Genomic DNA, 55,619 nt, shown 5'->3' with positions numbered 1-55,619 from the left:
TTGCTTCTCGAAAGGCTTTAGGCTTTGAGTTACATAAAAAAATATTCTGCATGGATTTATTACCCCCATGCAGAATTTTATCATATTTCAAATATATTTTAATTAGAAAATCCATTTCTCAAATTCCTATAGGATTAAATTAGCGCTGTATTATTTAATTTGAAAAAATTGAGGCTAATTTCCCTTGTTTAAAATGCTAATCTACAATTAATTCAGATAAGGTTTTTTTTATCGCAAAATAAAAGTTAATAATTTTATGGCCATTACCCTATTTTCAAAATAATTTTTTTATTATATAATGGACGCAAATGCAAATAGTTTGCAATTAGGTTTTGCTCCGGGAATGGATAACTTAAAGTTTCACTTTGAAGGGAGAATGAAAATGTCAAAAAAACTATTCATCATCTGCGTAGTTATATCAACACTTTTATTTACAGGCTGCCAGGCGAAGAATCAGGGAGAGTCTGAGCCTGTATCAAATGATACAGAGGTAAAAGAGCAAGCAGCAGATACAAAATTCCGGCTGGCAGAAGGAGATGGGACAGAGCTGGTTCTTGATAAAATGCCGGAAAACATTGTTGTAAATTCAGTAGGTACCGCAATAGTTATGAACGAGCTCGGTATAGAGCTTAAGGGCATGACAACCACAACCAGGCAATTGCCGGAGGGCTTGAAAGGATTAACGGGTATAGGTACGCCGCCCAGGCCTGATATTGAAAAAATTACTTCTCTCAATGCGGATTTAGTAATAGTTTCTTCGGAATTCAAGGCTGCACAAGGTGAGATGTTCAAACAGAACGGAATTACCGCTTACTTTATTGATAATCAGTTGTATTCGGATACATATGAAAGTGTTGAAATGCTGGGAAAGGCTTTTGGAAAGGAAGAAAAGGCCCGGGAGCTTTTAAAGGGTATAAAGGAAAGAGAAGAAAAGGTTCTTGAAGAAGTGAAGGGTAAAACACAGCCTAAAGTGCTTATTATATTTGGAACCTCTCAATCCTTCCAGATGGCTACAGAGGTTTCCTATGTCGGTGACATGGTAAAAATCCTTGGAGGAGTCAATGTGGTAAATAGTACATCAGGTTCTTATGTTCCCTTCAGTACCGAAAATATAGTGGAAGCAAATCCCGATGTAATCTTGAGAATTTCCCACGGCAGTCCTGAAGAGGTTAAGGTTCTATATGCCAAGGAATTTGACACCAACCCAATCTGGCAATCGGTAAATGCCGTAAAATCCGGCAGAGTTTATGATTTGGACTATGAACTCTTCAGTTCAAATCCGGGATTGAAAACCATCGATGCTTTGGAAGCTCTGGCAAAATTGCTTTATCAATAAATGAAGGATTATGAGAAGACGATGCTAATAAAAGAGTCTGCCATGAATTTTAAAAAAACCGACGGAAGGGCGTTAAGAAGATTTATAATATTTATGGCATCTATAGCCATACTTGTACTTTGCTGCATCCTGTCATTGCGCATGGGAAGCGTAAAGTACACGACCCGCCAGGTTTGGAGCGCGTTGTTTCCAGCAGCTGATATAAATGTAAGAAACGTTGTAATAAACATACGCCTTCCCAGGATGCTGACTGCAGCCATGGTGGGCTCCAACCTGGCCGTCGCAGGCGCTCTGCTTCAGTCGGTATTGCGGAATCCCCTTGCAGATCCGGGGATAATAGGCGTATCGGCTGGAGCAGGTCTGGCAGCGGTAACTATTTTGCTGGTCTTTCCTGGTTTAAGTTTTCTTGTTCCTGCCGGAGCCTTTATAGGCGCTACTGCTGCCAGCTTTTTAGTATACATACTTGCCTGGAAGCGGGGAGTAGAGCCTATAAGGATTGTTTTATCGGGAGTGGCTGTAAATGCGGTTTTAGGCGGAGGCATTTCCCTCCTATCCCACCTTTACAGCGACAGGATTCAGGGTGTATTGCTCTGGCTTAACGGAAGCATTGCCGGCAAAAGCTGGCCTCAGGTCAAAATGCTGTTTCCTTATACAATTATAGGGCTCATACTTTCTGTTTTCTGCATACAGCCTGCCAATGCCCTGCAGCTAGGGGATAATGTGGCTAAAAACTTGGGAATCAGGGTAAACCGCACCCGGGTGCTTTTGTGCATGACTGCCGCATTTTTATCGGGAGTATCCGTCGCGGCTGTTGGTTTAATTGGCTTTGTAGGTCTTATGGTGCCTCACATAAGCAGGATGCTGGTGGGATCGGATTACCGCTTTATGCTTCCCTCCAGCGGAATAATGGGCGCAGCTCTTTTGGTTATGGCTGACTCCGTAGCCCGCAGCGCATTTAGTCCCCTTGAGCTTCCTGTGGGAATTTTCATGGCAGTATTGGGCGGACCGTTTTTTATATTCCTGCTGAGAAAGGGAGGCGCATACAAGGCATGATTGAAGCAGTTGAATTAAAAATTACTTATGATAAAAATACTGTTGTAGATGAGTTCAGCCTGCTTATCAATAAAGGTGAAGTCCTTTCGCTTATAGGTCCAAACGGCTCGGGTAAATCTACGGTATTAAACACCATATCCAGGCTTCTAAAGCAAACCAGCGGTGCTGTGCTCCTTGACGGCCAGGACATACACTTGCTGCCTACCCGGGAAGTTGCAAAAAAACTGTCTGTATTGTCACAGCACCAGGCAACGCCTCCGGACTTTACGGTGAGAGAGCTTGTAGGTTACGGAAGGATGCCTCATAAAAGGTGGTATGAAGAAAAAACCTTTGAAGATGAAGAAATCATATGCTGGGCCATAGAGCAGACCAGATTGGAAGGGCTTTCTGACAGGATGGTAAATACTTTATCAGGAGGCGAGCGGCAGCGGGCATGGATTGCCATGGCTTTGGCCCAGCGTCCGGAAATACTTCTGCTGGATGAGCCCACCACTTTTCTTGACATATGCCATCAGATGGAAGTGATGGAGCTTATAAAAAGGCTTAACAAGGAGCTTGATATCACTGTTGTCATGGTGCTTCACGACCTTAACCAGGCGGCACGCTACAGTGAAAGGCTGGCGGTTTTGAATAATGGACAGCTTGTTGCCCAGGGAAAAGCCGAGGATGTGCTTACCCGTGAACTGCTCAGAGATGTCTATCAGGTTGAAGCTGACGTAAAGCTGGATGAGAGAACAGGTAAGCCGGTATTTGTACCGATTGGATTGACTTATTCCTGCTGAGTATAAAAGCAGAGATTAATATAGAGAAAACCATATTTGGGAGGGAAATATATGAAAACAATGATTGTGTATTCCAGCAAAACAGGAAATACAAAAAAAGTTGCCGAAGCCATCCTGGAGGTAATGCCTGAAGGAACCTTCATCCACTCTGTTTCAGAGCAGCCGGCATTGGAAGATTGTGATCTGGTTATTTTGGGATGCTGGATTGATAAGGGAAATGCCGATGCAGCAATGAAGGAATATATACAGGGAGTTAAGGATAAGAAGGTTGCCCTGTTTGCGACTTTAGGAGCTTATCCTGATTCACCTCATGCCGGGAAAGTCATAGAGAGGCTTAAGCAGCTTGTGGATGCTTCCAATGAATATCTTGGAGATTTTATTTGCCAGGGGAAAATAGATCCGGCACTTACCGAACGGGTCAGGCAATATCCTCCCGATCATCCCCACTACATGACACCGGAGAGGATCAACAGGCACATGGAAGCGGCAAAACATCCCGATTCCAGGGATTTGGAAACTGCACAAAAGGTATTCATGGAAGTTCTTAGAAGGGCAGAGGGAATATAATTTTTAAGGAGAGCAGGGATGGGGACAATGATGAATAACATTCAGTCAGAAGTAAAAGGGAGGTATTCAAAACGTTTAAAAGGACATCACGATGCCTTGGCTCCCTTAAGAAGGCTTCGTAATGAAAAATCTTTCCTGAAGGAATACCTTTTGCAGATGGAACCGGATACGCGTCCTAAAGCCGTTTATATACATATACCCTTTTGCAGCAAGATATGCACTTTTTGCAACATGCGAAGATATTTGTGCGCTCCGGCTTACGATTATCACCAGTTAATAATCAATGAAATAAAAAGCTACGGCGTATTTCCATACATACAAAACAGCAGCTTTGATGCGGTATATTTCGGAGGCGGCACTCCTACCTCCCTTGAAACAGGCAATTTAAGGGATATTTTGCATGCTATCAAGGAATATCTGCCATTAAAACATGATGCGGAAATTACAGTTGAAACCAGTATCACCGAATTGACAGAGGATAAATCAGACATGTTTTTAAAAGAAGGAGTTAACCGTTTAAGCATAGGGGTGCAGACCTTCTGTGACAGGGGAAGAAAGTTGCTGGGAAGAAGAGGCAGCGGTGAGGATGCAGTTTCAAAAATCAGCAAGTTAAGGCATGAAGGCTTTGAAAATGTGAGTATGGACCTTATTTACAATTATCCCGGCCAGACAGAGCAGGAATTAGAGAAAGATTTAAAGCACATCTCTTCTTTGGATATTGCAGGATTATCATTTTATTCCCTAATGCTGCGTGAAGGGTCGGCGCTTGGCACGCAGTTTTCGGATGGGGAACGTGATTCCATAGATTCAGATAAAAAAGAATATGATTTTTTCATGAAAATATATGATTGGCTTACAAAAGAAGGCTTCGAGCTTTTGGAACTTACAAAAATGGTAAGGCCTAAAAGGGATGCGTATAAATATGTAACAACCCGTTACGGCGGAGGGGATACACTGGCTTTAGGCGCCGCCGCCGGCGGCAGGCTAGGGGATTTTATATGGATGAATCCCTTCGATATTTCAGAGTATGGTGCCGCCGTTGAATCCGGCAGGGCAGACACCCTTCAAGGAGCTTTAACAGTTTCTATGTATAATTATATCTACCGGCTTATAGGCAAAATACAGTTTGGTAATTTTGACGTTGAACCGGCAGGCTTTTGGGAACAAAGTAGTGATATAATTGAAGCTTTTGCGCAGCAATTAAAAATCGAAGGATTAATTGTTCCCGAAGGTTACAGCTTCAAGCTTACAAAGGAAGGCATATACTGGGGAAACAACATTGCCAATGAATTAGCGGAATTGCTGGTTTCCCAATGGCTTAAAGCCTCTACAAGGGAGAAATGAAGTAAGGAGTTTATGGAAACAGCACAAATTATTACAAATAAAGGTGAAAAATTCATTGTGTTTCATATGGTCATAATATAAAATGAAACTTAATTGAATATAAAAAAACAGGTGCCGGTTATGATTTTGATGGACAAAATTATAAACCGGTGAAAAGGGAAGTGGGTAGAAATCCCACGCGGTCCCGCCGCTGTGAAAGAAGAGTCCTTGCTAAATGCCACTGGGAAACCGGGAAGGCTGCAAGGGTGATGATGCTTAAGCCAGAAGACCTGCCTGTTTTATTCACCATTTTAACTCTACGAGCGATAGAGAGGTGCATTTATGCATATGTTATTTGCATGGGTTGTTATTACCTCTTGACTGTTTACGGTTGAGAGGTTTTTTAATTGTGGCAAAAAAATTTATTATATGGAGGAGAATGCAGAATGAAACCCATATTTTCCCTAGGCGGAATTACAGCAGAACGAGGGACTAAAGCACAGGGCTTTATCAAGGTTTTGGATACCGGAACAGTGATGCCGGTCACATTGATTAATGGAGAAAAACAAGGCAAGACCATGCTCATCACATCCGGAGTACATGGAAGCGAATATCCCGGAATCCTCACGGCTATACGGCTGGGAGCAGGGCTTGATCCCAAAGATATTTCCGGTCAAATAATCCTTGTTCACCCGGTCAATCTTCAGGCTTTTTCAAAGCGCTGTGCCGCTGTTGTGCCGGAGGATGGGAAAAACATAAACCGCATGTTTCCAGGTGATGAAAAGGGCAGCATCGCAGAAAAAATAGCTTACGTTATAACCAATGAGTTTTTTAAGGCTGCCGATTATTACATGGATTTTCACGGCGGTGATTTATATGAATCTCTGATACCTTATGCCTATTTTTCAGGCAGTTGCAATTCAAAAGTTGTACAGGCATCTAAAAAAATGAGCCAGGTTCTGGATTTGCCTTACATGGTAAATTGTATGGAAACCTCAGGCACTTTTGGCTGTGCCGCCATGCTTGGCATACCGGCTATCCTTGTGGAAAGAGGCTGCAATGGCCTTTGCCTTAAAGATGATGTCGAAAAATACATTCTTGATGCAAAACGGGTATTGAAAAGACTGGATATACTTGCCGATGACAGCCTTATATTCCCTGACAAAGCACCTCTGGAATTAACAAATGTTTGCTATACGGAAGCAAAGAGTACTGGATGCTGGCTGCCTGCCGTTACAGCCGGGCAAAAAATCAGGAAAGGCGACAAGCTTGGATACACAACGGATTTATTCGGCCAAATTATTGATACTTATTCAGCGGAATTTGACGGAGTGGTATTGTATCATTGTGCTTCTCTTTCGGCTCCAAAGGGGAGCGAACTTGTGGCATATGGAGAGCTTGACTGGTGATTAGCTAAAAATAATACCGGGATGAAATTGACAAAAGAGAGTATGAATCTATACATAAATATCAGTAGTATGAGGAGGAGATTTAATGTCTGATGAACAATTGTACGACGTATGGTGGAATGACGACACAGCCGGAGAACAGTCCATGGAGGATAATCATCAACCCCACTGGCATAAGGTGCTGGACATGATAAAGGAGAAAAATATTCTGGATTGTACTGTTCTGGATTTTGGTTGTAATCAAGGAGGTTTTTTAAGGTTTTTATATCAACAAAAACCTTTTTTAAAGGGGGTTGGCGTTGATTTAGCCAAAAAATCCATTGAGGTGGCCAACAAGAGGAAAAAGGATTTGCCCATTTCATATGAAGCAACCGCCAATGTGGACAAGTTTATCGATACCTTTAATCTGGCCTTCAGCATTTCCGTTATTTATCTATTACAGGACTTAAAAGAACATGCCTGGAAAATGAAGCAGGCATTAAAGCCCGGAGGCGTATATTATTGCACATATACCGATTACAGCAAAAACCCCAGCCTGCTCTATTACAAAAAGCAAATAGACAGGCAGGGAACAATTCCAATGCAGCTTCACTCTTTAAACGATATTGCCGGGGCGTTTTTTTATGAAGGATTTTCGGTAGAAATGCGGAGAATGCCTCCTAAAGGATATATTCATATAGATCCGGAGGATCCCTGGTTTAACTGTATTGCCGACAGGATGCAGTATGAGTACCAGGAAGCGTATATTTACCGCTTTACTGCGCCTGGGAAATAAAATTACTTGATGAATTTTAATGTTGTTTTAAAAGAGGGTGGTATATCATGATTCAATCTGCTGTAAAATCAGCGGTATTATTTTTGCTCACTTTCATAGGTATTACAATATTATCCTTTACCCTGTCCTATCTTTCCCCCAGCGACCCGGCAGAGATTATGCTTACTGAAAATGGCATTGCACCTTCTCTTGAGATGCTGGAAAAAACGAGGGAAGAGCTGGGCTTAAACCGTCCTGTTTATGTACAGTATATATCCTGGCTTGCCAATTTTTTTAAAGGAGATATGGGGAAATCTATAAAATCCAGCCGCCCCGTCAGTCAGGAGCTTTTTAAGGCATTGCCATATACCCTTATGCTGGCGCTTTCGTCTATGGCAGTTACAATTTTGGTGGCAGTCCCTTTAGGAATTGCCTGCGCAAGGTATCAAAACAGCTGGTTTGACAGGATTATCCAGTTGATTACCTATGTATTTTTGTCCTTTCCCATATTTTTTACTTCATTGATTCTCATGTATTTGCTTTCGCTGAAGCTAAGGCTATTGCCTGTTATCGCCGGAGGAAGCATGAAAGGGATTATAATGCCCACCCTGGTTTTGGCTTTTAATATGATAGTGGTATATGTAAGGCAAATCAGAACCATTGTACTGAGGGAAATGAAAAACGATTATGTTGCAGGCCTATGGGCCAGGGGAGTAACCCAAAATAATATTTTCTGGAAACATATTTTAAAAAATTCCTTAACGCCCATTGTTACGCTTACGGGTATTTCCCTCGGTGTTTTGCTGGGAGGGACTATTATTGTAGAAAGCATATTCAGCTGGCCCGGCATTGGAAAGCTGGCGGTAGAGGCCATAAGCCACCGGGACTATCCTATTATACAGGGATATATCGTGTGGATGGCGTTAATTTACTTTCTGGTAAATTCCTTCATGGAGGTGATTTATACCCGTTTAAATCCGAAGATGATAAAAAGCTAGGAGGCGATGATTCTGACAGAGCAAAAAAAAATGAAGGTGCGACTTTTAATCAGCAGCTTACTCGTGTTTGCTATTATAATCATTGCAATTTTTGCTGTTCATATAACCCCTCATGATCCATATAAGACAGATTTAACCCAGGCCTTGCTTTCTCCATGCAGAGAATTTCCTTTCGGTACCGACCACCTGGGACGGTGCGTGTTTTCCCGGATATTATCAGGGACGCCCTTATCTGTTTTTTCCGCATTGGCGGTGGTGTTCACAGTTGCAACGGTAGGTACGGTTATCGGCGTTATATCAGGTTATATAGGCGGAGCCGGAGATGCAATTATCATGAGAATCACCATGATTTTTCAGGCATTTCCTTATTTTCTGCTGGCGGTTGCCGTGGCCGGAATGCTCGGCATAGGTTTGATAAATGGGATGATTTCATTAATAGCCGTATTCTGGACCACATATGCGCGTCTGGGGAGAAGCCTGATTTTGGGCATAAAAAACGAAAATTATATAAAAGCAGCTAAAATGTGCGGAGCAAAAAGCCGCCATATTATATTTAAATATATGATACCCAATATCGCCTCTCCTATTTTGGTAACGGCTGCACTGGATGTCAGCGCCATTATTTTGAGCATGGCCGGGCTGTCGTTTCTGGGGCTGGGAGCGCAGCGGCCAACGGCTGAATGGGGCGCTATGATGAGTGAAGCCCGAAACTATCTGCAAACTGCTCCATGGACGGTAATAGCCCCCGGAATGGCATTATTCCTTGTAGTGATATGCTTTAATTTATTGGGAGATAATCTCCGTGGGTTTTTAGACAGAAGAGTTACAGGAAATTAATAAATTATCGGGAGGTTTTGAGTGTGAAAAAAAGACTGGTTGCTTTACTAATGGCTGCCTTATTGACGGCCGGTATATTCTCTGGTTGTTCAAACCCAGGGAAGGAAAGTATTAACAATACGGATGAAGAAAAAACACTGGTATTTGGCTCTGTCGGTTATTTTTGCAATGAAGCATGGGATCCTGCGGCGGGATGGGAAGGCTGGTATATTGGTTCTTACGGCGTAAGCGAAAGCTTGTTCCGATTAAATGATGCCTTTGAGGCCCAGCCTTGGCTGGTTAAGTCTTACAGTACCGGGGATAACAAGACCTGGGAATTAACCCTGCGCGATGACGTCCAATTCCACAACGGTACTAAAATGACGGCGGAAGCGGTTAAAAAGTGTTTTGAACGTACAATAGAGGTTAATGACAGGGCAAAGGATGCATTGCCTATTGAAGCCATGGAAGCCTCGGGCCAGGAACTGACAATAAAGCTAAAAGAAATGGTGCCGACTCTCCCCAATGATTTAAGCGACCCATTATGGACGGTATATGATGCGGAAGGTTCCACAGATTTCGCGGAAAAAACATATTATACAGGCCCTTACATACCGGCAGAATTTAATCCCAACGTGGAGCTTACTGTTGTAAAAAATGAGCAGTATTGGGGAGGAGAGCCCAGGTTAGATAAGGCTGTCTTTAAAACAATAACCGATGTGGATTCTCTGACAATGGCTTTTCAAAACGGCGAGATTGATATCCTTATACCCGTTCCGGAAACCAGTATATCCGTTATCAAAGGAGACAGAAGGCTGGCAATTGACGGCATAACCTCAATGCGTTCCCAGCTTATCCGCTTTAACATGGATTCACCGGCTGTGCAGGATATAGCGGTCCGAAAGGCTGTAAGCTATTGTATCGACAGGGAGAACTACAGCAAAGTCATTTGCAATGATGTGACTGTACCTTCCTATGGTATTTACCCGGAGCAGCTGTCTTTTGGAGGAATTAAGAATGTAAAAGCTGACGTTGACCGTTTTGACCCGGAGAAAGCAAAACAGCTTTTGGCAGATGCAGGATATGCTGATACAAACGGCGACGGTATCTTGGAAAAAAACGGGGCAAAGCTCTCGCTTAAGATGATCGGTTTAAGCTCACAAAAAGATATGTCTCAATTAAGCCAGGTTTTGCAGAATCAGCTCCTGGAGGCCGGTATTGAGCTAAAGGTAGAAATCATGGAAAATATAAGCGATGCCAGAAAAAACGGGAATTTTGACCTGACCTATGAATCCTACTCCATTGGCGGTACAGGTAATCCTCAATCTTTTATTGATTTTATGTTTACAACGGGGGGATCCAATAATTTCGGCAAATATTCCAATACCGAGGTTGACTCCCTGGCCAAAAAACTGCGTCAAACCTCTGATAAGGAGGAGAAAGACAAGGTAATAACGGCTATCACACAGCACATTTTAGATGATGCTCCCTTTATATTTTTCGCGCATAAGAAATTTACCTGTGCTTATAATACCGATACCGTAGCCTATTATCATATACAGCCTTCCGAATTCTACATTTTAGACGGCAGCTCGGAGGCGAAATAAAGGCATGAATGCAGGAAACGCTTTGCTTAAGATTAAGGATCTGAACGTCAGCTACGGCGAAAAACCGGTAGTAAAGCTGGTTGACATGGAAGTTGGCAAAAAACAGATTGCTGTGATTGTCGGTGAAAGCGGCAGCGGAAAAAGCACACTGCTGCGCAGTATTATCGGACTTTTAGGAGAAAACGGCACCGTATCGTCTGGAGAAATAATGTTTAATGAACGTGATCTGCGAAGCTTATGCCATGAAGAATTCCGTAAAATACGGGGACATGATATTTCAATGATTTTCCAGAACCCGGAGTGCTTTTTTGACCCTGGAATGCGTGCCGGAAAACAATTTTATGAATTTATGAAGATGCATCAGGATATTACAAAAACAGAAGCCAGGGAGCTGGCACACGGATTGCTTATAGAACTGAAATTCAGCGACCCGGAGAGGGTTTTGCGTTCTTACCCCTTTGAGCTGAGCGGGGGTATGTGCCAGAGGCTGGCCATAGCTTTTGCTATGGCTAACCGGCCCAAATTAATCCTGGCGGATGAACCTACCAGCTCACTGGATGTAACGGTACAGGCGGAAATTATCAATTTAATGCTGCAGATGTACCATCAATATGATACTTCAATGCTGTTTGTAACCCATAATATGGCTATTGTAGCAAAGCTGGCGGATATGGTTGGTGTCATGTACCGCGGGCGCATCGTAGAGTGGGGAACGAAGGAAGAAGTTTTATACGGCTCGCAGCATCCCTATACGCAAGTTTTATTAAAAGCTGTTCCGAAATTTAAAAAAGCAATGGCCGAAGCAGCTATACACCGGGAAGGTTATGTTAAAACCAATTTTAAGTATGAAGCCTTGCCTGTAATGGAAAACAGCCATGAGAAAAAGTATTTTTCTCATACCCATTGGTCATTAGCGCATTGAAGAGAGGATTGAAATGGCAGAGGAATATTTGTTAGAGGTTAAGCATCTTAAAAAAGTATTTTCCCGGAAAAGATCCAGGGTTATAGCTGTTGATGATATAAATTTTAAAATTTCTTCCGGCCAATGTTTCAGCCTGATTGGCGAAAGCGGCAGCGGCAAATCCACCGCTGCGAATATGATTGCCGGCCTGCTGGATATTACGGAAGGTGAAGTTATATTTAATAAAAAGACGCTGCCTGATAAGTCCTGCCAAAAGGGCTTTTACCTGCGCGATGAAATGCAGATGGTTTTTCAGAATCCATTGTCCTCCTTCAGCCCTAAAATGACGGTATTGTATTCCATTTGCGAGGGATTGCGCTACCGTTCACATATGACCCGCAGCGATATGACTCATAAAGCCTATGAAACTCTGGAAATGGTGGGGTTAAAGAAGGATTATGCAAACCGTTTTTGCAGTGAACTAAGCGGCGGTGAATGCCAGCGTGTGGCTATAGCAAGAGCTATCGTCAGCAATCCCAAATTATTGATTTGCGATGAAGTTACCAACGCACTGGATGTTTCAGTGCAGGCGCAGGTTTTGCAATTATTGCTGCGATTGAAGCAGGATCTGAATTTGTCCTATTTGTTTATTTCTCATGATATTGCTCTGGTGAGCAATATCAGTGACAGGATAGCTGTTATGAAAGAAGGAAATATTGTGGAAGAGGGGGTACCCGAAGAAATTATAAATCATCCCAAGCATCCATATACGGACATTTTAATCCGGTCTGCCCAAATGGGATGAGTTAATAAAAGTTAAAATCATTTCATATAAAAAAGGCCATATGATTATTTTTTATATCATATGGCCTTAATTATTATAAAACAGCTCTTTAATTAACAGTCTTTTATCCATTCCAAAATGCAATCTTATAATTCGTGGAATGCTATCCTCATCAAAATGACATCTAACAGCATATTTAATATTTTCCTTTATTTCTTCGTAACTTTCGGCCTGTGTAAATATTGAATGACCTAAAGCCTTAGCTTCATAGCCGCCTTCTTTTGATTCCTCAATGACAAATATGATTTCACTTGACATATAAGGTTTCTCCTCCTAAAAATCATTATAGTAATAGTATAACATAAGGGGGCTGTTGCATTTTGAACACTCAATTTATTATGTTCAAGTTCTGCAAGTTCTAAGGCTCCCTGCCTTGAAAATACAAGAATTTTTAAACTTTCTATCGCTCAGACAATCTAAAATTCTAAGTATTTTCTTAGGCAGCGTCACCAAGGACTTGTTCAGAACTCTCACAATGCCCATTTACGCTGTTCATAATGCAACAGCTTCATTGTATTCTACTTATAAGGTATAAAGCGGCAAAAAGATGTTGAATTAGTTTGTAAAAAAATTTGCCTTCGAAAGAATACATATACTGAATATATATAGGAGGTGAGAAATGTTATGAAAATTAAAAAGGTTAAGTCAAAGAGCAAGAATAAAAAAGAAGTTCCTGCTCCTGATGCGGAATCATTGAGCCAGGATTATAGGGATGCAATTCCTGAAGAATTGTATACGGACGGTATAGAGAAGAACTGCTTTACAGAGAGGGAAATTGATGACAAGAATATAATAGAAAGAACAAGGCTGTTTTAGATATAATGTGAATTATTAAAGGCTGTATCTTCAGGGAATTAAAGATACAGCCTTTTTTTTATTTATAACAAAATTATAAAAAGTGTAAAGGGAATTGCAAAGGAAACGTAGAATTATAATAATATTGATAATTTATTATCATTCTACAATGAAAATGACATGTACTTCTATGAAAGGATGATTTGAATGAATCCAAAGTACAGGAAAATCTTCGAACCCATTAAGATTGGCAATATGACAGTTAAAAACAGAATCGAAATTTCCCCTGCAGCGCCAAGGCTGGCTTCCTCCGACAGCCTGGTGTCTCCCGAGCTTATTGAGTGGACCAGAGAACTTGCAAAGGGAGGAGCAGGAATTGTAACGGTGGGAATATCCCAGGTCACGCCTCCAAATCCTGCTTTTACAGGTTACACAGTCAATATGTCACATGACAGGGTTGTTCCGGGATTGTCCGTTCTTGCCGACACAATTCACAGATACGGGGCAAAAGCATCCATTGAGCTTGCGGGCTTTGCTTTCGGACATAATATGCCTGAAGGCATGTCACCAATAGATGTGATGAGCCAGGAACAGATTGATACCTGGATAAAGCTTTTTACCGATGGGGCAGAACGGGCCTTGAAAGCCGGCATGGACATGATAATGCTCCACGGCGGCCATGGAATTCTAATCAGCAATTTCTTTTCACCCTTGTTCAATCACAGGACTGATAAATACGGCGGTTCATTACAAAACAGGGCTAGATTTGCATGTGAACTTCTGGATTCCATCTGTACAAGGGTAGGAAACAGGCTTGCCATTGAGTTCCGCTTAAGCGCTTCAGAACTGGTAACCGGCGGAATTGAATTAGATGAGACAATAGAGTTTATTAAAATAATTGAGGATAAAATAGACCTTGTACATGTATCAGCAGGATTGCTGCTGGATGATGCAATAGCCCCCTTTGTAACACAGCCAGCATATATAAAAAGAGGGTATAATGTGCATTTTGCGGCTGAAGTAAAAAAGGCCGGGCTCAAAATACCAGTAGCCACAGTTGGGTCTATAGATATGGATTTAGCTTCTGATATAATTGAAAGAGGAGATGCGGATATATGCGCCATGATCCGTACAGCCATAGCAGACCCGTATGCCGTGGACAAAGCCAGGACAGGCAGGGAAGATGAAATAAGGCCTTGCATAAGATGCGTCCTTTGCTTAAACAGAACCCACGGCAATGAAGGAATAAGGGCGGCATGTTCGGTAAACCCCAAAGCAGGCAGAGAATTGGAACTAAAACATGAGCCCCTTCCGGCAAAGGTTAAGAAAAAAGTTGTGGTCATAGGCGGGGGTCCTGCAGGTATGGAAGCTGCCAGGACAGCTGCAGACAGGGGACATGAAGTTATATTGTTTGAAAAAAGTGAAAAATTAGGCGGTACATTAAACTTGGCAGTATCACCGGATTTTAAAGCGGATTTGAAGGAATATTTGAAATGGGCAATAAGGATGACTTCAAGACATCCAAATATAACATTGAGATTGGCAACGGAGGCAACTCCCGAAAGAATCCTTGCCGAAAAGCCGGATTCCCTTGTTATAGCCGTAGGCGCACAAGCAAGCATTCCTCCCATTCCCGGACTTGACGGCAAAAATGCGGTATGGGTAGGCGATGTTGAATCAGGAAAAGCTCGGACAGGAAATACCATTGTCATTGCCGGCGGAGGATTGACGGGATGTGAAACAGCCCTTGATCTTGCACGCAAGGGCAAGAAGGTAACTGTAATAGAAATGGTTACGGAAAAACAGATGATACAGGTATCTCCAAACCCGATGAATGCATTGCTTCAGCTATTAAGAAAAGAAGGAGTTGAAGTATTGCCTGAAACCAAGCTCATACGTGCAGGTGAAAATCATGCTTATGTACAAAGCAGCGGTGGAGAACAAGAAATCCCCTTCGATACTTTAATCATTTCTTTAGGTGTAAAACCAAGGCTTCAGGAAGTAGCTAAATTTAATAATTTAGTAAATGATGTCCGTATAATAGGCGATTGTTCTGTAAACCGCGGCACCTTATACACTGCCACAACAGACGGATTCAATGCCGCCTTAGATATTTAAATAAGGTATATTTCTCCAAAGGAGAAGTGACCTCCAACATTAAAAAAGGAGAGGATTAAATGAGTGAAACTAAAAGTGAAAACAAACCTCAGCTGCGTACACTTCCTTCGTTTTTCCCGAAATTAGACTTAGACTACCCTATCACCCCAAAAGAAAACATGAAGATGGTCTTTGACAGAAAAAAACCCATGTGGGTACCCAATATGAATACTGAAAAGGCCCTGGTTTTATGTCCCCATGACAACGACCGCCCCTTCTTTACAGACAGCGGAAAGGACTGGTTTGGAGTAGACTGGACCTTTGTTCCCGTAGCAGGCGGCCAAATGGTGACACCGAATACTTTTATTCTTAATGATCTATTGGAATGGGAAGAAAAATTCATTTTCCCCGACCTTGATTCTATGGATTTCACACCCTTAAGGGAAGAAGCTGCTGCAAACATCGACCCTGATATAGTTAATTTCTACCTTATGCAGGACGGCTTGTTTGAAAGGCTGTTATCCCTTTGTACTGCAGAAGAAGTTTTCTGCTTCCTTGCCGAGGAAGAAGAATCTGCAATTAAATTCTTCAATGCAATGGCAGATTACAAAATAAAGCTTATGGACAAAGTCATTAAAGAATGGGCTCCTTTTGACGTATTCATAAACAGCGACGACTGGGGAACCCAGATCAGTACATTTATATCACCTGAAATGTATGCAAAGTACATCTTCGAGCCTATGAAGCGCATCGTTGATTTCGCACATCAAAAGGGCAAATATATGAACTTTCATTCCTGCGGCAAAATAGAAACTCTAATACCGCAAATAGTAAAATTGAATCCTGATATGTGGGAAGCTCAGCCCATGAATGACCTCTTTAGACTCAGAAAAGAATATGGAAGACAGCTCCCAATACAGATAGGTATGGACGCCGAAGTTATCAATAAACCAGGAATAACAGATGAAGAATTGAAAGCTTACGTCCATGAATATGTCGATAAATATGCGGGAAACGGCGGATTGCTGGCAACATATATGACAAGGGATCCCCATACTCATGAAGTAATTGCAAAAGAGCTCTTAGAATACAGCTTGAATTATTATAATTCTCGATCTTAAACAAAAAAATTTAGTTCAAAATAAATCGGCCATAAGAATCCCACCGAAAGGGGAGAGTTCTTATGGCTGATTTATTTGATTTGGGTGTCGTTTTATTCTTGATTATGGGTTTAAATAAAATTATACTAATTCCTTAGATTTAGCAGCAGCTCCGCCTGCATCGCGGGCAGCACTCCAATATATCGGACTTTGAAAAAAAGCTTCAAGGTTATGAGGAGATTTATTCCAGTATAATAATGCGAATTGTAAGTTCAAGAATTATATTGTAAATAGAATCTATTCTTTTATTTATTGACTGAATTCTATAAAAGTGATAACATAATATTGTTAACAAGTTTACGTCTCTTAATAAGGCTGCTGATACGTATATGATATCGGAAGCCTTATTATTTAGCTACAAGATTACGTCCTCTTTTTTCTGCTGGATCAGTATGTCGAGTAATGTAAGGTGTAAATAAGGTTTGCTCACCTTGAAATTCTTTATTCTGCATGGTTTGTGATTAAGTACTTGGCAGCAATACCGTGAAGAGAAATAAGGAGAAGGATATTCATGAGTTCGCTGTATCAAAAAAGCGTAAGAGAACACCTAATAATGTATAATAAGGTATCTGGAGTATCTTGTTTTTCAATAGATGAAAATGGGAATGCTGTGGATTTTGAAGGAGTACCATCCCAATATTGTGAGAAATTCAGGGAGCTTTCAGGTGATGCATGCTCTTGTAATGCCGCTCATCTTTACGTAGCAAAGCAGGCTGAGAAGCTTGGAGAACCATATGTTTATTTTTGTCCTGGGGGATTGGTACATTGGACTGTACCTATAGTGATTAAAGGGATATTCAGAGGTGCACTTCTTGCAGGGCCCGTGCAGATGGTTCGTTTTGACGATTATATGATAGACGGCGTAATTGAAGCTAATCATTTTAATATCTCAAGCAGGGGGGCGCTCCGCACCTATGCAAGGTTAGTTCCAATTATTGAGCCTGAAAGAATTAAATACCTTGCAGATATGCTTTATGTCGTTGTAAAAGATATAATAGAAGAAGAAAGTGCCGTAATCAGCGAAAGGAAAAAGTTATACCTGGAGCAAGCTTCTATACACGGAAATATACAGGATGCAAAGGAACAATATCAGCAGGACTATATTTCCAAATACTATTCCTTCGAGATGGAAAATGAATTTATAGCTAAGATCAAGCATAGAGATAAAAGCGGCTCTAGAATAATATTAAATGAACTTTTAGGCCATATTTTGTTCAATAACGTCAATAATCTTGAAGTTACCAAAGCAAGAGCTATTGAATTAATGATAGTATTTTCAAGGGCCGCGATTGAAGGCGGTGGAAACCTTGAAATGATATTTGGATTGAAGTTAAAGTATCTTAATGAAGTATATGAATTAAATACGGTAGAGGACGTGGGTGAATGGATAGTAAAAGTGTTGGAGTGTTTTGAAGACTGTGTATATTCAGTAGATACCAAGCCTAATTCAGATTTAGTAAATAGGACTATAAATTATATCAGCGAGAACTACACTAATGATATTTCCTTGGAAAGTATTTCGGAATCTGTACATTCAAGTGCCACATATTTAAGCAAGATATTCAAGAGGGAGACAAATGTGAATCTTATAGACTATCTGAACAATGCAAGGATAGAGGAAAGTAAAAAAATGTTGAAAGATCTAAAGTTATCTTTAGCAGAAATATCAGCTAGAGTTGGTATTGCCGATAAGAATTATTTCTGCAAGGTATTTAAAAAGTTTACGGGTATGTCACCCGGAAAGTATAGAAACTTAAGCCGATAATTTGCTTTTAATGTTTATGTACATATTCTGTATGGGACTGTTAGGTAGGTTTATGTAAGTTCTTGAATATGTTGATAAATATGCGGGAGATTAAGGGCTGCTGGCAACATACATGACGCTGGATCATCATACTCGCGAAATAATTGCGGGATACAGTATGAAATATCATAAGGAGATTGGTAAATACAGAGGAAATAAGAAAAATTACAGTTTGAAATAAAAAGGAGGAAGCCTGATTTATGTGGTTTTACTGTAAATCAGGCTTCTTCCTTTTTTAAAATATAAGAGGAGTGTAACTAACTATACTAATTCCTTAGCTTTAACAGCAGCTCCGCCTGCATCGCGGGCATAAGCGTCAGCTCCGATTGAAGATGCGAATTCAGGAGTGATAGGTGCTCCGCCTACTAATACCTTGAATCCTATTAAACCGCTGCTCTTTATAGCTTCTACTGTCTCTTTCATAGCTGGCATTGTTGTTGTTAAAAGTGCTGAGCAAGCTACTACTTTTACATCAGGATTTGCTTTTATTGTTTCAATGAATTTTTCTTTTGGAACGTCAACGCCGAGGTCGATAACATCGAAGCCTGCGCTGCCTATCATAAGAGCAACAAGGTTTTTGCCGATGTCATGAAGGTCTCCGGCAACTGTTCCTATAATGCATTTTCCAAGGGATACCGAACCTGCACTTGCAAGAACAGGCTTAAGTACTTCTACGCCTTTTTGCATTGCTTTACCTGCAACGAGCATTTCAGGAACAAATATTTCTCCTGATGAGAATTTGTCACCTACTACTCCCATAGCTTCAACCATAGCTTCGAGTATGGCTGTTGCTTGAAGTCCCTCATTTAATGCTTCCTGTACTAAACCAGGAACGACTTTGGTTTTACCGGCTGCAACACCAGCTTTGATTTCATCAATTTTTGACACTTTAATTTCCTCCCTTTATTATACTTATAAAGTTAAGTAAAGTTTGTCCAAAATATTATTATAAAATTTTAGAACAATATCTTGTTCATTCTGTCTATTTCGGCACTTACAGCTTCGTATACACCGGGATATGTGCTCATAGGTCCACCCATTGTAGTGTTAGGAATAAAGTATAGCTTTCCGCAGCTTCTGCAGGCTCTCTCGACTTCCCTGGCTATTAATTCAGGTGTCCAGTCAGATACATCCACTACTCCGTTATTGATATCGCCCATGAATGAAATCTGACCGCCGTATTTCTTGATAAGTTTAGGTATGTTATTGGCTGTCATGGCTCCCTGCCATATATCAATACCCATCTCGATCATGTATGGAACTAGGTTTGCACCATATGAATCGCTGTGGTGAACTATAAGCTGAACTCCATTGGCTTTATAGAATCCATATAGTTTCTTGAAAGCAGGAACAATGAACTCGGCAAACATTTCAGGAGAAAGGAATGAATTAATCTGGCTGCCCCAGTCGTCATGGTGGATGATAACTTCAGGCTTGATATGTTTAACAAGTAATTTAGAGTATTCTATCTTCCAGTCAGTTATGAAGTCAATAAGTTCATGCATTGCTTCGGGTTCTTCATAGAAGTTGAGCAATGTGTCATCCATACCCATAAGGTAATGAACCTGTTCAAATATACCTGGTGCAATCGTCATGGCCAGAAATTTTTCATTACGGTCAACAGCGGCGGCCTGAGCCTTTATAGCATCCCAGGCTTCAGTAGGAGCATCAAGGGAAGGTGCTTTTACTGTTTCTTTCCATTTTGTGATGTCTTTGATTACTTTGTGTTCATAGTCATGTACAGGGAAAGGCCCAGGCGTGTTTTCAGGGAATCTGATTGTGACTCCCCATGAATTTACAATTTCTTGGCCTTTTAAAGGCCTGGGGCTTTTAGCAGCAATCGGATCACCTGATACAAGTCCGAATGCCTCCCACTGATTGACGAATCTATCCGGATTTCCTCCTCTGATAGTTTCTAAAAGATTCTGTCTCTTTGTTAACATACAATAACCTCCTTTTAATCTAGGCGTAAGCTGCCTGAAATTCTATTAATAGTTAAGGTTAAGGCGACTTGAAAGTAGGTTTGCCGAATATGCTTGCCCTATAGTGAAACTACCGGAAATTAAATTGTACAATTCTCCGTAGTTTAAATTGAAAATATGCTCGCCTACTCTTATTGCTATTCTTCGTTTTGATAAGCTATACGGCTGAATTCATATACTGTGGAACTGAATGACGGAGGGGCGGCCGTAAAGTTGGCTGCAATTCTGCAATCCTTATATTTTTCTACCCAGTCCTTGGCTATTTGCCTGATTTCTTCCTCGGAAGTTCCTTCTGAAATAGCCGGTGCCGGTACACCGAATACGATTGTGGAGTCTTTATATTTCTTTGCAAGCATATAATAATCATTCATTGGCTGACCACACCATAAATCAACTCCAGCTTCAATAAATACAGGTACATTAGCTTCATTCTTTCCGCAGCTGTGAAGCTCGAAGGAAAGCCCTATGCTATGGCAGTAATTGATGACTCTCTTTAAATATGGTAACAGCATTTCGCGGGCAGTACTTACTGAGAAGAAAGGAGCATTTTGATGTCCCCAGTCATCATGCATGAGTACACTGTCGATATCACAGCATTCCTTCATCCTGCCGATATAATCTATAAAAAGGTCGGCAAGTTTATCAAAAAATCTATGGACACCTGGCTGCTGCTCTTCATCTATAAGGGCAATGGCTGCATTGTCGACGTCCATCAAGGACATTAATCTCTCCCAAAATCCAGAAAGTATGCCAAGCTGGTTCATCTTATCTGTATTCAGGTATTCCTTATTTTTTTCTGCACAGCCTTTCCAGTCCAGGTCATCAAGATTGGGAATGGATATGTATTCCTCCCACTTGGAGATATCGGGAACCTTGGGTTTTCCGGGGAGAACAGTTGCACCGCCTGCTGACGGAACATACTGCCAATCGAGGTCAAACCAGCTGCTTCTCATGATATCACCCGGATACTCATATGGGGGTTCACCATCAAATATGATATGCGTGACTACATTGTCCGGGTGCATCCTTGGTCGGAATACATTTACTTCAGAGTATACCCAGCCTGATCTTGGGATCCAGTAAGGCTTTTTCCCCTCGAAGATCAGCTTCCAATTCTCTTTGGGGGTTATAGGCTTGTTTAACTTCGGTTCTGGCGGCATAACAGACATCCTATCCTTAAACATATCAGTGTTTGGCGGTGGATACATGCCCACAGTTTCAAATTCTTTTGGATCAAACTTTGGTCTCGTCATTTATTATTCCTCCTAAATAGAATATATTCTGCAAATTATAGATGGTAATCTTACGTATCTCTATCATACTTCAAAAAAATGGAGTATACAACCCTTTTAACTTAAATATTTACAATATTTTATGAATAAATTATAAAAACCTTGGATAATCGTAATTCACTTCACACTTTGCTGCATTTATAGGACGGCATGGATGCAGAAACGGAGAGGAAAATACACTTAATATCAATCTTCGAGGAATCAATGTACAGGCTGACTTTGAACGAATGAACACCTTATACCGATTGATGCGCGCGAAGTCTTTCTGTAAAAAACTCTTCGATTCAAGTGGTTGAATGGATACATTAATTGTTAATAATGTATAAATTATGCTAAATATTTAAGCAGCTTGCCTAATGAATTTTCAACATAGCCAAGATATAGTGTAGTAAAGGTCAAGAACTACTTATGATAGTAAAATTCAAAGCTTCAATCTGATGAGAAGCAAAAAATTTCAATTTCCGAAAGAAGAGTGGAGGTGTTTTTGCAGACAAAAAAGTTTCTAAACAATAGCCTTTATTGATTTGCGGAAATAGCGAATCAAACTTAAAACCTTTAAAATGCTAATTAGGAGGAGGTAAAAGAATGAGTAACAGATTAACACCTACTGAAATTAACAATCGCTAATATCTACCGTTAAAACAACTTTATGCGGCTTTAAGTTCAACTTAAGGGGGATCATGCGTTCGTTAATTACTGTGCTATCAGTTATTTTATGATCAAGTAAATCTTTAAAAAAATATTCAAAATCGAGACCGCGTAGATACTTAAAAGATTGGTTTTTTTGTATTTCGGATGAAATGGTGTTGCAGAGCACTTCAACCAACTCCAGATCAGTGCTTTCGAATGAACGTTCTGCTTCTACAACGACTACATGGGCTACAAGTGTTTCGTTTACGGTGACTGGACCTAAGATGCGGGGATATTTAGCAAGTGGATCATTCCAGAAGGTTGGAGAAAGTATATTCTGATTTTTGGGGGGAAGTTTTTTAAAACTTTTATAATTTCTTCTACCTTTGAGGGTTTCTTTAGAAGGAAAGCCGTTTTTAGCATACTCGTCCCAGATCCTGTCTCCGATTATATTATTGTGTGATATGACCATAGACCTGCTACTGGTATCAACCAGTACAAGGGGATTATCAAGCATTTCACAACCAATTTCTATAATTTTTTGTAATCCTGTACCTTGTGAAAGTGCCTGAAATAATTTAAACATATATTTCATGGTACGCAATTCTTTTTCCTGTGCCATAAGGTATCCTCCGCATTTGTAAAGAATGTATCATAAAGTTCTTATACTGTCTCTAATGGAATTTTTAAGTCTAACATAATTATCAATACACACCTCTTATATTATATTTTTAATTAAGCGCTTGTAAAACGCCAGAACTCGCTAAAATACCGGGTTTCAAGTCGCTGTTTTCATAGTATATAACGCTATATTTATTATCGTGTATATTTTTTTACTGCGTTAGTTAATCCTTATAAAATTATTCATATTACAGAATTACACCTTTTTTTCAGCTTGACAATCCTTGTTTTATATGATTTTTAACGGTATTTTTCCTAAAATATTCGGATATTTTTGTACCTGTCCCAATGCTAAGCTCAGATTATATAACTATAAGGAAGTCGAATTTGTGAGTAAAAAACTGGTTGACCGTGGATGTAACCTTGGACAAATAAGAGTGATATAAGGGGACTATATTTTATTGATTTGGAGGTGAATTAAGCTGAAAACTGGCAAAAAGCTATAATGAGCCATAGCACGGGTATAAACGGTCTTATTTTAAACTCAGGCTGCACAATCCCTATAAAGGCGAAATTTGAAATATAAACGCCCTGGTCATTGCAGCTTCAGGTAAATGAAACTGAAACAGGCTGACGATTGGAAAGTAAGTAAAAATTAATACTTATGAAAGGAAGATGTCTAATGAATAAAAAAAGCCAGTCAATAACTGTATTGGCGATATTTTCTATCGGTTTTATAGCTATGATAATAGGTACTATCACACCTGCTATCCAGGCGATAGGCAATGCGTTCCCTAATGTTCCATTCACAACCCTGATGCTGGTTTCCACATTGCCGTCCCTTGTTTCAATACCCTTCTCGGTTCTTGCAGGCAGTATTGTCGGAAAAGCGATGAAATATAGAACGCTTACAATGCTTGCCTTGCTTATTTTAGCTGTTGCCGGAATAGCTCCGTACTGGCTGACGGATTGGACGATGGTCCTTATTGCAAGGGCAGTATTCGGTATTGGCATGGGTCTTATTAGCCCTATCCCCGCTGGCCTTATATTCAACCTTGTTGCTCCTGAAAAACAGGCAAATATTATGGGTCTGAACGGTGTTGTGAGCAACATAGGCGGTATGGTTCTCCAGTTCCTCGGTGGAGTAATGGCAACAATCGGTTGGAACTTAAGCTTCCTCGTACATAGTTTTGCATTCTTATCACTGGTAATCGTTGCTATTTTTCTTCCTGAACCGGAAAAAAGGCAAATTCCTGCAGACGCTGTGGGCGAGGCTCCCAAGTCGGCTGGCCTGCCAGCCGTTGTTTGGGTCTGGTCTGCTGCATACGCTATAATGACTGTTATGATGTATCCTTCCCTAACAAACATATCCACTGTATTCCAGGAGATGGGCTTGAATCCTGCTATGGCTGCAACCGCACTGATGCTGATGACTGTTGGCGGAATGGTCATGGGAGCAGTTTTCGGAAAGGTTTTCGAAGCAATCGCATTCAAATGTATTCCTTCAGGATTTGTACTGTTGGTAGTAAGCCAATTTCTTATGGCAACCGGCCAAAACTTTATGATGTTTGCTGTTGCCGAGGTACTTCTTGGCATAGGAATGGGCCTTGCAGGTACAGCAATTATGATGCTTATCGGGAGTTCCGTTACTCCTGACAAATCTCCTTTAGCCATGTCCTTCTTGATGGCTTGCATGAGCATAGGCGGATTTCTTTCAGCTTTCATATATGCAGGTGTAATGGGAACCATGGGAATAACCTCCATGAGGTTCCAGTACTGGGTCGGAACAGCAGGATTTGCAGTCTATGCGGTAGTTACATTCTTTGTTTACATGAGAAAATCTGCAGCTCCGCCTGTCAGCGGACCTTCGGTCAAGGCATAATCTTTAAACAAATTTAACAAAGGAGATGTAGGAAGTAATAGGCACACCTAATAGCGGTTGACAGTCCTAATGCACCCATATGTGATGAAGCTATAGAATTCTGCAACAAACCATGTCTTATAAATTCGGTTTCTGTGAAGGTGACAAGGTTGATGCTGTAAGTACATAGGCACGTACAGAGAAGGGATGTTTGGCTCAGTAAAATAAAATAGAAATGAACTATCATGTTTATTTATAAAAGGAGGTTAAAGAATGTCAAAAATCGATGAAGTAAAAGCTGGCGTCGCAGCCGGTAAAACCAAAGTTGTTCCTGGTTTGGTACAGGAAGCATTAAACGAAGGACAAGCAGCTACTGCTATCCTTGAAGCAATGGTTGAAGCTATGGGAGTAGTAGGTGACAAATTCTCATCAGGGGAGATATTCGTTCCCGAAATGCTCGTTGCAGGTAAAGCAATGCAAAAAGGCGTGGAAGTACTTAAACCCGTTCTTGCAAATGCAGGTTCAGTATCCCTTGGGAAGTGCATTATAGGAACTGTTGCAGGAGACCTTCATGACATCGGCAAAAACCTTGTTGCTCTTATGATAGGCAGCGCAGGTTTCGATGTTATCGACCTCGGTGTTGACGTTCCGGCAGACAAATTCATTGAAACAATAAAAGCAAATCCTGATGTAAAAGTGGTAGCTTGCTCAGCACTTTTAACAACAACTATGCCGGCTATGAAAGAAACAGTAGAAACAATTAAAGCCAGTGGCTTAACAGGATTTAAGGTTATCGTGGGCGGAGCGCCTATCACTCCTGAATTCGCATCTTTAATCGGAGCTGACGCTTATGCCCGTGATGCAGGCGGAGCTGCTGTTAAAGCTAAGGAACTTGTCTAGTGCAGATTTTAGATATTTATTTTTAATGATAATTTAAGAAAGAGGGGATTAATATGTCAAATCCTAAATTCGATCCTAAGGAGTTAAAAATCGTAGGAGAAATACCAGGTTTTTTCCCGGGAATGCCGAGCACGCCGCTTTTTGATTTTCCTGTAACAAGAAGAGAGGCTTATATTGCGACAATGAAAAGAAAACCAGTATGGGCGATAACAAATATTGAAACCGGGATGTTTCTTCCTAAACTCTATCCGGATAATGTTGCACGCGCATTTACTTTTGAAGCCAATCCCATTACGCGTGAACAATTCGGCGGCAAGGATATTTTCGGCATAGACTGGATATATATAGATACAGCGGGAGGCTCCATGGTAAAACCCGGTTCACCTTTTCTAAAGGATGCAAACGAATGGAAAGAAAAGCTTAAATGGCCGGATGTGGACAGCTGGGACTGGGAAGGCTCATCTAAAGCCAACAAAGAATATTTAAACAACACTACCTATAATTTAACTTGGATCATGAATGGTTATTTTGAAAGGCTTATATCCTTTATGGACTTTGAAGGTGCGGCTATTGCCCTTATAGATGAAGAGCAGCAGGATGCTGTGAAGGAGATTTTTCAAAAGCTGACCGACCTTTATATTAAAATCGTAGATAAGTTTATAGAATATTTTCCTCAGGTAAGCGGTTTTACCGTCCATGATGACTGGGGTTCGCAGATAGAGCCCTTCTTCTCACCGGCTATATGCGAGGAAATGCTTGTCCCCGCAATGAGAAGGCTTACAGATTACATCCATTCCAAAGGATTGTACGCCGATTTCCATTGCTGCGGACATGTAGAGCGTCAGGTTCCCAATATGATTGCCGCAGGATGGGATTCCTGGTCCGGTATGGCAATGAATGATACTCAAATGCTTTATGAAAAGTACGGGGATAAGATCATCATCGGTGTAATCCCCGACCAGTTCGACCCCATGACAACTAGTGAGGCAGACCAGAGAGCCGCAGCGGCAAAATATGTTGAAAAGTTCTGCAAACCCGGCAAACCATCAATCCTTAACTTTTATGGCGCCCCGGTACTGACACCTGCATTCAGGGAAGAGCTCTATAAGCTTTCCAGAATCAAGTACAGCGAAACAGAATCAATAGGATAATTGGTTATTTATCATAAAAATCACTCCTGCGAATAAATAAGCAGGAGTGATTTTTATGCAAGCCCTTTTGTTTTGGATACTGCTCCGGATAAAAGTAGGAAGTCACTGGTTTAAATTATGGAGTTCATGAAAATAGCTTATTAATTTGTTCAAGACAGGCCAATGTATTATAATCTAACTTGTTTATAAACCTAAGGATTATAAATGAAAGATATAAGTGCAGCATTGTATTCATATTATGCAAATCGATTTCCATTAACGATTGAATTTTCTGATAACGGTATACCATGGTTGTCCTATGGATGTGCAGTGCATTTGCAGAATCCGTCAAGTTACCTTTATTCAGAAGATATGTATGAAGCGTATGGGTATAATTAGTACCATTATATTTATCATATTCTATAAGCATACTAAGAGACGGGTGGCAAATCATCTCCAGGTCCTCTTGTTTGGAACAGCTGCTTAAAAGATGGTAGATTGCATTGTCTTCGTATGTAAAAAATACTTCTTCGGAACTTCTTTGCATTCCGAGCTCTATTGCCTTTAGTGATTGTTTATAAAAATATGGCATATCAATCAAATCGTGAAAGCAGCGGCTAAGCCCTCCACATATATCATTTTTTATCATGAATTCTATAAGGTGATTCATGGTTTCATCACTCAGAGGATTACCTTTACTGTTACTGATTAGTATCACGATACAGTCATCATATAAAATTGATTTTGCGCCAATCATAGTATTTTCGAAAAAATCCAGCAAATAATTAACATATCCCAGTTCTGGATTCTTTTGCTTCAGGGAAATTGTAAGCACATAAAGATTTCCCCTCAATTTTAATCCTAAAAGCTTAGCCATCTTCTCCAACCTTTTATCATCTTTTATTTTTCCATCCAGCAAATCCGTAATCATGAAACTAAGCATTGTTCCGTTCGTTTTATAAAAGGCCTTGTGCTTTTGCAATTCGGAGGATACTACACTGCATAAAAGTGAGACTAAATCTATATCGTATTCTTTAAAAGGCTTTTTCGCTCCTATGACCGTTAAATATCCTTCAATATTATTGTCAATTACTACTTTTCCCGTAATTGCTTCGTATTTTCCCGTTTCTTTTATATGAATGGGAGAATCGCTTTCATTTATCATACTGAAATTTCTTTTAAATTTTATATAATCCAAAGAGTCATAAGGGACTTTTCCTTTTTCCACCCATACATCCCAGCCAAGCTCGCTCAGCAATTCTGCGGATGCTTTATAGGCGACAAGTATGCCATTGACATCTCCGAGTGAAATTGGATTACCCAGGAGTTCATAGCCTATATCGATAATATCTTGTACTCCTTTGCTATTAACAAAGGACTTCAGCATGGCTTCCCATAGCGGTACAAATTCATATTGACTGGTTATAATTTTATATACTTCATTAAAAACCTTCATTAGATTTTCATTTTTGTTGAGCACAATGAGGTTTACATTAAATTTATTTAAATCATTAGTTCCAATGTCTATGTCCGGGATTACAAGAATATTCGCCGGACATTTCACCGGCAATACCTTTATCAAGGTTGAAGCATTGCCTACATATAAAGTATTTGGGTCAAATGACTGCATATCCTCTTCAAGCAGTTTTGGTGCCTTAAACAAGTTGTCGTTTTCATAGGACACATATAATTGATGATCGTAAAGCCTCAATTCATCTGACAGCTTCTTAATATCATAATCCACTTTATAACACCTTCCTGCTTTAAGCATATAATAGGCGTTTGTAAAACGTCAGAACCCGCTGTTGGGTTTTAAGTGGCCGTTTTATATAGAACTCCTCACCTGTATATCGCAAATAATGCTTTCAAATACAAGAGAAGAGATATAAACTATGAAATTTACACAATTATCACTATCTGACTTTTATGATAGCTGTAATTAATTAGCAGATGATGATAAATCACTTTTTCTTTCTTTGTTAAAAAGATAGCCGCTTTTTTAAAGTGATTATACCTATTAATCTCAGAAGTTCTGCTGACTTACCGGAACCAGGACTTGATCCGGATTCCCATTATGTCCTAAAGATTCTTCACTAACCCTTGCTCTCCTTCTCTATCGGGCAGAATTGTCTATACCTATGCCGGATCTCTAGAGGATGGCTGGCGGTTCCGCGTACGGACATTAAGAGTCCGAGGAAGGCTTTCGCCAGGCCAATTACTCACCTTATTGTATCTTTGGCATGAGATGGAATGAAGCCCGGATGGATGCCGTACTCCAGGTATAAATATACAGTAGCAAAGGAGGTTTTAATTTTATAATTAGATATTGATTTTTAGTAATTTAATTAAGTTCTGAAGATTAGGCATAAATACTGATGTGATGAGTAGATAAGGATTGGACGTAATATCAATAGCTATTATAATTATTTTTTATAATATCATGTAAGCCATGCCTGACATTAAAAGAATATCACCTCGTTAGAGTGATGTCAACCATATATAGATTACACCCTATAAAAATATTAATTAACTAAGTTGACATAGTAAATGCAGCCATAGCCAATAAATATAGTTGCATTGAATCTGACAAAGCTACTAGCCTCGCTTTGTTTTTCAATAGTTTTTATTTAGCATTTACCCCCGCATGCGGGAGTAGTTGCGTTTAATCTAGTAAAACTCCGGATTTTGTACCGTGATAAAGACAAACATTTAACCGACAAGATATCCATCAAGAAGATTGTCCTAAAACTTAAGAAGATCACATAGATTGTTTCACAAGAAATTAGTTCCCGTGCCACAATCAGCGGTAAGCATGAGACATACCGTATTTCCTGCATAAGAGCTCTTACCCAAAATAAATCCATTTGGACTCAACATAAAGAAATGGAAAATAAAGTATCACAAAATACAATTGCAGTAAGTAATATTATAGAATGCAATCTATAATATCTTGACCTCGGCCTAGTTGAATGATAATATTAAATTCATAAGTACACTCTTTTAAAAGACTGCTGATAAGAAAATAATATTGGCGGTCTTATTTTTTTATCCATAAAACTCTAGCATACATTTCGGAAATCATTATTATAGATAATTAATATCCATGCAGAATACAATCTATAAATAATTGACATTATTCTAGAGGGATGATATTCTTTTAATATAAGTCATAAGCGACATCAGATTACAAAAAAAAACTATATAAACTATTGATAACACTTCCGAAAAAATTTAATGAAGTTATAATTGGCTTAAATTATCTCAATACAATATTTTCATACAAAACTATAACGGTTTTCTATTCTTAAATATAGTCCTAATATTAAATTTTACCCCCAGAGATTAAACTAGTTACCATAAGCTGCAATAAAATTATATGAATTGTCCACATGAATTATAGCACCAAATTTAACCTTGAATTTAATAATATCGTATAGGTATTACTAAATAAATAAGTATATACAGGAGGTATTAATTAGTATGTAGATTTAAAAATTTTAACTGACAAAAATATGAAGATATCATGCTTAATTTCATCATAAGGCTACAGAGGTAATGATGATTTACTATCCATAAGAATAAGGATAGCTGCATTGATATATTCAGTATGGGATGTTTATCATCCATACGTAAAACAGCAATAATAATTTAATAAATTTTTATTAAAAAAGTCAAAGACTTAGGAGGAAATTTAAAATGTCATTAGAAACAGGAAGAATAAAACCTTGGAAAATATATGCATATGGTACGGCCCTTTTTGGGTTTGGTATCATGATGGCAATGAACACTACGTATTATAGTTTTTTCTTAACAGATGTGGCCATGATCCCCGCAGCAATTGCAGCAAGTATTCTTTTTATATGCAGAATAGGCGATATGATTTTAGTACCTATTGTCAGTGGATTGATGGAAAAAATTAATTTAAGATGGGGCAAATACCGTTCATGGCTATTAATAGCCCCTCCTATAACTGCAGTTTCATTCACATTGATGTTTACAAATTTAAATGTAAGCACATCGGTAAAAATAGTGTTTTTGGTAACAGCTTATCTTATTGCCCATGCTTTTGTTAATTTTGAATTTGCAGCACTTTATGCCCTTCTTCCTATGATGGGAAAACATCCGGCAGACAGGACCTTAATCTCTGCGAGAAGGGTACAGTTCTCATCTGCAGCTCAGATTATTTTCGGTTATATCGCAATGCCCATAATACTTTTCTTTACAGGCGGAAATGCAAAGGCACCGGGATTACAGGGATTCTTTATCACAACTGCAATTTTTTCGACTATAATGCTCATTACATTCTGGTTTGTATTCTATATTTCAAAAGAATTTGACATGCCAAGTGCAAGTATTGCAACAGCAAACAAACCCAAGGGTTTGACTGTAGGTGAAATGTTGGAACAGGCATTTAAAAATCCGCCATTTATTGCTCTGATTGTAGGAGATACTTGCCGTGGCATATCAACTTTCGCTGTATCAGGTACCGCTGCATATTACTTCAGGTATGTTGTACAGGATAGTCAATACTTCCCTTATTCTTAGGCAGTCTTGGAATTATACAGCTTTGCAGTGCTATTGCAGTCCCTTTCATTGCCAAGTTACTTGACAAGCGCCATATGTACACTATAGGCATTTCAGCGATAGTTGTTTTTCAGTTGGCAGCGTGGGCTTTTGCTAAAGATGCGATGACCTTTGCTGTAATGATAGGAATAAGTTATATAGGAGTGGCTTTCTGTACAAGTTCTTCACCTGCTATGTATGCGGATGCATCCGACTACGGTGAATGGAAAACAGGCAAGAGCGCCAGAGGCTTTATTATGGGTATGGCTAATATGCCTCCTAAGCTTGGCCTAATAACTACTGGGACATTCACAGGCTTTGCTCTTTCAGCTATCGGTTACGTGGCCGGAGCGCCATCAACACCCGAATTGGTCAGCGGGCTAAGGAATATCATACATATGCTACCCGCAATAGCAGCAATAATAGGCTTAATTGTAATGACCCTTTTCAATAAGTTGACAGTTCCCGAGGTTATAAAGATCCAACAGGAAATTAGCGCTAGAAATGAGGCTGCAGCTACAAAATAAGAAATTTTTACTTAGGTTGAAAAAGCAGCACAATGCTGTGAAATGGGCCAGGTATAAAATGATTGATAAAGCCAGTAAATACAACAAGCCGGCATTTTTGCCGGCTTATATTTTGTGTTAATATCTTATAGAAATTTTTATGTCTATTGGTTGGACGTGTTAATAGAATATGAAGGCGCAATGGGTAATAACATTATCTTCATCGTTATAATACATATCTAAATTACGTAAGGTCTTTACAGCGTCTATTCCATATGCTTCAAACTGTTTTATCAATCCCTTATATTCTTTAAGTTTGTCCTTATCTATAAAGCTTGCTGCAAAGAAATCTTGTGTAAACTTATCATGCAGTGAAGAAAGAGATTTTAAAATATGTATTCTGAAATCATCCAGCCTTAAGATAATTTGCGTAAGATCTGCAGGATTATTTAACTCATAATTTTTTGTCAGTATCACAACTTTATTAAATTGTTCTTTCAGCCATTTGATATTATTATCTATATCATTCGCATTTAAATTGATATCGATAGTAAATACAATATCATCAATTAATACTACTTTGATTTGATCATACATAGCGAAATCCTTACTGGCTGATATGTATTCTGAAATTTTATCATTCAAAACAGTGATTTCAAGTCCGTTGAAAGATATTAAACTCATTATTCTATTGGCCTTTTTAATCGATGATAAGATTTCATCTATAGGCTTGTTGAAAAATAAATTGAAGCATGAAATTATATGATCATCTATGCTTTTTTCATTGAATTCCAGATTGCCGTTCACAAAGTTTTCCATGGTTTCTTTCAATGCTCCACGGTAATAAAATAATCTGTACTTCATCAGTTCATCATAGTCCAGAGACTTGTCTGAACACTTATTTATATCAATATTGCAACTTAACAAGCTTTTTTTGTATTGATTACTGGGGCCGATATTTGTCGCCAGGTTTTCGTTAAATTCATCAACATGAAGGCGTGCCAGTTTTTTGTCATTTGCAGATGGTACCAGGTACATTTTTGAATTGAGGACAATTCTATCGAAAAAGGATAAGTCACTGCCAAATAAATTTGCTATTTCTCTTCTCCTATCATCATATTCATTGATAACGTGGATTAAAATATCTCTTTTATTTTCAAAATGGTGAAATAAGACGGAACTTGAAATTCCTACTTCATCGGCTATTTGTTTTATAGTGGTATTGCTGTAGCCGTTTTCATAAAATAAGATTTTTGATAATTTCAATATTTTTTGTTTTGTATCATTCTCCATAAATACTCACCCTTTCTATTAAAATATAGCATAAATTGCTGTACAAGACAATTATTGTACAAATTAGAATTAAATCTACTTATTATTGACAACAATCTAAAAACATGTTACTCTTTTGATAGTATATATTACCACATATAAATGCAAAAAAAGGTTAAATCCTCTATTGTAATTAATATTATTTAAATATTATTAATTCTATTTAATAATAACACAGCTTAATATAGATGTTTTATATAAAAAGGCTGTTATATATAATTATTTATCTTAATTCCTTCACGATAAATTACACTCGTTTTTGCAATATTTCTAAATCTTTATAAACATTCTATATTTCTATTTTCAATCGTAAAAATTTCAAAGCTTCAATGCTTAAGAAAGGGTCTCCCAGAATATTGCAGCTCTATTGATTTGGCATATCAAGTGCTTAATAATAATTACTTAAAGTTATAGCTTAATCATAGGGTGTGTAAATATAGATTAAAAATGAAGGGAAGGAATTATTATGTTAAAAGAGGCAAATCAATTGAATCAGGTGAGACCTCATGAAGTGGATTTAAAACAGACTATTAGTTATGGCCTAGGATTCTTCGGTTCTAGTATGGCTGCACTAGGGTTCGGTACGTATCTTACGTATTTTTGGACTGATATTTTTATAATACCTCTTGCGGCAATCAGCACAATTTTTATGGTTTCACGGTTCATTGATGCCATCACCGATTTATGGTGTGGCTTCATGGTTGACAGAACCAACACCAAATACGGCAAAGCCAGACCTTGGCTTTTATGGAATGCCGTACCGGCTGCAATATCGTTGCTGATGCTTTATTTTGTTCCTAATTTTAGTGAGACCGGAAAGATAGTTTACGCATTTATAACCTATAACCTTGTGGCATTTTTCTATGGTACTTGTATATCGCTTCCTATGCAATCACTTACTTCATTAATGACATCCGACCCCAAAAAAAGGTTGCAGCTGGGTATGATAGGCCAAGCCTTTAATACCTCTGCAACTGTTCTTGGGAATATGTTTGTTTTGAAAATTATTGCTGCACTGGGCGGAGGTGCACAAGGCTACTTCAAGTTTTTTGGTACTATGGGAGTAGGCGCTGTCATTCTGATACTTATAACTTTCATTGGAACTAAAGAGAATGTAGTTAAAGATTCAAATAAAAATTCAAAAGAAAATAATTTATCTTTAAAAGTTGCTGCTAAAACTCTTTTAGGAAACAAGTGGTTTTTGATGGTAACATTATTGATGGCGCTTACCATGGCTTATCCTGCATTGATGTCAATAAATATGTATTATTTTACCTGGAATCTTAAAAATCCTGCATTAATGGGGCCATTCATGTCGGTAATATTTGGTGCAATGCTCGCGACCCTTGTACTGGTTACACCGGTAATAAACCGTTTAGGTAAAATCAGAGCCGGTTTTATAGGAGAATTTATACAAGTTTTAGGCGGTATTATACCCCTATTTGCACCGGGTAATGTAACAGTATTGATGATAGCTGCAGCATGTAGAGGAATCGGACCTGCAATACTTTTGGGCACCAGATTGGCATTTATGTGCGACGTTGTTGAATACGGCGAATGGAAGACGGGGGTACGCATTGAAGGCTTGATTTTCAGCGGAGCAAGCTTTGGTTCAAAGTTAGGTTCAGGTGCAGGTGCGGCTATTATAACCATGATGTTGGGAATAGGCGGTTATGTGGGAGGAGCTGCAGCCCAATCTGCAGAAGCCTTAAGTGCTATTCATTTCACATTTACATGGCTTCATGCTATTGATTCATTATTAATTGCGGTATGCCTATTCTTTTTGAGTGGGTTGGACAAACAGATGCCTCAAATTATGGAGGATTTAAAGGCGAGAAAAGCTTTAAATCAATAAAATAGTTACTGAGCTAAAACAAATATATCCAGTTTTAACTGGATGTATTTGTTTTGGTTGTAATTTTTTTCTTCCTTAATAAAACTTACATCGATTTGCCGAGCAATTAAACAATTAACCTTTTCAAAATTACTTTGATTAGTAATATAAAAAGATATTATTAGATAAATATAATGCAAAGAAGATAAAAAGTACGGTAGACTTAAAAAATTCTGACTGATTCAGTGTGAGAAGATACAGCAGGAAGTCCGTGCAGGGAATGAAGCTGCAGCAGCAAAATAGCTTATAATTAAGAACAAAATATATAAATATCGGGAGGGTGAATTAGAATGTCAGATGTAAAAGCTTTACAAAAGGAAAGGACAAGTATTTTTCAGGACGTATACGACAATAAAATTCCCAAGAGAGTCCCTGTTAATATCGGTATGGCCTTTGAACCTTTGGCGGAATTTTGCGGACTTAATATAGTAGAAGCACAATGGAATCCTCAATTAATAGAGGAAGGCTTGGACAGGCTTTGCCAGACATTATATACGGATGTGTGCCCCAGCACCGGTACCAGCAGACTGCCCTCAGTTTACCAGCCCTTGGAATCCCAATCCTTTGTTATGGGCTCCAATGGATTCTTCCAGCATCCCGAGGTTATCGGAATGCTGCCGGAAGAGTATGATTACTTGATTGAAAAGCCCTATGACTGCCTTTTGGAAAAAGTAATCCCAAGGCAGCATAAAGCATTGGGATTAGACAACCCGGTAAAGGCAATGCTCAGTTTTACAAAAAGTATATTGGGTTACAGAAACGATTTAGCGCAGATTGGGCCTATTTTAGCTAAAATGGTAGAGCGGTACGGGTATTATGCACCTGTCGCGGGAGCATCTACTCTTGCCCCCTTTGATTTTATAGCCGACCAATTAAGGAGCTTTAAGGGTGTGAGCATGGATGTAAGGAGAATGCCCGAAAAGGTAGCCGAAGCTTGCGAAGCGGTATATCCAATTGTGCTAAAAAAAGGGATGCCCAAGGTTATTTCAAATTATTCCCATGCATTCCTGCCCTTGCATATGCCAACCTTTATGCGTGAAAAGGACTTTGAAAAATTATGGTGGCCAAGTTTTAAAAAGATGATTGATGAATATGCTTCCCTGGGAGTTCACTGCAGGCTCTTCTGTGAGGATAACTGGGACAGATATCTTGATTATTTGTATGAGCTGCCGGCAAACACCGTCATGATGTTTGAATACGGTAATCCAAAGCTTATTAAGGAAAAACTGGGAAAGAAACACATTATAACAGGATTATATCCAATGACAAAGATGAAGGGCTACACAAAAGAGCAGTGTGTGGATGAAGCTAAAAGGCTTATTGATATTTTAGCGCCCGGAGGAAAATACATTTTTGGTCTGGATAAAGTATTTATAACAATTAAAGATGTCAATATGGAAAATTTCTGTGCTGTTACTGAATTTGTCCGTGACTACGGCGTTTATGAAAATGCCGGAGAAACAGCCGGAATAGAATTTAACAAGGAAGACTATAAAGTACTTGCGTCCAGAAAAATAGAAAGCCAGTATTATCCTTCCTGGGAGGAATACAAAGCTATTCATCCTAATGTGTCCGACTTTGGAAAAGAAAAGATGGAAGCTTTGGATGAAGTGCTGTTCCAGTACCTCGCATTCTTGTTGTATTAGAAATGATGTTTAAAAAAATCCATAAGCATATATCAAAAGAAGAAAGAGAGGCTTATGGATTTTGATAAACTTAAGATGTATTGCTTAAGCAAAAAAGATAGGGAAGCCATTTTGGAGAAATAATTAAAGCTCTGCAGAGATTCTTCAAGCAGGTAAAAACCATTAAAACATAAGGTAACCTTATGTTTTAATGGTTTTTTGCCTTTAATGCCGAAGAAGCATTGCTTGACGTGAGGTTAACTTTAAATTATATAATCATTTTATTAGTTAATTATTTAACTTTAAGATTAAAATATAGGGGGTACTGAATATGAAATTAGAAGGGAAAGCAGCAATTGTAACAGGGGCCAGTTCGGGCATGGGAAAGGCCATGGCTCTCCAATTTGCAAGAGAGGGGGCTTCAGTCGTCGCGGTAGCAAGAAGGAAAGAAAAGCTTGCAGAACTTGTCCAGTATGCCGGTGAAGAAGGCTTTAAAATACTTGCATTTCAGGGAGATATAGCAAAAAAAGAAGATATAGACTGCATGGTTGATTTTGCTTTTAAAAACTTTGGGAAGGTTGATATACTGGTAAACAATGCAGGTATTGCCGATAATAATATGCCTGCCGGGGAAGTGTCGGACGCGTTATGGGATAAAGTTATAGGAGTTAATTTAACCGGTCCTCTGTATTCCTGCAGAAGGGCTGTCAATATAATGCTTGAACAAGGCTCGGGAAATATAATTAATATAGCTTCAGTAGGCGGGCTTAATGGCTCCAGAGCAGGCGTAGCTTATACCGCATCTAAGTTTGGCCTGGTAGGATTAACAAAGAATATCGGCTACATGTATGCAACAAAAGGAATAAGATGCAATGCAATTTGTCCCGGCGGTGTGGAAACTGAAATTGTGACAAAAGGTGTAGGGTTTGAGAATCCAAGTCCATTTGGCAATGAAAGAATGATGTTAGGCACAGCTACCAGCCCAAGGGCTGCTTCACCTGAAGAAATTGCAAAGGTTGCACTTTTTCTTGCATCCGATGATTCAAGCTTTATAAACGGAGCAACTATAGTGGCTGACGGAGGCTGGACTGCATATTAGAAATACGCGGAGACATTTTAAAACATGATTTATTAGAGCTGCGGAGTTATAATATAAATTAGCCTGCCGGTTTATTCGGCGGGCTAAGACCTTTTATGGAGTTGTTTCGCTTTCTATCAAAAAAATGATATAATTATGTTATAAACTTAACTATTGCCGTGCCGGGTTAATTGTCTGGCGAGAGGGGGTAAGAAAAATTAGAATCAGTGAATTTGCTCAAAAACATAATATTTCTCAAAGTACTGTAAGGCACTATATTGATTTCGGTCTGCTGGTTGCACAAAAAAATGGAAGTCATTACAGATTTCATGAAGACGACAGCAGAGACATAGAAAGAATTATGAACTTAAAGCAATTGGATTTTTCTTTGCCGGAAATTCAGAAGATATTAACCTTTCAAAGGCTCACGGGCGGTAAAGCAGATGAATATAAAAAAATGTATTTATCTTTATTGGAGAGTAAGGAAGAACAGATCATACAGGCGCAGCAAAAGTATGAGAAGATGAGCTATTATCTTAAAGAAACAATTAACTCATTAAAAAGCGGTGAAATGAACAGAAGCGGTAAATTAGGTTTTCCATTGTCTTCTGTAGGAATGTTACAGTGTCCATGCTGTGGGGCGGCCTTGAATATTTCAGCCGGGACTATAGAGAATAACATGCTTATAGAGGGAAGCATCAAATGCAAATGCGGTTATAGTGCTATAATACAGGATGGTATTTATATTGATGAAAAGGCAGCAAGGCAAAAATTATTATACGGAAAGCCTATGCCTGACGGGAAGGAATATCTAAGGGTAGCATCCCCCGGTTTTATAAACTTCCGTTATAAAGGGATGGGCATATTGATTGACAGCATGCATAAGCATTGCAAAGAGCCTGAATATATTATGGAGTTTAACTTATGTGTAGGATATTTCCTCAATCAATATATTAAGCATATACCTGGAAACGCCATATATATCCTGGTTGATTACGATAAAGACAGAATAGCCCATTTAAAAAGCAGTCTGGAAACAGGTAATGAGCATAAAAATTTCATATTTTTATGCTGCGATGTTGACGGAATACCGCTCAGGAATTCGTCCATTGATATAATTATTGATTATTGGATGACAAAAGATTTCGCCCAATCGAATAATCAACCTTTACTTGATATAGTGCTGCCTTTTTTAAAGCATGGAGGCTTGTTGGCAGGGATATATCCAAATTTGCATAAAGTAAAGGGGATTGATAATACGTTACCCCAGATAGAGGATTATTTTAACCGGGAAAAGATACTGAAAAAATTGACTGATTTAAATTTGAAACAATTGGATGTTGCAGATATGGGACCGGTTATTGAAAAAAACCGATATAATATGGATATCTATGACAGGGAAATATATCAGACCATTTATGTGGGGAAAAAATAAGCATTATTATTTCAAGCTAGTTATAAAAAAAGCATTAAAACATAAGGTTACCTTATGTTTTAATGCTTTTTTTATTATCAAGATAAATGAAATGATACTTGACGTAAAGTTAACATTAAATTATACAATCATTTTGTTAATTTAATAATTAACTTGAAAAACAAAATCAATCGAGGAGGAGAATTATGAAATCAATCAAAAAAGTACTTGCATTAAGTTTATCAGTCATGCTGCTGATCTCCGCATGCGGTAAACCGGCAGATTCACCGCAGCCATCACAGCAAGAGGGTTTCGAAATTATCTATACTCCGGGTACCTATTCGGGAACCACAAGCAGCTTTAGCGGCCCGCTCACTGTAGATGTTACTGTAGATGAAAGCTCCATTAAAGATATTAAGCTTACAGAGTTTAATGACTCTGTCATGGTTGGTGACACAGCCTTTGAAACCATCAGCAGGGATATTATGGAACATCAGTCACTGAAGGTGGACATGGTTGCGGGAGCATCAATATCCAGTTCAGCGGTAATCAGGGCTATTACGGATGCTCTTTCTAAAACAGGAGCAAATATTGATGCCCTTAAGGCAAAGGAGATTGTAAAGGCAGCTCCCGGTAAACTGGATTTAGAAACCGATGTTGTTGTGGTAGGTTCGGGATTGGCCGGGGTTTCTGCCGCTATCACAGCTGCTGAAAACGGTGCAAAGGTTATGCTTCTGGAAAGGTTAGGACGCCTCGGAGGAACTTCAGCCTTATCAGCAGGATGGGTACATGCAGCAGGAACAGATATTCAGGAGAAAAATAATGTCAAAGACAGCGCTGAAAAATTCTATGAAGACTGGATGATGCTTGCCGAAAGGGCAAAGGATGAATATGTTGAACCGGATATGGTAAAATACATTACCGATCATTCTGCCGAGAATATACAATGGCTTATTGATCATGGCGTCAAGATGATGGACAGTATTTTTGCCGCCGGTATTTACGAAGGAAGGAATATCCCCCGCATTCATCAGACAGAAGGCGGTAAGGGCTATATAATTAAATACCTTATGGAAGACGTTAATGACTTAGGTATCGAAGTTCGCGTCAACACACGGGCAACGGAATTGATTAAAGAAGGAGATAAGGTTACAGGCGTAAAGGCTGTTGACAAAGACGGCAATGAGGTTACTGTTAAAGCAAAGTCAGTTATACTTGCTTCCGGCGGTTTTGCCGGCAACCCTGAAATGATGGCAAAATATTATCCGCAATATACAGATTATATAAATTCCTCTGTAAATACCGGCGATACTCTGGCCATGGGAGAAGGTGTGGGAGCCGACATAATCGTTAAAAACGCAGCGCAAATTCATCATAATCTTGCAGCAGATACTTCCCTTGGCTATTTTACACCGGAATGCATATATGTAACGCCAGAGGGAGAACGTTATGTTGACGAAGCGGAATATTTTTATACCCGTACACGGGTGCTGAATGAAAAGGGCTTCGGCGATACCCATATGATTATCCCGCAAATGCTGTACGATGCTCATAAAGAAGGAATAGACAAAGCCCTGGAAACTGGAAAAGCATTTAAAACAGATACAATTGAAGAGCTTGCCCAAAAGATGGGTATGAAGCCGGAAGTGCTGAAAAATACAATTGACAGGTACAATGAGATGGTTAAGGCAAAAAAAGATACTGATTTTAACAAGCCTTCCGAGTATTTATATCCAATTGAGGCTCCTTATATAGGATTGGATCTTACAGGAAACCTCAACGACACTTATGTCAGCCTGCGTATCAATATGAATGCACAGGTCATTGATAAAAGCGGTAATGTTATCAATGGATTATATGCAGTAGGCGCCGCGGCAAGCGCGCAGACTTTAAATCAGGAATATATAGGCAGCGGTTCGGCATTATTAAACGGTTTGACCTTCGGAAACGTAGCAGGAGTTCACGCAGCCAAAAACGAATAAATTATCGAAAGAGGAGATTTCATTGAAAAAAATAACAAGGATAGCGGCAGTTTTATCTATGATTTTATTGTTGGTTTCAGCAGGCTGCACAGGCCAGCCGGCAGGAAATTCACCAGATAAAAGCAAATTTAAGGCAGGAACATACACAGCTTCTGCAATGGGTATCGGCGGTGCGTGAAGGTTTCCGTAGAGCTTTCCGATACTGAAATAGTTAGTGTCAAAGTGGTGGAACACAAGGAAACTCAAGGTATCAGCGACGCTGCAATTGACAAGATTCCTAAAGAGATAGTGGAAGGGCAAACCCTTAACGTGGATGTGGCAGCAGGCGCTTCGGTTACATCCAAAGCCATCCTGGATGCTGTAGAGGATTGTATAAAGCAGGCCGGAGGAGATGTCGGCTCACTTAAAACAACGGCAAAATAGGTATTGGAATAAAGCACGGCCGGATTTAATTAGCAGCCTGTCATGTAATACGAGCTTTTAATTCATTTATAAAAGTCATGTTTGAAATTTTCTCCATAGGTATTAAAATATAATTAAGTATATCCAAAGAAGAGGGCGATGTTTATGGATTTTGAAAAACTGAAGATATATTGCTTAAGTAAAAAAGGCGCATATGAGGATTTTCCCTTTGACAGCAGCACACTGACTTTCAGAGTGAGCGGGAAGATGTTTGCTTTGACGGATATAGATAAAATGCCTATGTATGTGAATTTGAAGTGCGACCCTTACCTTAGCATATTTTTGCGGGAAGAGCATGAAGGCGTAACGCCGGGTTACCATATGAACAAGAAGCACTGGAATACTGTTATATTGGACGGCGGCATACCTGATGAGAAGATATGCTGGATGATTGATATGTCCTATGAACTTGTATTAAAGGGATTAAGCAAAAAGGACAGGGAAGTCCTTTTGAAAAAATAATTTAAGCCTTGCAGAGATTTTTAAATGAATATCTGCAAGGCTTTCTTTTTTTAAATACCATGGCTACTAACTGCTGACAATGCTTGAAAAGGATTCAGTGAGAAAATAAATTAAAAAAGATATATTGCTAATACTATTCAGTATGAACCATGATACAACAGGAGGTCATCATGATTAAAATTTTAAGATATTTAAAGCCGAAAGAATGGATTCTCGTATCTTTAAGCCTTGTGTTTATCGTAGCACAGGTCTGGCTTGATTTGAAGTCGCCGGACTATATGGCGGAAATCACAGTGCTGGTGCAAACTCCCGGCAGCGCCATGAGGGATATCTGGCTGGCCGGGGGCAAAATGCTTCTTTGTACCCTTGGCAGTTTGGCATCTGCCATTATCGTTGGATTTTTTGCCGCCCGGATTGCCGCCACATTTTCTAAGCAGCTGCGCAGCCTGTTATTTAATAAGGTGGAGTCCTTTTCCATGGAGGAAATCAACCGTTTTTCCACCGATAGCCTTATTACCCGTTCCTCCAACGACATTACGCAGATTCAAATACTGATTACAATGGGGCTGCAGCTTATCATCAAAGCTCCGATTATGGTTGTATGGGCCATCACAAAAATTGCAGGAAAAGGTTTTGAATGGATGCTGACGACAGGGGTGGCAGTTGCGGTTTTGGTTGTGATGGTTGGATTTATCATGATTTTCGTCATACCGAAATTCAAAAAAATGCAAACCTTAACAGATAATATGAACCGGATTACCCGCGAAAACCTGACAGGGCTCAGGGTGGTAAGGGCTTATAACGCTGAGGATTACCAGGAGAAAAAGTTCGAAGAAGCAAACGAGGAATTAACCGGCACCCAGCTTTATACCAGCAGGGCTATGGCAATTTTGATGCCGGTCATAATGATGATCATGAGCGGGCTGTCCCTTGCAATCTATTGGATAGGTGCATACTTGATTAACGCTGCGGAAATGATGGATAAACTGACATTGTTTTCGAATATGGTGGTATTCTCCAGTTATGCAATACAGGTGATTATGTCCTTTATGATGCTGGTCATGATTTTCATCATGCTCCCCCGGGCCGGCGTTTCTGCCAAGCGCATAAACGAGGTGCTGGATACCGAACCGACGATACTCGATGGCAGCCAGATAGATGGGGCCTCAGGTTTAGCAGGTGAGGTTACCTTCGAGCACGTGAGCTTCAAATACCCTGACGCGGCGGATTATGCGCTGGAGGATATAAGCTTCACTGTAAAGCAGGGCGAAACCATCGCCTTTATCGGCTCCACAGGCAGCGGTAAGACAACGCTTGTAAATCTTGTACCCCGTTTCTTTGATGCAACCGAGGGGGAAATCTTGATTGATGGTGTAAATATCAAGGATTACTCCCTGGAAGCTTTACACAATAAAATCGGCTATGTGCCCCAAAAAGCGGTTCTGTTCAAAGGCACGGTCTCCTCCAATGTGGCATACGGAGATAACGGAGGGGATGGCTTTACTTCAGATGAAATCAGAAAAGCAGCCGCAATTGCCCAAGGGGCGGATTTTGTGGAACAAATGGACGGCGGGTATGAAGCGGACATTGCCCAAGGCGGTACAAATTTATCCGGCGGCCAGAAACAGAGGCTTTCAATTGCCCGTGCGGTTTGCAGGAAGCCGGAAATTTATATCTTTGATGATTCCTTCTCAGCCCTGGACTATAAAACCGACCGGATTCTGCGCAGCGCTCTTAAAAAAGAAACCGCCGGGGTTACCAGCATGATTGTCGCTCAGCGCATCGGAACAATTATGGACGCCGACCAGATTATCGTACTCCATGAAGGTAAAATTGCCGGAAAGGGTAAACACAAAGAGCTTTTGCAAACTTGTGAAGTTTACAGGCAAATTGCCATGAGCCAATTAAGCGAGGAGGAGCTTGTATCATGAGTGAACAGAGGAAAGCAAGGCCCCAGGGTCCAATTGGCAGAGGCCCCATGGGAGGGGGCATAGCCGAGAAGCCTAAGAATTTTAAAGAGACCTGGCTCAAGCTGGTTGTCTATTGCATAAAATATCTGCCGGCGGTGATAATAGCCCTTGTTTTGGCGGCCATAGGAACGGTACTTCAGATTATCGGACCTGATAAGCTGAAGGAAATGACAAATGAAATTATGAAAGGACTGCCGGCGCTGGTGAACGGCAAACCGGTTCTGGGCGCAATTGACTTTCAAACGGTGGAAAGCATCGCTTACCTGCTGGCTGCATTTTACGCCGCCTCGACAATTCTCAGCTTCATTCAGGGCTATATGATGGCGACGGTAACGCAAAAGATCAGCAAAAATATGCGTACGGACATATCTCAAAAGATTAACAGGCTGCCCTTAAAGTATTTTGATAAGGTGAGCTATGGCGATGTCTTAAGCCGGGTAACCAACGATGTTGACACAATCGGGCAAACCTTGAATCAAAGTATCGGCACCTTGGTTACATCAATTACTATGTTTATCGGGTCTGCTGTCATGATGTTCTATAACAACTGGATTATGGCACTGACTGCCATCGGCGCCAGCATTCTTGGGTTTGCCTTAATGAGCGTTATCATGACAAGTTCTCAGAAATACTTTATTCGCCAGCAAAATGATTTAGGTGCTGTCAACGGCCATGTCGAAGAAGTTTACTCCGGCCATAATGTGGTGAAGGCTTATAACGGCGGCAAGGAGGCTAAGAGATTTTTTGAAAATGTAAACCAAAGCCTTTATGACAGCGGCTGGAAGAGTCAGTTTATGTCCGGGCTGATGATGCCTTTAATGATGTTTATCGGCAACTTCAGCTATGTGGCTGTCTGTGTGGTAGGCGCGGCGCTGGCAATGAACGGTACCATAACTTTCGGTGTAATTGTAGCGTTTATGCTGTACATCCGCCTTTTTACCCAGCCCCTTTCCCAAATGGCACAAGCCTTCCAGAATATGCAAAGGACCGCTGCCGCCAGTGAGCGGGTATTTAATTTTATTGACGAGGAAGAACTGTCCGATGAAAGCCAAAAAACAAAGCGGCTTCATAATGTTAAAGGTGATGTGGAATTCCGTCATGTGAAGTTTGGATATACACCGGATAAGGCCATTATTAACGACTTCTCAGCCCAAATAAAAGCAGGACAGAAGGTGGCTATTGTCGGGCCGACGGGTGCGGGAAAAACCACAATTGTCAACTTGCTGATGCGCTTTTACGAACTGGATGGCGGAGAAATACTGATAGACGGTATTCCCGAAAACCAAGTTCCACGTGAGAACGTGCATGAGCAGTTTGGAATGGTGCTGCAGGATACATGGCTGTTCGAGGGTACCATAAAGGAAAACATCGTATATTGTAAGCAGGACGTAACAGACGAGCAGGTGGTTGCTGCCTGTAAAGCGGTTGGACTTCACCATTTTATCAAGACTCTTCCTCGAGGATATGATACGGCGCTGAATGACAAAGCAAACCTGTCCCAAGGGCAAAAACAGCTTGTCACAATTGCCAGGGCTATGATTCAAAACGCTCCGATGCTGATATTGGACGAGGCGACAAGCAGTGTGGATACCCGCACCGAATTGTTGATTCAGGAGGCAATGGACAAATTAACACAGGGCCGCACCTCCTTTGTCATTGCCCACCGATTGTCCACCATCAAAAACGCCGACTTGATTTTGGTGATGAAAGACGGAGACATCATTGAAAGCGGCAGCCATAAAGGATTGCTGTCCCAGGGAGGGTTCTACGCCGACCTTTACAACAGCCAGTTTGAACCTGCTGTATAAATACATGCCTCCTGGTTTTGAATTTAGACGAGGGGGGATATCAGAAAGTAATAGAAGTTTACCAAATAAATGCATCCGGTATTTTACCGGATGCATTTATTTGATAAGGCGCCTACAACCTTATCGGCTGACCGGAGGTAAGGCACTAAGAATAACGAAGCCTTAAATTATTCATCATTTTATATTCTTGCATCAGTTACATTACATTATTGAGATAAGAACGGAAATACTGACCCAATGAATCCTTTCAGTTATTCTCTATAACTAACCTGCGTTATGGTATTTGTAAATTTCCATAAACATATTAAAATATAAGAAAGTATATCAAAAGAAAAGGGCGATATTCTTGGATTTTGATATACTAAAGATGAGATAGGATATGCTGGATGATTTATATGTCTTATGAGCTTGTATTAAAAGAATTGAGAAAAAAGGATGAGGTCATCATGATAAGGGATTATGAATTAAAAACAATTAAACATATATGTACTCACGCTAAAAAACAGGAATCCGAAAAATTGTCTTTGATTGAAGAGCTTTGTAATGGGTTTTCTTACGATATTGATGTTTTGATAAATAAGTTATTGTCTGCTGCCGTAACCATTAATTTTCATGCTGACAGGCTCTCCAATAACGGGGCAATGATAATTGAAAACTTAATTGATGACGGCATGTATTTCGGACAATTCAAAACCGGAACGACCAACGGAGGAAAAACCGCATATATCGGCGGAGACAGATTTTTGTGGGAGCAGCGCCTTTTTTCAAATATATATCCCGAAAATACAACAGACAGGCCAAAGTACGGAGCATTAAATATATTTGAATATTTGGACGGAGCCTCTCCAAGATTCGGCTCCTGCTATTTTGCTTTAAAACCAGATATAATATCCCGGTGTACTTTTGCATACGGAGACAGTTCAACCAACCCAGATATACTATGTACTGCAGATTCATTTTACGGTATTTTAGCTGGGCTTTTGCTGGATGTGAAACAGAACGGTAGATTATTGGACAAAGAGAATTATACAATAGATATGGCTATAGATGAATTGATGTCTATAGGGGATAACAAGCAAAGAATTCTCGGGAGAAACCTGGATTATTGCATTGAAACTCATATTCACGGTGATATCATGCTGAATGAAGATATTGAATCACTTTACATGGATGAAAGCTTCAGAAATACTGATATCAATAAATATGCAAATATTCTGTGTGAAAGATATGATATTAAATTAGAATGGATACCTGTGCGGCAAATAAGGATTGATGATATCGGTGATGAGTTCAGAGGTCCTATGATTAAGCCTCTTGCTCAAAAAATTGACAGCCAATTCGGTAATTTCTCAGGAGTAATAAATGCTTGGCTGATTGGTAAAGCATCCCGGGACAGCACATTAAATCCTGCTTGTTGGGAAGATATAGGGGATAAGGAGCAAGTTTTTCAATATATCAAGCAGCTGTGGCATACTGCAGCATACTTTGGGTAAGATACATATTTTAATCGACGCCGGCTTTATCGGCGTTTGTATTTATTTGAAATACTTTTCTCTTAACTCTGAGAGGGCTTCTCTTGCATCAAGAAGTCTGTTATTAGCTGAATACTCGACTTCAGCTTCAGTGATAGCTTTATTTACTTCTTTTTCTTCAAATTTAATATATAATTCAATTGCTTCTTCTATTCGAGGGTATAATTCTTTCAAAGTTTTTGCCTGTGTATGACAACCCTTTAATTCTGGTACTGTTGCTACATAAACACCATCTTCATCTTTTTCTATCAAAATTTTGTAGCCATGTTTTTTCAATTTGATCACTCCCAAAGATAGAATAGAAATTATAAAAAGAGCTTCTTCAATTATATCATTATTACCTTGTTTGATTAATATTCGAATAGAAATATAGAACATGTAATATAAATCTTCTATATAATTGAATAATTGTACAATATGCTGTACAATATATATGTGAGGTGATGGTATGATAGCTATTAGTTATTCAGCTGTAAGACAGAAATTCAAAGATTATTGTGATAAGGTCACAAAGGACTTTGAAACAATTATTATTACCCGTGAACGTGGAGATAATGTTGTTATGTTATCTGAAGCAGAATACAACAATCTTTTAGAGAATCTCTATGTCAGAAGTGATCCCAAATACTATAATGAGCTTTTACAGTCCATTGAACAACTGAAAAAAGGAAAGAGACAAAAAAGGGATTTGATAGATGAATAAATTTTTTTCAGATATTGCATGGGGGCATTATTTATATTGGCAATTAGAAGATAAAAAAATTCTTAGAAAAATTAATGAACTTATACGAGATATCGAAAGAAACGGTAACGAGGGAATAGGTAAGCCGGAGCCATTAAAACATGAATTATCAGGATACTGGAGTCGGCGTATTACCGATGTTCATCGATTGATATATAGTATAGAGGAAGATACTATATATATTGCTAGTTGCAAAGGTCATTATTAATAAATTAAAAACGCCGGATTACCCGGCGTTAATGCTTTTTTACATCTTACTGATCAAATCCCTTATTATAGCTTCTGCCTTTTTTACATCGGCTTTGCCCTTGGTCTGCTTCATGATGTAGCCAAACATGACGTTGATGGCTTTGTCTTTGCCGGATTTGATATCTTCAACGGCTTTGGGGTTAGCGTCAATGGCTTCCTGACAGAACTTTGTTATTTCATCATCAGATACGCCTTCCATGTCTTCTGCCTTGATGTAATTACTTGCCGGATTGCCGCTAACTAGCATCTCCTGCAGGGTGGTCTGTGCCATTTTAAAGTTTATTTTCTTTTCATCCAATAGCTTTACAAGCTCTGCAAACTGGGAAGGGGAAACCTTTATTTCAAAGTTTTCCTTGTCTTCTTCGGTGTCCAAGGTTGCGTAAATCGTGCCTGTTATGAGGTTGGAGGCGTTTTTAACACCGGCACCTAATTTAAGCGCTTCCTCGAAGAATTCACACACTTTTCTGTATCTGTACATATGCTTTGCCGTCATTTCCGGAAGTTCCAGCCCATCTATATATCTTTTAAGCTTATCAAAGGGAAGCTCAGGGAGTGAAGCCTTTATCTCATCTATCTTAGCTTGCGGTACTTCAAAGCGAATGATGTCCGGGTCGGGGAAATAACGGTAATCATCGGAGTTTTCCTTTTCACGCATAGGAGAGATAGTATCAGTTACATCATCGTATCTCATAGTGTCCTGGGTGATTGTTCCGCCGGCATCCAGTATGTCTGTCTGCCTCTCGATTTCAGCATACATTGCCTTTTGAATGAAGTTTAAAGAGTTGATATTTTTAGTTTCCGTCCTGGTACCGAATTCATTTGAGCCGAATTTGCGCAGGGATACGTTAACGTCGCAGCGCATGGAGCCTTCCTGCATCTTGCAGTCGGAAATACCTACATAGCGCATTATAAGCTGCAGCTTTTCGGCGTATTCCTTTGCTTCCTCCGGGGAGGATATATCCGGTTCGGATACTATTTCAATTAAAGGGACGCCGCCGCGGTTGTAGTCAATGTAGGTGTAGCCGTCTTCATGAATAAGCTTTCCGGCATCTTCTTCAATGTGGATACGGGTGATGCCGATTCTCTTGCCGCTGTCCAATATTATGTAGCCATTTTCGCAAAGAGGCTCGTCATATTGTGAAATCTGATATGCCTTGGGCAAATCAGGATAAACGTAATTCTTTCTGTCCATGTGGGATATGGTATTGACTTTGCAGTTTACCGCCAGGCCTGCTCTGACTGCATACTCCACAACTTTTTTGTTTAAAACGGGAAGTGAACCCGGCTGGCCTGTGCAAACGGGGCAGCAGTGAGTGTTAGGGTCGCCGCCAAAGGCAGTGGTGCAATTGCAGAATATCTTTGTATCGGTGTTAAGCTCAATATGAGTTTCAATTCCGCATACTACTTCGTAGCTCATATTCTGACACCTCCTTCAAAATTGCCTGCCCAGTCTTTTGAGTTTTGTTCATAGAAATATGCCATGTTCAGTACCTTTGCATCGTCAAATCTTTTACCCATAATCTGCATTCCAATGGGCAAGCCCTTTTTATCAATTCCGCAGGGAACGGAAATGGAGGGTATGCCTGCAATGTTAATTGGTACTGTGCAGATGTCGGATAAGTACATTTCAACGGAGCTTAACCCTTTAAAATTAAGAACCGGAGCCGTTGTGGGCGCAATGGGCGCTATAAGTATATCGCATTTTTCATAAGTTTCATCAAATTCACGTCTTATTTCTTCCCTGATGACGCAGGCCTTCTTATAATAAGCGTCATAATAACCGCTGGATAATACATAGGTGCCCAGCATTATGCGGCGCTTAACTTCAGCGCCGAAGCCTTCGCTCCTGGTCTTGTAAATCATATCATCAATGCTGTCGTAGCTGCCGGTTCTGTGGCCGTAGCGGATTCCGTCATAACGGCCAAGGTTTGAGGAGGCTTCGGCACAGGCAATGATATAGTAAACAGGAAGGGCGGATTTTAGCGCCGGAAGCTTGATATCTACTATTTCGGCTCCGTTTTTTTCAAAGAGTTTAACAGCGTCAAAAATTTGTGTTTTCATATCAGGGTCGATGCCGTCAAAGAATTCTTCGGCTATGCCTATTTTCACGCCCTTTATATCTCTATCTAAATAATCAAGTATATTGCCGTAATCAAATGCTTTGCTTGTTTGATCACGCCTGTCAAACCCCTTTATGGCGTCAAACACAATGGCTGCATCCTTTACGCTGTAGGTTAAGGGGCCAATCTGGTCAAGGGAGCTTCCGTAAGCTATAAGGCCGTAGCGGGAAACGGAACCGTAGGTTGGTTTTAATCCTACAATACCGCAGTAGGCTGCAGGCTGCCGCACAGAGCCGCCGGTGTCGGAGCCTAAGGCATAGGCTGCCATATTAGCTGTCACAGCCGCTGCAGCGCCGCCGGAAGATCCGCCGGTTACATGGCCGGTGTTTCTGGGATTAAAGGGAGCGCCGTAACAGCTGGATTCCGAGGTACTGCCCATGGCAAATTCGTCCATATTTGCCTTACCTAAAAGCACGGCGCCTTTTTCTTTTAGTTTTTCCCATACCGTTGCATCGTAATATGGCTTAAAGCCCTTCAATACGTTGGAACAGCAGGTAGTTAAAAGTCCGTCGGTGCATATATTATCCTTCATAACCATTGGAATTCCGCAAAGGGTGTCGGCATTGCCTTCCTTCAGCATTTCATCCGCTGCTTCGGCATGCTCTAATGCTGCTTCAAAGGTAGTATGAACGATAGCGTTATATTTAGGATTGGCTTCCTCGACTGCCTTTATATATTCGCTTGTTAGTTCAACAGAAGATACCTCGCCGCTGTGAAGTTTTTTTGAAAGTTCAGATATTATCTCTCTCATTTTTTACTCCTCTTTAAGCTGAAGAAACCGTCTTTATCTTCAACATTGGATACTATTTTTTCATTGGGAAGTGAAGGCATAACTATATCTTCACGGAGGTTTTCGAAGTTAACAAGCTCGGTGCCTACGCTTCGTATTTCCGATGTGCCGCCTTCCACCGACTGGTTTATGGTATCTGCAAATGCTATGATTTCGTCAAATTCACCTGCAAATTTTTCAAGTTCCTCTTCGGAAAAATACAGCCTTGCAAGTTTAGACAGCTTTTCTATTTCCGTTTTGGTTACAGTCATTTTTCTAACCTCCTCATCCTTAATTCCTTATTCTTATATGAACTTCACGCAGCTGTTTTTCAGTGACTTCCGCCGGTGCACCGCAAAGCAAGTCCTGGGCGGTGCCGCTCATAGGGAATGCTATAACCTCGCGTATGTTTTCTTCATTCCTTAAAAGCATTATCATTCTGTCGACGCCGGGGGCCATACCTGCGTGGGGCGGAGCGCCAAACTGGAAGGCGTTATATAATGCTCCGAATTTATTTCTTAATGTTTCTTCATCGTAGCCTGCTATTTCAAAGGCTTTTACCATAATATCAAGGTCATGGTTTCTCACAGCTCCCGAGGATAATTCAATGCCGTTGCATACTATGTCATACTGGTATGCCAGTATATCCAAGGGGTCTTTTGAATTTAATGCTTCCAGGCCGCCCTGGGGCATGGAGAAGGGGTTGTGAGTAAAGCCTATTTTTCCTGTTTCCTCATCCGTTTCATACATGGGGAAATCATTTACATAGCAAAAACGGTAGGCATTTTTCTCACATATATCAAGGCGCTGTCCCAGTTCATTTCTTATCTGGCCTGCGTATTTGTTGGCCAAATCCTCCTTATCGGCAATGAAGAATATTACATCGCCGGACACCAATCTGGCACGGTCGGCAAGCTCGCCCTTTAAATCCTCGGGAATAAATTTATCAATTGGTCCCTTATAGGACATATCTTCTTTTATTTCAAGATAACCCAAACCGCCCATACCTATCTCCTTAGCAAATTCCAGCATTTTTTCGTGGAAGCCCTTTGACATGTCGGCATGAACCTTTATGGCTCTTACGGTCTTATTATGGAAGGGCTTGAAGGTGCATTTCTGGAAAAGGTCGGTTACGTCTATAATCCTAAGTGGATTTCTAAGATCCGGCTTATCTGTTCCGAATTCCAGCATTGCCTGCCTGTAGCCGATAACAGGATAGGGTGCATCCGTCACTTCAAAACCCTCCGGTGCGAATTTTTTGAAGGTTTCTGTTAAAACCTCTTCACCGGCGCGGAATACATCTTCCTGGGTGGCAAAACTCATTTCAAAGTCCAGCTGATAAAATTCTCCCGGTGAACGGTCAGCCCTGGCATCCTCATCGCGAAAACAAGGGGCAATCTGAAAGTATTTATCTATGCCCGACACCATTAAAAGCTGTTTGTACTGCTGGGGTGCCTGAGGCAGAGCATAAAATTTGCCCTTGTATTTTCTTGAAGGTACAATGTAGTCACGGGCGCCTTCAGGAGATGAAGCGGACAAAATGGGAGTCTGTATTTCCATAAAGCCCATGCCCTCCATCTTTTGCCTTAAAAAGCTTATAACCTGGGAACGAAAAAGCAAATTATCTTTGACTTTTTTGTTTCTTAGGTCCAGATAACGGTATTTTAAGCGCACATCCTCCCGGATTTCCTTTGAGCTTGCGACTTCAAAGGGAAGGTCTTTATATACCTTTCCAAGGACAGTGATTGCTTTTGCTTCCAATTCTATAGTGCCGGAAGGAATTTTAGGATTGTAGGTTTCTTCGTCACGGCGTTCAATAACGCCTTCTATTGATAGGCATTCTTCCTTTTTAATTCCCTTTAGAAGCTCGGTATCTCTCAATACCACTTGCATAACTCCGTACATATCACGAAGGTCTATAAAGGATACGCCGCCGTGGTCGCGGATGTTTTCCACCCAGCCGGCAATTTTCATTTTCGAACCTATATCATTTTCACTGATTTTATCCATGGTCTTTGAGCGATACATATCTGACATTTTAATTCTCTCCCTTTCAGCATTGTATATACAAATTAAAAAGCTGCCCGGCCTGAAATATAAAAATTCAGGGCGAACAGCTGTAAAAGTCCGTGGTACCACCTGATTTACTGCAAAAATTGCAGTCGCTCTAGTGTTGCCGGTTTAACGTCCGGCTTACGGCGCACCTACTCATCGTATGACTTTCAGATTGCGGCTTTTAAGTGTTATTCGCATAAATTCACTTTGCAGGGTTCTCACTGTCTCCTGCTCACTGGAAACGATAATTTACGCTACTTCTCTTCGTCATCGCTTTGCAAAATATTATAATACAGTTGAAATTGATTTGTCAATTTATTTATTTTACCCCAAATTTATGTGATATATTAATATGATACATTCTTGACACATAATTGTAAAAAACATACAATAAAAGTAAATATTAGTTATAACTAAATTATTTCATCAATATAATAATACTAATCTGAGTTCCTCAAAACAAGCTTCGCATCTAATAAAACGTGTGCGCCGTTTTAATAACCTGAGTCAACATCCTGCGATTCAGGTCCTATATCATAATATGAATTGGCCAATTTCTTTTATGGTATAAAATAAATCCTTTCAAAATTAAATTCTAGTCATGACTATATCAAAAGCTGAGTTATAAAAAAATAGGAGGTAAAGAAATGGCAAAGTTGAGTAATTCTCAAATCAATGCCTATGGTTTTTATGGATTTGCTACCAGTGTAGGTATAGCTGTACCGACTTCTTATCTTACGATTTTTATGACAGAAAATCTGCTTTATAGCGCAGCTCTCATGGGAACGACGTTACTGGTGGCTCGTACCATTGACTTTATAGTCGGCTTAATTTCAGGCGGAATTATCCAAAAAGCAAACATGAAATGGGGCAAATACCGCTCCTGGCTTATTTTGCTTCGTTTTGTGGTTTACGCAGGCTGTGTAATACAGTTTATAGATACTTCTGCATTTTCAACGGTGCCTAAAATGATAATTACCATTATAGGCTACTGCATGCTGCATAACTCCATGAACTTTATTGCAACATCCCAATACGGCATTCTCTCTGTCATGGCAGGAAGCGATATGGAAGACAGATCCAGGCTTGCCATAAGAGGCGCCCAGGCTATGGCTGCGGCAATGATCATATCCTCTGCCGCCACTCTTCCTTTCATACAGTTTCTGACTCCTTATGTAGGCGGCTCAAACGCATATACGATAGTTGCCGCCCTATTTGGAACATTGTTCATTGTCGGAAATATGGCGTTGTGCAAGACGGCAGCACCATATGACATGCAACAGCCAAAGGATGCGGTATCAGCTATGCCTTCCGTAAAAATAAAGGATTTAGTAGAATCCGTTTCAACAAATAAGCAGCTTCTCGTATACATTTCCGCAAGCTCTCTGCAATTTATCGGTGCCATGTCCATGATGGGTATAGCGGCATATTATTATATGTACGTTTTAGGAAATTTCCTTTTAATGTCCCTTGCCATGACCATAACAACGGCATTCGGCCTAGTTTCCAGCATAATAGGACCTAAGATAGGTACTAAGCTAGGTAAGAAAAAAGCCATGATCGTCGGTCTTTTAATCAGTACTGTCGGAAGCTTGTGTATAACATTGTTTGCAAGGACTTCACTTGTTGTATATATTATATTCTCCTGTATCAACTCCATAGCCATGTATATATACTCAGGATTTGGTCCCAACTACGTTTTGGATGCAGGCGAATACGGTTACTACAAGACAGGTAAGGATTACCGCGCCATGGCAACAGGACTCTTTTCGATGCCTATCAAGATAGGCTTCGCATTGGGCGGTGCCGTATCCAGCTATGGTCTTGCATTTATCGGATATCAGACGGGAATGACAGTTACACCTGAGTTTGTAAACAGCTTCATGTGGATCTTCGGCGGAACACCCGCACTGTTCTATATTGCAGCAGCACTTTTGATGCAGTTTGGCTATACCATAACCGATGAGGACGCAGCCAAATACGCTGCGGCAAATGCGGAAAAGTTGGCTCAGGCCGCAGGCCATCAAAATTAATAGTATTTGTATATAAGCAATAATAAGAACCCCATCCGCAATAGCAATCATAGATTGCCGGCGGGCCCCGGCAACCCTGTTACTTAGTAAAGAGGCAGTGAAGATTTAAATCATCACTGCCTCTTTTTAATATGGTAAAATATTAAAAAGGGGGTGCAGGCATGATTGCAGTACTATCACCGGCAAAAACCATAAATATGAAAAAGAAAGTCAATACAGGTAATTTTTCAATACCTCCTAAGCCCCCTAATTAGTTTGGACAAAATACGAACCATTAGCTAGAATAAAATCAGAAGCTTAAGGGGGCATATTCAAATGAAAGGTAATGCATATTCACATGAGTTTAAGGAGCAGATACTAA

Annotated in this window: 47 protein-coding genes, 1 riboswitch and 1 other annotated feature; of the genes, 35 read left to right on the top strand and 12 right to left on the bottom strand. The window is 40.0% G+C overall.

The annotated features are described in order from the left end of the window. Positions 1-382: 382 nt before the first annotated feature. The 12 genes from OXPF_RS10125 (at position 383) to OXPF_RS10070 (ending at position 12,351) form a co-directional block, all read left to right on the top strand. On the top strand, positions 383-1,336 hold the full coding sequence (locus OXPF_RS10125; protein ID WP_054875095.1) for an ABC transporter substrate-binding protein: 954 nt from the start codon (positions 383-385) through the stop codon (positions 1,334-1,336). Continuing rightward, complete coding sequence (locus tag OXPF_RS10120; RefSeq protein ID WP_242854385.1) at positions 1,337-2,389, top strand: FecCD family ABC transporter permease; 1,053 nt, start codon at positions 1,337-1,339, stop codon at positions 2,387-2,389. Further along, positions 2,386-3,171: an ABC transporter ATP-binding protein gene (locus OXPF_RS10115; RefSeq protein ID WP_054875094.1), complete on the top strand. Its 786-nt coding sequence runs from the start codon at positions 2,386-2,388 to the stop codon at positions 3,169-3,171. The genes OXPF_RS10120 and OXPF_RS10115 overlap by 4 nt, the downstream gene beginning before the upstream one ends. A gap of 51 nt (positions 3,172-3,222) precedes the next feature. After that, positions 3,223-3,738 (top strand): flavodoxin family protein, encoded by a 516-nt coding sequence (locus tag OXPF_RS10110; RefSeq protein WP_054875093.1) that lies wholly within the window; start codon positions 3,223-3,225, stop codon positions 3,736-3,738. A gap of 27 nt (positions 3,739-3,765) precedes the next feature. Then, complete coding sequence (locus OXPF_RS10105) at positions 3,766-5,082, top strand: coproporphyrinogen-III oxidase family protein (protein ID WP_160317197.1); 1,317 nt, start codon at positions 3,766-3,768, stop codon at positions 5,080-5,082. A gap of 92 nt (positions 5,083-5,174) precedes the next feature. Continuing rightward, a riboswitch (cobalamin riboswitch) is annotated at positions 5,175-5,373 on the top strand. 134 nt (positions 5,374-5,507) lie between these two features. After that, positions 5,508-6,470: a M14 family metallopeptidase gene (locus OXPF_RS10100; RefSeq protein WP_054875091.1), complete on the top strand. Its 963-nt coding sequence runs from the start codon at positions 5,508-5,510 to the stop codon at positions 6,468-6,470. An 85-nt stretch (positions 6,471-6,555) separates the two neighbouring features. Next, complete coding sequence (locus OXPF_RS10095) at positions 6,556-7,245, top strand: class I SAM-dependent methyltransferase (RefSeq protein ID WP_054875090.1); 690 nt, start codon at positions 6,556-6,558, stop codon at positions 7,243-7,245. A 47-nt stretch (positions 7,246-7,292) separates the two neighbouring features. Next, positions 7,293-8,222: an ABC transporter permease gene (locus OXPF_RS10090; RefSeq protein ID WP_152967742.1), complete on the top strand. Its 930-nt coding sequence runs from the start codon at positions 7,293-7,295 to the stop codon at positions 8,220-8,222. A 30-nt stretch (positions 8,223-8,252) separates the two neighbouring features. Then, positions 8,253-9,059, top strand: coding sequence for a nickel transporter permease (gene nikC / locus OXPF_RS10085; RefSeq protein ID WP_083479827.1), 807 nt, complete (start codon positions 8,253-8,255; stop codon positions 9,057-9,059). A 23-nt stretch (positions 9,060-9,082) separates the two neighbouring features. Next, complete coding sequence (locus OXPF_RS10080) at positions 9,083-10,645, top strand: ABC transporter substrate-binding protein (RefSeq protein ID WP_054875088.1); 1,563 nt, start codon at positions 9,083-9,085, stop codon at positions 10,643-10,645. Positions 10,646-10,649: 4 nt separating this feature from the next. Beyond that, positions 10,650-11,567 carry an ABC transporter ATP-binding protein gene (locus OXPF_RS10075; protein ID WP_083479824.1) on the top strand — a complete coding sequence of 306 codons (918 nt, stop codon included), beginning with the start codon at positions 10,650-10,652 and terminating at the stop codon, positions 11,565-11,567. A gap of 13 nt (positions 11,568-11,580) precedes the next feature. Continuing rightward, positions 11,581-12,351, top strand: coding sequence for an ABC transporter ATP-binding protein (locus OXPF_RS10070; protein WP_054875087.1), 771 nt, complete (start codon positions 11,581-11,583; stop codon positions 12,349-12,351). A gap of 66 nt (positions 12,352-12,417) precedes the next feature. Here OXPF_RS10070 and OXPF_RS10065 read toward each other — a convergent pair whose 3' ends face one another. Next, a complete protein-coding gene (locus tag OXPF_RS10065) occupies positions 12,418-12,648 on the bottom strand; it encodes a hypothetical protein (RefSeq protein WP_054875086.1) in 231 nt (76 codons plus the stop codon). A 366-nt stretch (positions 12,649-13,014) separates the two neighbouring features. Here OXPF_RS10065 and OXPF_RS10060 point away from each other — a divergent pair, with 366 nt between their 5' ends. The 4 genes from OXPF_RS10060 (at position 13,015) to OXPF_RS10045 (ending at position 18,207) form a co-directional block, all read left to right on the top strand. After that, complete coding sequence (locus OXPF_RS10060) at positions 13,015-13,206, top strand: hypothetical protein (protein WP_054875085.1); 192 nt, start codon at positions 13,015-13,017, stop codon at positions 13,204-13,206. A 186-nt stretch (positions 13,207-13,392) separates the two neighbouring features. Further along, on the top strand, positions 13,393-15,303 hold the full coding sequence (locus OXPF_RS10055) for an oxidoreductase (RefSeq protein ID WP_054875084.1): 1,911 nt from the start codon (positions 13,393-13,395) through the stop codon (positions 15,301-15,303). Between the two features lie 59 nt (positions 15,304-15,362). After that, on the top strand, positions 15,363-16,403 hold the full coding sequence (locus OXPF_RS10050; protein WP_054875083.1) for a uroporphyrinogen decarboxylase family protein: 1,041 nt from the start codon (positions 15,363-15,365) through the stop codon (positions 16,401-16,403). Positions 16,404-16,995: 592 nt separating this feature from the next. After that, complete coding sequence (locus OXPF_RS10045) at positions 16,996-18,207, top strand: PocR ligand-binding domain-containing protein (RefSeq protein WP_160317196.1); 1,212 nt, start codon at positions 16,996-16,998, stop codon at positions 18,205-18,207. Positions 18,208-18,507: 300 nt separating this feature from the next. On the opposite strand, the gene OXPF_RS10040 is transcribed toward OXPF_RS10045, so the two are convergent. The 4 genes from OXPF_RS10040 to OXPF_RS10025 all read right to left on the bottom strand — a co-directional run bounded on the left by OXPF_RS10040 (position 18,508) and on the right by OXPF_RS10025 (position 22,772). Next, a complete protein-coding gene (locus OXPF_RS10040) occupies positions 18,508-19,134 on the bottom strand; it encodes a corrinoid protein (RefSeq protein ID WP_054875081.1) in 627 nt (208 codons plus the stop codon). A gap of 68 nt (positions 19,135-19,202) precedes the next feature. Next, positions 19,203-20,189, bottom strand: a complete 987-nt coding sequence (locus OXPF_RS10035) for a uroporphyrinogen decarboxylase family protein (protein WP_054875080.1) — start codon at positions 20,187-20,189, stop codon at positions 19,203-19,205. Positions 20,190-20,365: 176 nt separating this feature from the next. Next, the gene (locus OXPF_RS10030; protein ID WP_054875079.1) at positions 20,366-21,481 is read right to left on the bottom strand and encodes a uroporphyrinogen decarboxylase family protein; all 1,116 of its coding nucleotides are present in this window, start codon (positions 21,479-21,481) and stop codon (positions 20,366-20,368) included. Positions 21,482-22,133: 652 nt separating this feature from the next. Further along, entirely contained in the window at positions 22,134-22,772 is a 639-nt protein-coding gene (locus OXPF_RS10025; protein WP_054875078.1) for a hypothetical protein, read from the bottom strand. 681 nt (positions 22,773-23,453) lie between these two features. Between OXPF_RS10025 and OXPF_RS10020 the strand changes: the two genes are divergently transcribed. From OXPF_RS10020 to OXPF_RS10010, 3 genes are all read left to right on the top strand, one after another. Beyond that, positions 23,454-24,653, top strand: coding sequence for an MFS transporter (locus OXPF_RS10020; RefSeq protein ID WP_054875077.1), 1,200 nt, complete (start codon positions 23,454-23,456; stop codon positions 24,651-24,653). A 252-nt stretch (positions 24,654-24,905) separates the two neighbouring features. Then, positions 24,906-25,532, top strand: coding sequence for a corrinoid protein (locus OXPF_RS10015; RefSeq protein ID WP_054875076.1), 627 nt, complete (start codon positions 24,906-24,908; stop codon positions 25,530-25,532). 53 nt (positions 25,533-25,585) lie between these two features. Continuing rightward, on the top strand, positions 25,586-26,683 hold the full coding sequence (locus OXPF_RS10010; protein WP_054875075.1) for a uroporphyrinogen decarboxylase/cobalamine-independent methonine synthase family protein: 1,098 nt from the start codon (positions 25,586-25,588) through the stop codon (positions 26,681-26,683). 124 nt (positions 26,684-26,807) lie between these two features. Here the strand turns inward: OXPF_RS10010 and OXPF_RS10005 are convergent, their stop codons facing one another. Continuing rightward, on the bottom strand, positions 26,808-28,406 hold the full coding sequence (locus OXPF_RS10005; protein ID WP_160317195.1) for a PucR family transcriptional regulator: 1,599 nt from the start codon (positions 28,404-28,406) through the stop codon (positions 26,808-26,810). Between the two features lie 1,952 nt (positions 28,407-30,358). Here OXPF_RS10005 and OXPF_RS23390 point away from each other — a divergent pair. Both OXPF_RS23390 and OXPF_RS23385 read left to right on the top strand, forming a co-directional pair. Next, entirely contained in the window at positions 30,359-31,207 is an 849-nt protein-coding gene (locus tag OXPF_RS23390) for an MFS transporter (RefSeq protein WP_054875073.1), read from the top strand. Beyond that, the gene (locus tag OXPF_RS23385) at positions 31,189-31,752 is read left to right on the top strand and encodes an MFS transporter (protein WP_083479823.1); all 564 of its coding nucleotides are present in this window, start codon (positions 31,189-31,191) and stop codon (positions 31,750-31,752) included. Before OXPF_RS23390 ends, OXPF_RS23385 begins: the two co-directional genes overlap by 19 nt. A gap of 159 nt (positions 31,753-31,911) precedes the next feature. Here the strand turns inward: OXPF_RS23385 and OXPF_RS09990 are convergent, their stop codons facing one another. Beyond that, positions 31,912-33,024, bottom strand: a complete 1,113-nt coding sequence (locus OXPF_RS09990) for a TetR/AcrR family transcriptional regulator (RefSeq protein ID WP_054875071.1) — start codon at positions 33,022-33,024, stop codon at positions 31,912-31,914. Between the two features lie 505 nt (positions 33,025-33,529). Between OXPF_RS09990 and OXPF_RS09985 the strand changes: the two genes are divergently transcribed. From OXPF_RS09985 to OXPF_RS09940, 11 genes are all read left to right on the top strand, one after another. Further along, on the top strand, positions 33,530-34,918 hold the full coding sequence (locus tag OXPF_RS09985) for an MFS transporter (protein WP_054875070.1): 1,389 nt from the start codon (positions 33,530-33,532) through the stop codon (positions 34,916-34,918). Between the two features lie 329 nt (positions 34,919-35,247). Beyond that, positions 35,248-36,603 carry a uroporphyrinogen decarboxylase/cobalamine-independent methonine synthase family protein gene (locus OXPF_RS09980; RefSeq protein WP_054875069.1) on the top strand — a complete coding sequence of 452 codons (1,356 nt, stop codon included), beginning with the start codon at positions 35,248-35,250 and terminating at the stop codon, positions 36,601-36,603. 310 nt (positions 36,604-36,913) lie between these two features. Beyond that, complete coding sequence (locus tag OXPF_RS09975; RefSeq protein WP_054875068.1) at positions 36,914-37,681, top strand: glucose 1-dehydrogenase; 768 nt, start codon at positions 36,914-36,916, stop codon at positions 37,679-37,681. Positions 37,682-37,850: 169 nt separating this feature from the next. Further along, positions 37,851-39,095 (top strand): MerR family transcriptional regulator, encoded by a 1,245-nt coding sequence (locus OXPF_RS09970; RefSeq protein ID WP_083479821.1) that lies wholly within the window; start codon positions 37,851-37,853, stop codon positions 39,093-39,095. 185 nt (positions 39,096-39,280) lie between these two features. Beyond that, positions 39,281-41,056: an FAD-dependent oxidoreductase gene (locus OXPF_RS09965; RefSeq protein ID WP_054875066.1), complete on the top strand. Its 1,776-nt coding sequence runs from the start codon at positions 39,281-39,283 to the stop codon at positions 41,054-41,056. A 22-nt stretch (positions 41,057-41,078) separates the two neighbouring features. Next, positions 41,079-41,234 (top strand): hypothetical protein, encoded by a 156-nt coding sequence (locus OXPF_RS22460; protein ID WP_160317194.1) that lies wholly within the window; start codon positions 41,079-41,081, stop codon positions 41,232-41,234. Further along, complete coding sequence (locus tag OXPF_RS09960) at positions 41,231-41,479, top strand: FMN-binding protein (RefSeq protein ID WP_054875065.1); 249 nt, start codon at positions 41,231-41,233, stop codon at positions 41,477-41,479. The genes OXPF_RS22460 and OXPF_RS09960 overlap by 4 nt, the downstream gene beginning before the upstream one ends. A gap of 144 nt (positions 41,480-41,623) precedes the next feature. Beyond that, positions 41,624-41,980, top strand: a complete 357-nt coding sequence (locus OXPF_RS09955; RefSeq protein WP_054875064.1) for an MmcQ/YjbR family DNA-binding protein — start codon at positions 41,624-41,626, stop codon at positions 41,978-41,980. Positions 41,981-42,150: 170 nt separating this feature from the next. Continuing rightward, on the top strand, positions 42,151-43,911 hold the full coding sequence (locus OXPF_RS09950) for an ABC transporter ATP-binding protein (protein WP_054875063.1): 1,761 nt from the start codon (positions 42,151-42,153) through the stop codon (positions 43,909-43,911). Further along, on the top strand, positions 43,908-45,758 hold the full coding sequence (locus OXPF_RS09945) for an ABC transporter ATP-binding protein (protein WP_054875062.1): 1,851 nt from the start codon (positions 43,908-43,910) through the stop codon (positions 45,756-45,758). The genes OXPF_RS09950 and OXPF_RS09945 overlap by 4 nt, the downstream gene beginning before the upstream one ends. Positions 45,759-46,153: 395 nt before the next feature. After that, on the top strand, positions 46,154-47,251 hold the full coding sequence (locus OXPF_RS09940; RefSeq protein ID WP_054875061.1) for a DUF3626 domain-containing protein: 1,098 nt from the start codon (positions 46,154-46,156) through the stop codon (positions 47,249-47,251). Between the two features lie 42 nt (positions 47,252-47,293). Here OXPF_RS09940 and OXPF_RS21800 read toward each other — a convergent pair whose 3' ends face one another. After that, complete coding sequence (locus OXPF_RS21800; protein WP_201779706.1) at positions 47,294-47,566, bottom strand: type II toxin-antitoxin system HicB family antitoxin; 273 nt, start codon at positions 47,564-47,566, stop codon at positions 47,294-47,296. Positions 47,567-47,738: 172 nt separating this feature from the next. On the opposite strand from OXPF_RS21800, the gene OXPF_RS09930 reads away from it, so the two are divergent. Together OXPF_RS09930 and OXPF_RS09925 are read left to right on the top strand one after the other, a co-directional pair. Beyond that, a complete protein-coding gene (locus OXPF_RS09930) occupies positions 47,739-47,993 on the top strand; it encodes a type II toxin-antitoxin system Phd/YefM family antitoxin (RefSeq protein WP_054875060.1) in 255 nt (84 codons plus the stop codon). Then, positions 47,986-48,240 (top strand): Txe/YoeB family addiction module toxin, encoded by a 255-nt coding sequence (locus OXPF_RS09925; RefSeq protein ID WP_054875059.1) that lies wholly within the window; start codon positions 47,986-47,988, stop codon positions 48,238-48,240. The genes OXPF_RS09930 and OXPF_RS09925 overlap by 8 nt, the downstream gene beginning before the upstream one ends. Positions 48,241-48,279: 39 nt before the next feature. On the opposite strand, the gene gatB is transcribed toward OXPF_RS09925, so the two are convergent. From gatB to aspS, 4 genes are read right to left on the bottom strand one after another with little or no spacing between them, the layout of a single operon-like run. After that, on the bottom strand, positions 48,280-49,698 hold the full coding sequence (gene gatB / locus OXPF_RS09920; RefSeq protein WP_054875058.1) for an Asp-tRNA(Asn)/Glu-tRNA(Gln) amidotransferase subunit GatB: 1,419 nt from the start codon (positions 49,696-49,698) through the stop codon (positions 48,280-48,282). Further along, positions 49,695-51,152, bottom strand: coding sequence for an Asp-tRNA(Asn)/Glu-tRNA(Gln) amidotransferase subunit GatA (gene gatA / locus OXPF_RS09915; protein WP_054875057.1), 1,458 nt, complete (start codon positions 51,150-51,152; stop codon positions 49,695-49,697). The genes gatB and gatA overlap by 4 nt, the downstream gene beginning before the upstream one ends. Then, entirely contained in the window at positions 51,149-51,442 is a 294-nt protein-coding gene (gene gatC, locus OXPF_RS09910; RefSeq protein WP_054875056.1) for an Asp-tRNA(Asn)/Glu-tRNA(Gln) amidotransferase subunit GatC, read from the bottom strand. The genes gatA and gatC overlap by 4 nt, the downstream gene beginning before the upstream one ends. A 19-nt stretch (positions 51,443-51,461) precedes the next feature. Continuing rightward, entirely contained in the window at positions 51,462-53,207 is a 1,746-nt protein-coding gene (gene aspS, locus OXPF_RS09905; RefSeq protein ID WP_054875055.1) for an aspartate--tRNA ligase, read from the bottom strand. A gap of 65 nt (positions 53,208-53,272) precedes the next feature. After that, positions 53,273-53,505 (bottom strand) — a binding site (T-box leader). 367 nt (positions 53,506-53,872) lie between these two features. Between aspS and OXPF_RS09900 the strand changes: the two genes are divergently transcribed. Then, positions 53,873-55,258, top strand: a complete 1,386-nt coding sequence (locus OXPF_RS09900) for an MFS transporter (RefSeq protein ID WP_054875054.1) — start codon at positions 53,873-53,875, stop codon at positions 55,256-55,258. Positions 55,259-55,619 lie beyond the last annotated feature (361 nt).

It is taken from the genome of Oxobacter pfennigii, assembly GCF_001317355.1.
GTDB classification, from domain to species: Bacteria; Bacillota; Clostridia; order Clostridiales; family Oxobacteraceae; genus Oxobacter; species Oxobacter pfennigii.
Note: the sequence above shows the minus strand (reverse complement) of the source record. Positions and strands in the feature narration are given on the sequence as shown.

What these genes read in the sequence shown, in the direction of transcription:
- OXPF_RS10125 (WP_054875095.1), top strand. Translation starts at nt 383, where the DNA reads ATGTCAAAAAAACTATTCATCATCTGCGTAGTTATATCAACACTTTTA.
- OXPF_RS10120 (WP_242854385.1), top strand. Translation starts at nt 1,337, where the DNA reads ATGAAGGATTATGAGAAGACGATGCTAATAAAAGAGTCTGCCATGAAT.
- OXPF_RS10115 (WP_054875094.1), top strand. Translation starts at nt 2,386, where the DNA reads ATGATTGAAGCAGTTGAATTAAAAATTACTTATGATAAAAATACTGTT.
- OXPF_RS10110 (WP_054875093.1), top strand. Translation starts at nt 3,223, where the DNA reads ATGAAAACAATGATTGTGTATTCCAGCAAAACAGGAAATACAAAAAAA.
- OXPF_RS10105 (WP_160317197.1), top strand. Translation starts at nt 3,766, where the DNA reads ATGATGAATAACATTCAGTCAGAAGTAAAAGGGAGGTATTCAAAACGT.
- OXPF_RS10100 (WP_054875091.1), top strand. Translation starts at nt 5,508, where the DNA reads ATGAAACCCATATTTTCCCTAGGCGGAATTACAGCAGAACGAGGGACT.
- OXPF_RS10095 (WP_054875090.1), top strand. Translation starts at nt 6,556, where the DNA reads ATGTCTGATGAACAATTGTACGACGTATGGTGGAATGACGACACAGCC.
- OXPF_RS10090 (WP_152967742.1), top strand. Translation starts at nt 7,293, where the DNA reads ATGATTCAATCTGCTGTAAAATCAGCGGTATTATTTTTGCTCACTTTC.
- nikC (WP_083479827.1), top strand. Translation starts at nt 8,253, where the DNA reads ATGAAGGTGCGACTTTTAATCAGCAGCTTACTCGTGTTTGCTATTATA.
- OXPF_RS10075 (WP_083479824.1), top strand. Translation starts at nt 10,650, where the DNA reads ATGAATGCAGGAAACGCTTTGCTTAAGATTAAGGATCTGAACGTCAGC.
- OXPF_RS10070 (WP_054875087.1), top strand. Translation starts at nt 11,581, where the DNA reads ATGGCAGAGGAATATTTGTTAGAGGTTAAGCATCTTAAAAAAGTATTT.
- OXPF_RS10065 (WP_054875086.1), bottom strand. Translation starts at nt 12,648, where the DNA reads ATGTCAAGTGAAATCATATTTGTCATTGAGGAATCAAAAGAAGGCGGC.
- OXPF_RS10060 (WP_054875085.1), top strand. Translation starts at nt 13,015, where the DNA reads ATGAAAATTAAAAAGGTTAAGTCAAAGAGCAAGAATAAAAAAGAAGTT.
- OXPF_RS10055 (WP_054875084.1), top strand. Translation starts at nt 13,393, where the DNA reads ATGAATCCAAAGTACAGGAAAATCTTCGAACCCATTAAGATTGGCAAT.
- OXPF_RS10050 (WP_054875083.1), top strand. Translation starts at nt 15,363, where the DNA reads ATGAGTGAAACTAAAAGTGAAAACAAACCTCAGCTGCGTACACTTCCT.
- OXPF_RS10045 (WP_160317196.1), top strand. Translation starts at nt 16,996, where the DNA reads ATGTATAATAAGGTATCTGGAGTATCTTGTTTTTCAATAGATGAAAAT.
- OXPF_RS10035 (WP_054875080.1), bottom strand. Translation starts at nt 20,189, where the DNA reads ATGTTAACAAAGAGACAGAATCTTTTAGAAACTATCAGAGGAGGAAAT.
- OXPF_RS10030 (WP_054875079.1), bottom strand. Translation starts at nt 21,481, where the DNA reads ATGACGAGACCAAAGTTTGATCCAAAAGAATTTGAAACTGTGGGCATG.
- OXPF_RS10025 (WP_054875078.1), bottom strand. Translation starts at nt 22,772, where the DNA reads ATGGCACAGGAAAAAGAATTGCGTACCATGAAATATATGTTTAAATTA.
- OXPF_RS10020 (WP_054875077.1), top strand. Translation starts at nt 23,454, where the DNA reads ATGAATAAAAAAAGCCAGTCAATAACTGTATTGGCGATATTTTCTATC.
- OXPF_RS10015 (WP_054875076.1), top strand. Translation starts at nt 24,906, where the DNA reads ATGTCAAAAATCGATGAAGTAAAAGCTGGCGTCGCAGCCGGTAAAACC.
- OXPF_RS10010 (WP_054875075.1), top strand. Translation starts at nt 25,586, where the DNA reads ATGTCAAATCCTAAATTCGATCCTAAGGAGTTAAAAATCGTAGGAGAA.
- OXPF_RS23390 (WP_054875073.1), top strand. Translation starts at nt 30,359, where the DNA reads ATGTCATTAGAAACAGGAAGAATAAAACCTTGGAAAATATATGCATAT.
- OXPF_RS09990 (WP_054875071.1), bottom strand. Translation starts at nt 33,024, where the DNA reads ATGGAGAATGATACAAAACAAAAAATATTGAAATTATCAAAAATCTTA.
- OXPF_RS09985 (WP_054875070.1), top strand. Translation starts at nt 33,530, where the DNA reads ATGTTAAAAGAGGCAAATCAATTGAATCAGGTGAGACCTCATGAAGTG.
- OXPF_RS09980 (WP_054875069.1), top strand. Translation starts at nt 35,248, where the DNA reads ATGTCAGATGTAAAAGCTTTACAAAAGGAAAGGACAAGTATTTTTCAG.
- OXPF_RS09975 (WP_054875068.1), top strand. Translation starts at nt 36,914, where the DNA reads ATGAAATTAGAAGGGAAAGCAGCAATTGTAACAGGGGCCAGTTCGGGC.
- OXPF_RS09965 (WP_054875066.1), top strand. Translation starts at nt 39,281, where the DNA reads ATGAAATCAATCAAAAAAGTACTTGCATTAAGTTTATCAGTCATGCTG.
- OXPF_RS09955 (WP_054875064.1), top strand. Translation starts at nt 41,624, where the DNA reads ATGGATTTTGAAAAACTGAAGATATATTGCTTAAGTAAAAAAGGCGCA.
- OXPF_RS09950 (WP_054875063.1), top strand. Translation starts at nt 42,151, where the DNA reads ATGATTAAAATTTTAAGATATTTAAAGCCGAAAGAATGGATTCTCGTA.
- OXPF_RS09945 (WP_054875062.1), top strand. Translation starts at nt 43,908, where the DNA reads ATGAGTGAACAGAGGAAAGCAAGGCCCCAGGGTCCAATTGGCAGAGGC.
- OXPF_RS09940 (WP_054875061.1), top strand. Translation starts at nt 46,154, where the DNA reads ATGTCTTATGAGCTTGTATTAAAAGAATTGAGAAAAAAGGATGAGGTC.
- OXPF_RS09930 (WP_054875060.1), top strand. Translation starts at nt 47,739, where the DNA reads ATGATAGCTATTAGTTATTCAGCTGTAAGACAGAAATTCAAAGATTAT.
- OXPF_RS09925 (WP_054875059.1), top strand. Translation starts at nt 47,986, where the DNA reads ATGAATAAATTTTTTTCAGATATTGCATGGGGGCATTATTTATATTGG.
- gatB (WP_054875058.1), bottom strand. Translation starts at nt 49,698, where the DNA reads ATGAGCTACGAAGTAGTATGCGGAATTGAAACTCATATTGAGCTTAAC.
- gatA (WP_054875057.1), bottom strand. Translation starts at nt 51,152, where the DNA reads ATGAGAGAGATAATATCTGAACTTTCAAAAAAACTTCACAGCGGCGAG.
- gatC (WP_054875056.1), bottom strand. Translation starts at nt 51,442, where the DNA reads ATGACTGTAACCAAAACGGAAATAGAAAAGCTGTCTAAACTTGCAAGG.
- aspS (WP_054875055.1), bottom strand. Translation starts at nt 53,207, where the DNA reads ATGTCAGATATGTATCGCTCAAAGACCATGGATAAAATCAGTGAAAAT.
- OXPF_RS09900 (WP_054875054.1), top strand. Translation starts at nt 53,873, where the DNA reads ATGGCAAAGTTGAGTAATTCTCAAATCAATGCCTATGGTTTTTATGGA.